The sequence below is a fragment of the Vibrio sp. MOR3 genome (assembly GCF_001557775.1).
GTDB classification, from domain to species: Bacteria; Pseudomonadota; Gammaproteobacteria; order Enterobacterales; family Vibrionaceae; genus Vibrio; species Vibrio jasicida.
Map to the genome: position 1 here is coordinate 230,687 of NZ_LNRD01000007.1, position 47,074 is coordinate 277,760.

The 47,074-nt window shown below is 45.8% G+C and carries 48 protein-coding genes and 1 tRNA gene (1 of these 49 only partly in view); 28 read left to right on the plus strand and 21 right to left on the minus strand.

Going from position 1 to position 47,074, the window contains the following annotated elements:
• Together ATB76_RS15545 and ATB76_RS15550 are read right to left on the minus strand one after the other, a co-directional pair.
• Positions 1–476: the 5' portion of a class I SAM-dependent methyltransferase gene (locus ATB76_RS15545; protein WP_061035643.1), read on the minus strand. The gene continues 592 nt to the left of window position 1, outside the view; the window shows 476 of its 1,068 coding nt (coding positions 1–476); its start codon is at positions 474–476; the stop codon falls past the left edge of the window.
• Between the two features lie 27 nt (positions 477–503).
• Positions 504–902 carry a hypothetical protein gene (locus tag ATB76_RS15550; RefSeq protein WP_038879342.1) on the minus strand — a complete coding sequence of 133 codons (399 nt, stop codon included), beginning with the start codon at positions 900–902 and terminating at the stop codon, positions 504–506.
• 74 nt (positions 903–976) lie between these two features.
• Between ATB76_RS15550 and ATB76_RS15555 the strand changes: the two genes are divergently transcribed.
• Genes ATB76_RS15555 through ATB76_RS15635 form a run of 17 tightly spaced genes read left to right on the plus strand, consistent with a single transcriptional unit; the run spans position 977 to position 16,228 of the window.
• Positions 977–1,717, plus strand: coding sequence for a beta-ketoacyl synthase chain length factor (locus ATB76_RS15555; protein ID WP_061035644.1), 741 nt, complete (start codon positions 977–979; stop codon positions 1,715–1,717).
• A complete protein-coding gene (locus ATB76_RS15560) occupies positions 1,714–2,475 on the plus strand; it encodes a lysophospholipid acyltransferase family protein (RefSeq protein ID WP_061035645.1) in 762 nt (253 codons plus the stop codon). Before ATB76_RS15555 ends, ATB76_RS15560 begins: the two co-directional genes overlap by 4 nt.
• Before the next feature lie 10 nt (positions 2,476–2,485).
• The gene (locus ATB76_RS15565) at positions 2,486–2,758 is read left to right on the plus strand and encodes a phosphopantetheine-binding protein (RefSeq protein ID WP_038865613.1); all 273 of its coding nucleotides are present in this window, start codon (positions 2,486–2,488) and stop codon (positions 2,756–2,758) included.
• Positions 2,759–2,773: 15 nt separating this feature from the next.
• A complete protein-coding gene (locus ATB76_RS15570) occupies positions 2,774–3,031 on the plus strand; it encodes an acyl carrier protein (RefSeq protein WP_038865615.1) in 258 nt (85 codons plus the stop codon).
• A complete protein-coding gene (locus ATB76_RS15575) occupies positions 3,031–3,591 on the plus strand; it encodes a septation protein IspZ (protein WP_038865617.1) in 561 nt (186 codons plus the stop codon). Before ATB76_RS15570 ends, ATB76_RS15575 begins: the two co-directional genes overlap by 1 nt.
• 5 nt (positions 3,592–3,596) lie before the next feature.
• Complete coding sequence (locus ATB76_RS15580) at positions 3,597–4,967, plus strand: AMP-binding protein (RefSeq protein ID WP_061035646.1); 1,371 nt, start codon at positions 3,597–3,599, stop codon at positions 4,965–4,967.
• 13 nt (positions 4,968–4,980) lie between these two features.
• Entirely contained in the window at positions 4,981–5,340 is a 360-nt protein-coding gene (locus tag ATB76_RS15585) for a 3-hydroxyacyl-ACP dehydratase (RefSeq protein ID WP_038879329.1), read from the plus strand.
• Between the two features lies 1 nt (position 5,341).
• Complete coding sequence (locus ATB76_RS15590; RefSeq protein ID WP_061035647.1) at positions 5,342–7,075, plus strand: glycosyltransferase family 2 protein; 1,734 nt, start codon at positions 5,342–5,344, stop codon at positions 7,073–7,075.
• Complete coding sequence (locus ATB76_RS15595) at positions 7,059–8,612, plus strand: aromatic amino acid ammonia-lyase (RefSeq protein ID WP_039975609.1); 1,554 nt, start codon at positions 7,059–7,061, stop codon at positions 8,610–8,612. The genes ATB76_RS15590 and ATB76_RS15595 overlap by 17 nt, the downstream gene beginning before the upstream one ends.
• Positions 8,612–9,058 carry an acyl-CoA thioesterase gene (locus ATB76_RS15600; RefSeq protein ID WP_038879318.1) on the plus strand — a complete coding sequence of 149 codons (447 nt, stop codon included), beginning with the start codon at positions 8,612–8,614 and terminating at the stop codon, positions 9,056–9,058. The genes ATB76_RS15595 and ATB76_RS15600 overlap by 1 nt, the downstream gene beginning before the upstream one ends.
• Positions 9,058–9,669, plus strand: coding sequence for an outer membrane lipoprotein carrier protein LolA (locus ATB76_RS15605; protein WP_038865630.1), 612 nt, complete (start codon positions 9,058–9,060; stop codon positions 9,667–9,669). Before ATB76_RS15600 ends, ATB76_RS15605 begins: the two co-directional genes overlap by 1 nt.
• On the plus strand, positions 9,641–11,983 hold the full coding sequence (locus tag ATB76_RS15610; RefSeq protein WP_061035648.1) for an MMPL family transporter: 2,343 nt from the start codon (positions 9,641–9,643) through the stop codon (positions 11,981–11,983). Before ATB76_RS15605 ends, ATB76_RS15610 begins: the two co-directional genes overlap by 29 nt.
• Before the next feature lie 26 nt (positions 11,984–12,009).
• Entirely contained in the window at positions 12,010–12,621 is a 612-nt protein-coding gene (locus tag ATB76_RS15615; protein WP_061035662.1) for a DUF3261 domain-containing protein, read from the plus strand.
• Positions 12,622–12,641: 20 nt separating this feature from the next.
• Entirely contained in the window at positions 12,642–13,829 is a 1,188-nt protein-coding gene (locus tag ATB76_RS15620) for a beta-ketoacyl-[acyl-carrier-protein] synthase family protein (protein ID WP_061035649.1), read from the plus strand.
• On the plus strand, positions 13,822–14,286 hold the full coding sequence (locus tag ATB76_RS15625; protein ID WP_061035650.1) for a hotdog family protein: 465 nt from the start codon (positions 13,822–13,824) through the stop codon (positions 14,284–14,286). Before ATB76_RS15620 ends, ATB76_RS15625 begins: the two co-directional genes overlap by 8 nt.
• Entirely contained in the window at positions 14,283–15,008 is a 726-nt protein-coding gene (locus tag ATB76_RS15630) for a 3-ketoacyl-ACP reductase FabG2 (RefSeq protein ID WP_061035651.1), read from the plus strand. Before ATB76_RS15625 ends, ATB76_RS15630 begins: the two co-directional genes overlap by 4 nt.
• Positions 15,005–16,228 (plus strand): beta-ketoacyl-ACP synthase, encoded by a 1,224-nt coding sequence (locus tag ATB76_RS15635; protein WP_061035652.1) that lies wholly within the window; start codon positions 15,005–15,007, stop codon positions 16,226–16,228. Before ATB76_RS15630 ends, ATB76_RS15635 begins: the two co-directional genes overlap by 4 nt.
• A 101-nt stretch (positions 16,229–16,329) precedes the next feature.
• Here the strand turns inward: ATB76_RS15635 and ATB76_RS15640 are convergent.
• Positions 16,330–16,406 (minus strand) — tRNA-Arg (locus ATB76_RS15640).
• A 203-nt stretch (positions 16,407–16,609) separates the two neighbouring features.
• On the opposite strand from ATB76_RS15640, the gene folD reads away from it, so the two are divergent.
• Both folD and ATB76_RS15650 read left to right on the plus strand, forming a co-directional pair.
• Positions 16,610–17,470: a bifunctional methylenetetrahydrofolate dehydrogenase/methenyltetrahydrofolate cyclohydrolase FolD gene (gene folD / locus ATB76_RS15645; protein ID WP_039975596.1), complete on the plus strand. Its 861-nt coding sequence runs from the start codon at positions 16,610–16,612 to the stop codon at positions 17,468–17,470.
• A gap of 1,016 nt (positions 17,471–18,486) precedes the next feature.
• Positions 18,487–18,783: an endonuclease domain-containing protein gene (locus ATB76_RS15650; protein WP_042606119.1), complete on the plus strand. Its 297-nt coding sequence runs from the start codon at positions 18,487–18,489 to the stop codon at positions 18,781–18,783.
• Positions 18,784–19,053: 270 nt separating this feature from the next.
• Here the strand turns inward: ATB76_RS15650 and ATB76_RS15655 are convergent, their stop codons facing one another.
• From ATB76_RS15655 to ATB76_RS15670, 4 genes are all read right to left on the minus strand, one after another.
• A complete protein-coding gene (locus ATB76_RS15655) occupies positions 19,054–20,253 on the minus strand; it encodes a NupC/NupG family nucleoside CNT transporter (protein ID WP_061035653.1) in 1,200 nt (399 codons plus the stop codon).
• Between the two features lie 235 nt (positions 20,254–20,488).
• The gene (locus ATB76_RS15660; protein WP_061035654.1) at positions 20,489–21,433 is read right to left on the minus strand and encodes a LysR family transcriptional regulator; all 945 of its coding nucleotides are present in this window, start codon (positions 21,431–21,433) and stop codon (positions 20,489–20,491) included.
• A 70-nt stretch (positions 21,434–21,503) separates the two neighbouring features.
• A complete protein-coding gene (locus tag ATB76_RS15665; protein WP_038865648.1) occupies positions 21,504–22,475 on the minus strand; it encodes a lytic murein transglycosylase in 972 nt (323 codons plus the stop codon).
• A gap of 51 nt (positions 22,476–22,526) precedes the next feature.
• Positions 22,527–22,808, minus strand: a complete 282-nt coding sequence (locus tag ATB76_RS15670) for a YcgL domain-containing protein (RefSeq protein ID WP_038865650.1) — start codon at positions 22,806–22,808, stop codon at positions 22,527–22,529.
• Positions 22,809–23,005: 197 nt separating this feature from the next.
• Here ATB76_RS15670 and minC point away from each other — a divergent pair, with 197 nt between their 5' ends.
• From minC to minE, 3 genes are read left to right on the plus strand one after another with little or no spacing between them, the layout of a single operon-like run.
• Complete coding sequence (gene minC / locus ATB76_RS15675) at positions 23,006–23,668, plus strand: septum site-determining protein MinC (protein WP_054756979.1); 663 nt, start codon at positions 23,006–23,008, stop codon at positions 23,666–23,668.
• Positions 23,669–23,685: 17 nt separating this feature from the next.
• A complete protein-coding gene (gene minD, locus ATB76_RS15680) occupies positions 23,686–24,498 on the plus strand; it encodes a septum site-determining protein MinD (RefSeq protein WP_005437688.1) in 813 nt (270 codons plus the stop codon).
• Between the two features lie 2 nt (positions 24,499–24,500).
• Positions 24,501–24,764, plus strand: coding sequence for a cell division topological specificity factor MinE (minE, locus tag ATB76_RS15685; protein ID WP_061035655.1), 264 nt, complete (start codon positions 24,501–24,503; stop codon positions 24,762–24,764).
• 108 nt (positions 24,765–24,872) lie between these two features.
• Here minE and rnd read toward each other — a convergent pair whose 3' ends face one another.
• From rnd to ATB76_RS15720, 7 genes are all read right to left on the minus strand, one after another.
• Positions 24,873–25,991: a ribonuclease D gene (rnd, locus tag ATB76_RS15690; protein ID WP_038865653.1), complete on the minus strand. Its 1,119-nt coding sequence runs from the start codon at positions 25,989–25,991 to the stop codon at positions 24,873–24,875.
• Between the two features lie 87 nt (positions 25,992–26,078).
• The gene (fadD, locus tag ATB76_RS15695; RefSeq protein WP_038865654.1) at positions 26,079–27,770 is read right to left on the minus strand and encodes a long-chain-fatty-acid--CoA ligase FadD; all 1,692 of its coding nucleotides are present in this window, start codon (positions 27,768–27,770) and stop codon (positions 26,079–26,081) included.
• Between the two features lie 106 nt (positions 27,771–27,876).
• A complete protein-coding gene (locus ATB76_RS15700; protein ID WP_045409026.1) occupies positions 27,877–28,731 on the minus strand; it encodes an alpha/beta hydrolase in 855 nt (284 codons plus the stop codon).
• Between the two features lie 6 nt (positions 28,732–28,737).
• The gene (locus ATB76_RS15705) at positions 28,738–29,295 is read right to left on the minus strand and encodes a Slp family lipoprotein (protein ID WP_042606110.1); all 558 of its coding nucleotides are present in this window, start codon (positions 29,293–29,295) and stop codon (positions 28,738–28,740) included.
• Positions 29,296–29,320: 25 nt separating this feature from the next.
• A complete protein-coding gene (locus ATB76_RS15710) occupies positions 29,321–29,626 on the minus strand; it encodes a hypothetical protein (RefSeq protein ID WP_005428720.1) in 306 nt (101 codons plus the stop codon).
• 53 nt (positions 29,627–29,679) lie between these two features.
• On the minus strand, positions 29,680–30,381 hold the full coding sequence (gene tsaB / locus ATB76_RS15715; RefSeq protein ID WP_038879283.1) for a tRNA (adenosine(37)-N6)-threonylcarbamoyltransferase complex dimerization subunit type 1 TsaB: 702 nt from the start codon (positions 30,379–30,381) through the stop codon (positions 29,680–29,682).
• Between the two features lie 45 nt (positions 30,382–30,426).
• Positions 30,427–32,352 (minus strand): ATP-dependent DNA helicase, encoded by a 1,926-nt coding sequence (locus ATB76_RS15720; protein ID WP_039975586.1) that lies wholly within the window; start codon positions 32,350–32,352, stop codon positions 30,427–30,429.
• Between the two features lie 217 nt (positions 32,353–32,569).
• Between ATB76_RS15720 and purU the strand changes: the two genes are divergently transcribed.
• Positions 32,570–33,403: a formyltetrahydrofolate deformylase gene (gene purU, locus ATB76_RS15725; protein WP_038879279.1), complete on the plus strand. Its 834-nt coding sequence runs from the start codon at positions 32,570–32,572 to the stop codon at positions 33,401–33,403.
• Between the two features lie 75 nt (positions 33,404–33,478).
• On the opposite strand, the gene ATB76_RS15730 is transcribed toward purU, so the two are convergent.
• Entirely contained in the window at positions 33,479–34,078 is a 600-nt protein-coding gene (locus ATB76_RS15730) for a VOC family protein (protein WP_061035656.1), read from the minus strand.
• Positions 34,079–34,298: 220 nt separating this feature from the next.
• On the opposite strand from ATB76_RS15730, the gene argS reads away from it, so the two are divergent.
• From argS to ATB76_RS15745, 3 genes are all read left to right on the plus strand, one after another.
• A complete protein-coding gene (argS, locus tag ATB76_RS15735) occupies positions 34,299–36,032 on the plus strand; it encodes an arginine--tRNA ligase (protein ID WP_038865662.1) in 1,734 nt (577 codons plus the stop codon).
• A gap of 97 nt (positions 36,033–36,129) precedes the next feature.
• Positions 36,130–36,558, plus strand: a complete 429-nt coding sequence (locus ATB76_RS15740) for an HIT domain-containing protein (RefSeq protein ID WP_038865663.1) — start codon at positions 36,130–36,132, stop codon at positions 36,556–36,558.
• 149 nt (positions 36,559–36,707) lie between these two features.
• Complete coding sequence (locus tag ATB76_RS15745) at positions 36,708–37,229, plus strand: YqhA family protein (RefSeq protein WP_038865664.1); 522 nt, start codon at positions 36,708–36,710, stop codon at positions 37,227–37,229.
• 91 nt (positions 37,230–37,320) lie between these two features.
• Here ATB76_RS15745 and ATB76_RS15750 read toward each other — a convergent pair whose 3' ends face one another.
• From ATB76_RS15750 to znuA, 5 genes are all read right to left on the minus strand, one after another.
• Positions 37,321–37,551 carry a FeoC-like transcriptional regulator gene (locus ATB76_RS15750; RefSeq protein WP_038865666.1) on the minus strand — a complete coding sequence of 77 codons (231 nt, stop codon included), beginning with the start codon at positions 37,549–37,551 and terminating at the stop codon, positions 37,321–37,323.
• Positions 37,548–39,824: a Fe(2+) transporter permease subunit FeoB gene (gene feoB / locus ATB76_RS15755; protein WP_061035657.1), complete on the minus strand. Its 2,277-nt coding sequence runs from the start codon at positions 39,822–39,824 to the stop codon at positions 37,548–37,550. Before feoB ends, ATB76_RS15750 begins: the two co-directional genes overlap by 4 nt.
• Positions 39,824–40,051, minus strand: coding sequence for a FeoA family protein (locus ATB76_RS15760; protein WP_033005426.1), 228 nt, complete (start codon positions 40,049–40,051; stop codon positions 39,824–39,826). Before ATB76_RS15760 ends, feoB begins: the two co-directional genes overlap by 1 nt.
• Positions 40,052–40,812: 761 nt before the next feature.
• Positions 40,813–44,187, minus strand: a complete 3,375-nt coding sequence (locus ATB76_RS15765) for an AraC family transcriptional regulator (RefSeq protein ID WP_061035663.1) — start codon at positions 44,185–44,187, stop codon at positions 40,813–40,815.
• Between the two features lie 211 nt (positions 44,188–44,398).
• Positions 44,399–45,280 (minus strand): zinc ABC transporter substrate-binding protein ZnuA, encoded by an 882-nt coding sequence (gene znuA / locus ATB76_RS15770; protein WP_038865670.1) that lies wholly within the window; start codon positions 45,278–45,280, stop codon positions 44,399–44,401.
• Positions 45,281–45,358: 78 nt separating this feature from the next.
• Here znuA and znuC point away from each other — a divergent pair, with 78 nt between their 5' ends.
• Together znuC and znuB are read left to right on the plus strand one after the other, a co-directional pair.
• Positions 45,359–46,147: a zinc ABC transporter ATP-binding protein ZnuC gene (gene znuC, locus ATB76_RS15775; RefSeq protein WP_061035658.1), complete on the plus strand. Its 789-nt coding sequence runs from the start codon at positions 45,359–45,361 to the stop codon at positions 46,145–46,147.
• On the plus strand, positions 46,140–46,925 hold the full coding sequence (gene znuB / locus ATB76_RS15780) for a zinc ABC transporter permease subunit ZnuB (RefSeq protein ID WP_038879265.1): 786 nt from the start codon (positions 46,140–46,142) through the stop codon (positions 46,923–46,925). Before znuC ends, znuB begins: the two co-directional genes overlap by 8 nt.
• A 54-nt stretch (positions 46,926–46,979) precedes the next feature.
• Here the strand turns inward: znuB and ATB76_RS27305 are convergent.
• On the minus strand, positions 46,980–47,074 hold a 95-nt coding region (locus ATB76_RS27305), incomplete at its 5' end, for an IS3 family transposase (RefSeq protein WP_133146159.1).

Genomic DNA, 47,074 nt, shown 5'->3' on the forward strand with positions numbered 1-47,074 from the left:
AACTTGAACCAACTCTGCTTCGCTTGCTCTGGTAAGGTCGATAGCCCTTGGTAAATGGTTTCCCAGTCACCCAGTTCTTTTAAGCCTGACGGTTTGCCCTCTTTGATCGCATCGGTTAGGTGCATCATTGCGGCATAACAAACGTCTGCTGTGAAATCCATGTTGGCTTGCGTCATGCCATCATAAAGCAAATAGAAGCCAAGGTTTGCCAATGAGTAGTTAGGTTTTTCCCACAGCACGATATGCGCGCTAATGGCCATGTCTAACAGCACTTTGACGCCATATTCAGATACGCCCGTTTTCTCTGCGATCTCTGCGGCATTCATGCCTTTTGAGCCCGCACTATCCAACGCAGCTAAAATGCCAAGATCTCGAAGTGTTCTCGCGGTCTGGAAAACAATAGGGGCGAAAGATAATTTTTGAGCTTCTGTTTTTGCTTCAAAAGCGTTGAATGGATCAATATTTTGATTTAACACGAAAAAACCTAACTACTATTAATAAAATTATTGTTGAGACTCAGCACCTAAAAGTGCGATGGCTCTCTGAATATCAACATTCAGGTTGTTAACCCAACGATTGTAATTACGGTGAATTTTGCCATCACTCGCTTTTAGATTTACTGAGTTGAGATAAATAATTGAATAATATTTGTTGTTATATGGAATTTTTACTTCAGCAAAATGGCTACGAACGTGAATTTTGGCAATTAATACACCTGGGCTCACTTCTTCTATCGTCCAACCACGATTTGTTGCTGATTGCACAATCGCAGCTTTTACTTGTTTATTTTGAAGATCATAAGCAACTGGAGTATCCTCCACATTCATTACAGGTTGTACTCTTCCACAACCGACAAGAAGCACTGTTAATAACACAGAGATAAGCAGCTTTAAGCGAGACATGGTCGTTTCCTTTTATTGTGACTCTGGTGAAACCCAGATTCTATCGAGCTGTAAAATAAACAATTTAAACAAATATGCCAAACTCGAAGATCAAAATTTCGTTTAATATCGATGCAATATCCGCCAATTCATTGGGTTTAAATCAACCAGAAGAATGGGAGCAGTGGGCATCGGACTGTATATGGCCTGAAGAGGGCAAATTACACGTCGCAGATATCCCACCAATGATGCGCCGACGTATGAGCGCATTAAGCAAACTTGCGGTCCAAACCGCGATTGGTTTACTCAAACAGTACGATGTGGATTACTTGGTGTTTGCGAGTCGCCATGGTGAGTTACATCGCAGCGCAGCGTTGATTGAAGACATTATCCAAGGCGAAGAAGCTTCCCCAATGGCGTTTTCTCAGTCGGTGCACAATACCGCAGCGGGCTTGGCAACCATTGCGACTAAGCAACCTATCCCATTGACGTCGATTGCGGCATCAGAGAACACTTTTCAAAGCGCATTGATTGAAGCGTGGTTGTTTCTCGCAGAGAACCCAGACAAAAAAGTACTGTTTATCGACTTTGATGAACCCTTGCCTGATGCTTACTCGGAGTTTGAGACCCAGCAGTATCAAGGTTATGCCGTTGGTATGGTGTTGTCTGCTGGTGACGATTTTAAGATAGAGCAAGTCGCAACAGAAAAAAGCGGACACACGTCCCAGCCTTGCCCGCTCCCACAAGGATTAGCTTTCTTAAAACACTATCTTTGTGAAGATTCAAGCTGGTTGATTCATTCGCCACAGCAAACGTGGGAATGGCATCGTCGATGAGGGTTTTGAATCAATATTGGCGTGTCTTTGCTACTGGCTTTTGTTTTTCCGTATTTGGGCTTGGCGGTCTAGTACTCAGTTTTGTCGTCATTCCACTCATTGGTTTAACCACCTCCGATCAAACCGCCAAGGAATATAAAGTCCAAGGTGCGATACAGTTTGCTTTTAATACCTTCTGTAAATTGATGAAATTTACTGGCGCAATCGATTATAAGATCATCGGCGCAGATATTATTCAACAAGATCAAAATTGCCTTATTGTTGCCAACCACCCAAGTTTAATTGATTACGTTCTTATCGCATCTCAATTAAAGCGTTGCGATTGTTTAGTAAAGTCAGCGATTTGGGCCAACCCATTTATGAAACACATTGTGAAAGCTGCGGGTTATATTCCTAATGAAGCTCCTGATGATTTATTAACAATGTGTGAAGAACGTTTTGATAATGGCAATGTATTACTCATTTTTCCGGAAGGCACAAGAACCACTCCTGGGGTAAAATCAAAATTACAGCGTGGTGCTGCACAAATAGCAGTAAGAACGCAGCGAGATTTAAGAGTTGTACATATTACGGTGACGCCTAGCTTCTTAACAAAAGAGAAAAAGTGGTATCAAGTTCCGGCGACAAAACCCTTTTTCAAAGTGGAAGTGAAGGATAAAGTTGAGATTGAGCCTTTTATAAAGCAAACTACGTCCCCAACAATAGCGGCTCGTCGCTTACAGCAGCATTTAGCTGATACTATTTTTCCAGAATTATAAGCAGGTCCCAGTGGAACAATTACACAACAATATCAAGCAACTTATTATTGACGCATTGAACCTAGAAGATTTAACCGTCGACGATATTGAAACCGAAGCGCCGCTGTTTGGTGATGGTCTAGGCTTGGATTCTATTGATGCACTTGAGCTTGGCTTAGCGATTAAAAAGCAATACAACATTGTCATTGATGCTGACGATTCAAATACACGTGAGCACTTTGCTTCAGTAGCTAACCTTGCGAAGTACATTTCTTCTCAAACTTCTTCCCAAGATAATGAATAGTTTTTAGGTATATTCATGACAGATGTAAATAAAGATCAAGTATTTGAACAAGTTAAAGATGCACTGGTAGAACTGTTTGAAATCGACGCTGCGGATATCCAGCCAGAAGCACACCTTTACACCGATCTCGACCTAGACAGCATTGACGCGGTAGACCTTGTGGTTCACCTGCAAAATGTCACTGGTAAGAAAATCAAGCCAGCTGAATTCAGCACCGTTCGTACGGTGGATGACGTGGTAACGGCTGTCGCTGAACTTCTTAAGGAAAGTTAATGCGCCAATTGCTGACTGGTCTGTCTGCAATTGTCCTGTTTGCCTACCCTTTTGCTGTTTACTTCGGCATTGACCGATTTGGCTTAAACCTCGTTGGGGGCTTGTTAATTGCAGCGTTGCTCTTGCGATTATTGGTTGCAAACAAGACCCCGCTGAAAGAATTTAAGTTTCTTGCTTTCACCACTGGCATTGTTGGTATCGTTCTGGTCACCCTTGGGGTTGTATTTAAGCAACACGGGTGGCTAAAGTTCTATCCTGTCGTGGTGAACCTTTGCATGCTTGGGGTGTTCGCCCTCAGCTTAAGACAGCCTCAAACCATCATTGAGCGATTGGCTCGGCTTCAAGAACCAGATTTGCCTGAAAGCGGCGTACTCTACACACGTAAAGTCACTCTGGTGTGGTGCGCATTTTTTATTATGAATGCGGCAACTGCACTGTATACCTGCTTTGAATCCATCGAGATTTGGACGTTATACAACGGCCTGATCAGCTACCTACTTGCAGGCAGTTTATTTGCCGGTGAATGGATAGTGCGCCAATTTGTACGAAAGGAACACTAGATCGTATGAACACCCGTTCTTCTGACTTCTCTTCTATTGCCATGTTAATGCGCGCTCAACGTCCTGAACCATCGGTCGTCGCCTTCGAGTCCGCTCAAGAAAAAACATGGGACGAATTTCAGCGCAGTGTTTCCGCTCTAAAAAGACAACTCGACGCCAATCCATCGCAGCGTATTGCTCTTTGCTTTGCCAATAGCTACCTGTTTGCCATCAGTTTTCTTGCTTGTTGCCATGCCAATAAAGCCATCGTTTTGCCAGGGAACTACCAACCAGAAGCATTAAAAGAACTTGATGAACATTACGACCTCGTCCTTCATGATGCTGACGTTTCGGTACCAGACAGCTTGACCACACGTTGCGTGACGGAAGAAGCAGATAACCGCTCGATGGAGTGGCACTCGCTTAACGCCAGCGCTCTGAGCATCACTTTGTTTACGTCCGGTTCTAGCGGTAAACCTAAAGCCATCGCGAAAACACTTAAACAACTGGATGTCGAAATTGCGATTCTTCAATCCTTATGGGGAGAGAAAATCGCTGGCTGTCAGATTGAAAGTACGGTCTCTCATCAGCATATTTATGGCTTACTTTTCCGTGTGCTTTGGCCACTTTGTGCTGGTCGCGCTTTTGCTACCCACAATCTGGAGTTTCCAGAGCAAATTGTGAATCATGCCACCAGCAATATCGCTTTAATTAGCAGCCCTGCTCTGCTCAAGCGTCTCACCGAGGAGCATAAACCGACGGCATTGCGCTGCGTTTTCTCCTCTGGTGGCCCATTACCGAATGACGCCGCACAACACAGTGCTGAGATTTTTGGTGACTATCCAGTCGAAGTATTTGGTAGTACAGAAACGGGCGGTATTGCTTATCGTCAACAGCTTACTGCGACACAACCTTGGACGCTGTTCCCTGGAGTTGAAGCGGCATTAAACCATGAAAATTGTTTAAAGCTTCGCTCACCGCACATCGATGAAAACGCTTGGTATCAAACCGCAGATGAATGCTATTTCCATGATAGTATTTCTTTCGAATTACGCGGCCGCACAGACCGAATCGTTAAGGTCGAAGAAAAACGTGTGTCTTTGGTTGAAGTAGAAAAACGTTTAGAACAGCTGCCTTGGATTAAGGAAAGTGCTGTTATTCCTATGGAGCAAGCAGGACGATTGTCGCTTTTTGCTGTCATAGTATTGAACGAGCAGGGCCAGCAGACATTAAGTGAACTGGGCAAAGGCAAGTTTTGGCTTGCACTGAGAAAAGCGCTACGTAACTGGTTAGAGCCGATTGCGATACCACGCAAATTCCGAGTGCTGGATGAAGTACCACTTAACAGCCAAGGTAAGCGACAAGTCGCTGAAATAGAAAAACTATTCCAAGAATAATTAAGCATCGAACATGGACAAAAGAAAACCAACGCTCAAGAACATAGACGTGTTAGATCAGACAGCGACCATTGAGATGCTTGTCGACGCTGACATCATGGATTTCCAAGGGCACTTTACGCATTTCCCCCTACTGCCGGGCGTAACTCAAATCGATTGGGCGCTGTTTTATGCCGTCGAATACCTCAATACGCCTGCAGTATTTAAAGGGATGGAAGTGATCAAATTCCAAGAACCTATCCTGCCAGATATGCAGGTTAGCTTATCGCTGTCTTGGGATTCTGAACGTGAAAAGCTGGCGTTCAAATATACTTCTCAATCCGCTGAACAGACGATTGTTCACTCATCTGGCAAAATGAAATTGGGTAGCTAGTGTGAGCGGCGCAAACTCCTATCAACCGTGCTTTCTGATCCCTTGCTATAACCATGGTAGCACCATCGCTGCCGTTGTAGATTCTCTCGCGTCATTTTCCATGCCCATTTTGGTCGTGGATGACGGCAGTGAAGAGGCGACAAAACAAACACTGGATGCGTTAGCAAACGAAGAGAAAATCACCTTAATTCGTCTGACCGAAAACCAAGGTAAAGGCGGAGCGGTGATGGCTGGCATTCAACAAGCCTACGCGGATGGCTTTAGTCACGCGATTCAAATCGACGCCGACGGTCAACATGATCTTGATGCTCTACCTAACCTGCTTCAAGCGTCACAAGATAAGCCAGATAACTTGATTTCAGGTCAACCGATTTACGACGACAGCGTACCAAAATCACGTCTGTATGGCCGATACGCGACCCATATCTGGGTATGGATTGAAACCTTGTCTCTGTCGATTAAAGACAGCATGTGCGGCTTTCGTGCTTATCCTCTCGAAGCAACGGCCAACGTCCTCAAGAAGAATGAGATTGGCAAACGCATGGACTTCGATATCGAGATCCTTGTTCGCATGTATTGGGATGGCACTGATATCGACTTTGTTCCGACTCGGGTGATTTACCCTGAAGGCGGTATTTCCCACTTTGACGCGTTGTGGGACAACGTCAAAATCAGTTGGATGCATACTCGCTTGTTCTTTGGCATGTTGCCACGCATTCCATCTTTGTTAGCTCGAAAACGTCAATCTAAAGACATCGAACAAAAGCACAATCAAAGCGATGCGCATTGGTCGAAACGCAAAGAGCAAGGCACCGTTTTAGGCATCAAGACGCTTCTGGCGATCTACCGTCTGTTTGGCCGCAAAGCGTTCGACTTCATCCTGAAGTTAGTGATGCGCTATTACCACCTTACTGGTAAGTCTTCACGTCAAGCATCTGAGCTTTATCTCAACCAATTACAGACTTACGCGAAACAGCAAAGTTTAGTGTTACCACAGCCACTCGATAGCTATCATCATCTTTTGTCATTTGGCCGCACCATGCTCGATAAGCTGGCCGCGTGGCAAGGTGACTTTGACGTGAGTAATCTCACCATTCATGGTCAGCACCACTTCGAATCAATGGCAGAGAAACAACAAGGTGTGGTCATTCTGGGCTCACACCTAGGCAACATAGAACTGTGCCGCGCACTGGGTCGTCGCCATTCTCATGTCAAAATTAATGCTTTGGTGTTCACCGAACACGCTGAGCAGTTCAATGCAGTCATGAAAGCCGTAAACCCGAGCTCAGAACTCAACGTGATTCAAGTCAGCTCAATGGGGCCAGACACCGCCATTTTGCTACAACAAAAAATTGAGCAAGGTGAATGGGTTGTGATTGTAGGAGATCGCACTTCAACCAGCGTTGAAAGCCGCGTGGTTTGGGCAGACTTTTTAGGTAAATCCGCCCCCTTCCCTCAAGGCCCATTTATGTTGGCCTCGGTACTGAAAGCGCCGGTTTATTTGCTGTTTGGCCTACGAGACGACAATGCCATCACCCCGCACTTCAATGTGTACTTCGAACATTTTAGTGACCAAATCGTCCTACCACGCAAAACGCGCCAAGCAGCGTTAGATACTGTGGTACAGCAATACGCGCAACGATTGGAGCACCATACTCTGCAAGCACCGTTGCAGTGGTATAACTTTTTCAACTTCTGGACTTTAAGTAATCAGCAACATGACAACGAACACTAATCAAAACATTACCTTCGGCGCACAAGCTCTTTCTATCGAAGATGTGGTTGCGATTGCACAAGGCGCAAACGCAAGCATGAATGCGTCACCAGAATTTACGTCCAAGATCGATCGTGGCGTCGCTTTTCTAGAGAAATTGCTGAAAGAAGAAGGCGTCATTTACGGCGTGACCACAGGTTACGGTGACTCGTGTACCGTCGCGATTCCACCAGCATTGGTTGATGAGTTACCGCTGCACTTAACTCGCTTTCATGGTTGTGGCTTGGGTGAAATCCTTTCTCACGAGCAAGCAAGAGCCGTTCTTGCGACGCGTCTGTGTTCATTATCGCAAGGTGTATCGGGTGTTTCTCACGATCTACTTAACCAGATCGTAAACCTAATCAACCATGATGTTGCTCCACGTATTCCGCAAGAAGGCTCCGTAGGCGCAAGCGGTGACCTAACACCGCTTTCTTACCTTGCTGCAGCATTGATTGGTGAACGCGATGTGCTTTACAAAGGTGAAGTACGTCCAACCCAAGAAGTGTTTGCCGAATTAGGTATTAACCCAATTACGCTTAAGCCAAAAGAAGGGTTGGCGCTAATGAATGGCACATCGGTCATGACGGCGCTGGCTTGTATCGCTTATAAACGCGCAGAATATCTTGCGCAGTTGTGTACCAAGATAACGGCAATGGTATCGGTGGGCATGCAAGGGAATGATTTCCACTTTGATGAAGCCTTGTTCGCCGTGAAGCCACACCCAGGCCAACAACAAGTTGCCGCTTGGCTACGTAACGACCTTAAAGCCGAGCGCCCACCACGCAATAGCGACCGCCTTCAAGACCGTTACTCTCTGCGTTGTGCTCCGCATGTGATTGGTATGGTGCAAGATTCTCTGCCTTGGTTACGTCAGTTGATCGAAAACGAACTCAACAGTGCTAACGACAACCCAATCATTGATGGTGACAACGAACGTGTACTGCATGGCGGTCACTTCTATGGCGGCCACATCGCAATGGCCATGGATACCTTAAAAGCGAACATTGCTAACCTTGCTGATTTGTTGGATCGTCAAATGGCACAGCTGATGGATTACAAGTTCAACAACGGCCTTCCGTTTAACCTGACCGGTGCAGAGGGCGAACGTAAACCAATCAACCACGGTTTCAAAGCAGTACAAATCGGCATCTCCGCATGGACAGCAGAGGCGCTGAAACACACCATGCCTGCAAGCGTGTTCTCTCGTTCAACAGAGTGCCACAACCAAGACAAAGTCAGCATGGGCACCATTGCTGCACGCGATTGTATGCGTGTACTGGAACTAACCGAACAAGTTGCAGCTGCGTCATTGCTGGCAAGTGTGCAAGCGGTAGAAATTCGTCGTCGCCATAACGAGCTTGATGAGCATCACATGAGCAGTAACTTGAAGATGATTCGCGATGCGGTACTGGAAGAGTTTGAGTTTGTTGTCGAAGATCGTCCTTTAGAGCATGATCTGCGTAACTTCATTGCTAAAATTCAGCAACGTCAATGGTCGTTGTACGCGGAGGCGTAATGCAAGAACAAGTCCTTTACCCTTTGGAAGCTGAGGTGACGATGATCACCTCATTTCAAGATGCAGATCCAATGGGTGTGATTTATCACGGAAACTTCTTTCGCTATTTTGAAGAAGCACGTCGTGTCCTAATGGAAAAGATTGAATACAGCTACCGCGATATGAATGAGTCTGGCTACATGTGGCCAATCATTGATACGCGAGTGAAGTACGTAAAAGCGATTCCGTTCAATCATGAAATTCGTATTACCGCAAAGCTGACAGAGTGGGAGAACCGCTTGCGCGTCGACTACGTGATCTACGATGCCAACACTGACCAACGTATGTGTAAAGCGCACACGACCCAAGTCGCGGTATCGATTGAGAAACAAGAGATGTGCTTTGCTTCACCTGCCGTATTCATGGACAAAATCGAACAATGGCACAAGCATGGGAGCCTTGCTTAATGCGCAAATGGTTATGCTCTTTATTGATGCTGTTCTCTGTTTCTGCTTGGGCTCAAGTGACTGATTTAGAATCCCTTCAACAGCAGTTATCTCAGAACGAGATAGTACGTGGTGACTTTAAACAAAGCCGCCACCTTGAAATGTTCAATCAACCGCTAACATCAACCGGTAAATTTACGCTCAGTAAATCGCATGGCTTATTGTGGCAACAACAAGTGCCATTTGCTGTGAACTTAGTGCTTACTCAAAACAAGTTGCGTCAAACGTTTGGGGATCAAGTTTCAAAGATCATTACGGCCCAAGAAAACCCAATGGCGTTTTACTTCAGCCATGTGTTTCTTTCGGTATTCCATGGCGATACAGCAGCGCTAAAAGCGCAATTTACGCTTAATTTCTCTGCTCAAGAAAACGGTAAATGGCAACTGGCTCTAACGCCTAAACAAGCGCCCCTCAATGCGGTATTTAAAGTGATTACCCTTTCTGGTGAACAACATATCGACCAATTAATGCTAGAAGAACTGCGTGGTGACAAAACAGAAATCGAGTTCACTCAACAGACTTCACTACCACTGGAAATGACGGATGCTGAAAAGGCTCAATTTGACTTCTAAATTCCGGCTAGGTTCGCACTCACTGGCTTTGGTTTGGTTGGGGATTGTAGTGCTTGCAAGTTCGCTGTTGCTGACGCAATGGCTTGGTAGCGAGCACTCACCAATTGAAACTAACATTCTGAAGCTATTGCCAGAAAATCAGCAAAACCCAACTGCAGAGCAAGCCTTCGACGCGGTTTCTAGCAGCATGAGTGATAAGGTTATTTTTGTTTTGTCGGCACCAGATAAAGCCAAACTTTTTCAGGCTGCAGCAGCATTTGAGCAAGGCTTACAACAAACTCAGCACTTTACTGAAGTTGTCGGCAAAATCTCACCAGACAAGCAAAAAGCATGGGCAAGTTACTATTTCAACCATCGCTTTCAGCAGCTCACTCCTGAACAACGCGTACGATTAACAACAAATCCTCAAGCGCAAGTTCAGCATGTGATTCAATCTCTCTACAATCCCTTTTCTGGCGTGACTGGACAAGAGTTACAAACCGACCCGTTCTTACTCTTCCGTGATTATTTAGGTCAGGTAACTCAACAAACCTCAGCGTTTTATTTAGAAAATGGGTATTTGTTTACCAAGAAGAACGGCCAACCTTATTTGTTGATCACGGCGACATTAGGTGGCTCACCTTACGCATTATCAACCCAATTGGCGGTGCCTGAAATTGACCAATTGGAACACACCATTGCTAACAAATATGGCGTACAAACGGCACATACTGGTGTGCTGTTTTATGCCGACTTTGGAACTCAAAGCGCGAAGTCAGAAATCAGTACCATCGGCGTATTCTCTCTGCTAGGAATTGTGGTGCTGTTTCTTGTCGTCTTCCGTAGTGTAACGCCATTGGCTTTAGCACTATTGTCTATCTCGGTTGGACTTGCCGTCGCACTAGGTATCACGGCATGGATTTTTGGCAGAGTTCACCTGTTTAGCTTGGTTTTTGGCGCGAGTCTGATTGGCGTTTCCATTGACTACGCTTTCCATTATCTAACAGAACGATTAGCCGCTGGTAATCAATGGGACAGCCGCTTGGGGCTGAAACACATCTTTGCTGCAATCACTCTTGGGCTTGTCACCAGTTTGATTGGCTATTTAGGTATGCTGGTCGCGCCTTTTCCTGGGCTGCAGCAGTTGGCTCTGTTCTCATCGATTGGTTTGATTGCTGCCTATGCGACCGTCGTGGCTTGGTATCCGATATTGGCGACACAGCCCTCTCAATCGGCCGCAATTTTACCGGGTAAGCGCTTGCTCTCAGTTTGGTTAAACTTATGGCAGCGCCCTGCTTTCAAATTCGGTTTGCCTGTGTTGTGTTTAGCCATCAGCGGATACTATCTTGCTCAACTCAAATACGATGATGATATTCGCCAACTGCAAGCCATGCCAGCGACGTTAAAGCAACAAGAAGCCTTGATAACACAAGTGAGTGGCATGCAGGCATCACAACAAATGTTGGTCGTTAGTGCTGACTCAGATGAAGCCTTAATGCAGCGCTTGGAAAGCCTTGAGCTGATTTTAGTTAACTGGCAAAAAGAGCGCCTTATCAAAGGTCATCAGAGTTTGGCTCAATACTTAGGTTCGAATCGGCGCCAACAACAAGATTTCAGCTTAATCAGCCACTTGTACCAAACTCAAGGACCAGCATTAGCAGCAGGATTGCAACTGACTAAAGTGCCAGAGTTACAAGCTGAATTTGCACCGATCACCCTAGCACAGTACCTCAGTAACCCGGTATCAGAACCGATTCGCTTTCTGCATTTAGGTGAGATTGAAGGTAAATCAGCCGCCGTGATTACACTGAATGAAGTTAAGAATCTCGGTCTGGTGCAAGCGTTCGCTCAATCACAAGCTGACGTGACTTACCTAAACAAAGCAGAAGAAATTTCTACCCTGTTTGGCGAATACCGAATCAAAATCATGGAGCTATTGCTGGCAGCGACAGCCTTAATTTTTGCAGTATTAGTCAAACGCTACGGCTTTAAACACGCTTGGCGAATCTTGTTACCGTCTGCCATTGCTTGTGCTGGGGGCCTGGCAGCAGCCGTGGCAGCGGGTTCAACGCTCAATCTGTTTAACTTACTTGGCCTGATTTTGATTCTTGGTATTGGTATCGACTACACCTTGTTCTTTGCCGAGAAGGCTCGCAGTCTCAGCACCTTGCTTGCAATTACGTTGTCAGCCATTACCACGGTCTTATCTTTTGGTCTGCTCTCGTTGAGCCAAACGCATGCCATCCATAGCTTTGGTATCACGGTATTAAGCGGTATTTTTATCGCTTGGCTGCTCTCTCCTATCGCCATCATGACGGAAGATAAATCACAATGAAGCTCAGAACGATGAAGCCCATAACGATGAAGATAACCACGATGCTCCGAGTTGCTATTGGCCTCACGCTAAGCATTCTGCTCAGTGCGTGTAGCTTAGTTCCTCAGCAGTCAACACCAACGGTGGAAATAGCCAAAGGCACCCAAGTCTCTCTTCCAGCCCCGAGCGCACTAGGCTACCAGCTCACAGCAAGCCAATTGATCACCGCGACTTGGTCGATTGATGGCAAAGAGAAGCAAGAGCAGTTACCCGTACAACTGCAAGTCAGCGACGCTGATGTGGTCTTGGCTGGTTTTTCCTCATGGGGAACTCGCGTCTTGTCACTGCAATACGATGGCACGCAAATCAATACTGAAATTTTAAACGGGCTACAAGGCACCTTACCGGAGCCAGAGCAGGTACTATTCAATCTAATGATCACGCTGTGGCCGAGTTCCGCTTGGGAAGCGCCGCTAAATAAGGTAAGGTGGCGAATGATTGATGATGGATATTCCCGAACCGTATTTGATAGCGACGGTGAAAAGATCATAGAGATTCGCTATGCAAACGCTGACAAGTTAAAAGGTCAGATTGATTTTCACCACCTCAAACATGGGTTTTCAATCTCCATTCAAACACTGCAATATCAATTAAATTAGAACGACCTTAGTAAATCTATATGCCAACTCGCTCTCCTCAACCTTTGTATATTCAGGCCTGTGGTTTTCATTCCGCATTGGGCAAAGATGAAAACGTTATTCATCGGTGCCTAGCTGGAATCCAACCATCTAACATGGCCATTGATGCGGATATTCTGAACTCTGGCCGCCAAACAGTGATTGGCCGAGTGGCAGAGTCGTTACCAGAGATGCCGCCTGAGTTAGTCCCATTTGATACTCGTAACAATCGTCTGGCACTATCTGCTCTTCGTCAAATTGAAGGGCCTGTGCGCGACGCCATAGAACAGTATGGCGCAGAACGTGTTGCCGTTGTTATCGGTAGTAGCACGTCAGGCATCACCGATGGCGAGGTGGCATTTGCAGAAAAACTCTCCGAAGGAGACTTCCCTGCAAGCTACCACTATCGCAAGCAAGAACTTGGCAATTGCAGTGACTTTGTCGCCGCTTATTTTGGTTTAACCGGACCGTGTTATGCAGTTTCCACAGCTTGCTCTTCGAGTGGCCGCGTATTTATTACTGCTCAACGCCTGATTCGAGCCGGGCTTGTAGATGCGGTGATTGTCGGTGGTGTCGATACGATTTGTCGCCTAACACTTAACGGCTTCAACGGATTAGAAGCTCTTTCAGAACAGCACTGCGCACCTTTCAGTGCTGACCGTAATGGCATCAACATTGGCGAATCGGCTTCTATCATGTTGCTAAGTACATCTCCAACCAAAGTGGCCTTACTTGGCACCGGTGACAGCTCTGACGCGCATCATATCTCCGCCCCTCACCCTGAAGGTGTTGGCGCAGAACAAGCGATGATGAAGGCACTCGAAAACGCGGGCTTATCACCAAGTGACATTGGTTACATCAACGCCCATGGCACAGCAACACCACTGAATGATTCGATGGAAAGCAAAGCCATCCATCGTTGCTTTGGCGATGCAGTCCCTGTCAGCTCAACCAAACCGTTAACAGGTCACACGTTGGGTGCAGCCAGCGCCACAGAAGCGGCCATTGCGTGGCATATTTTAAATTACGACCTCGACCTTCCGATTCAGTCTTGTGAAAATAAAGCCGAAGACATCGAGATTTCGTTGGTAGAAACAGCAACGAAACTGAATGGTAAGGCCATTTTAAGCAACTCTTTTGCTTTTGGTGGTAATAACGTTAGTCTCATTTTTGGTTACGCTCATGACTAAACTTCCCCCTATTGAACAACTGCTTCCGCACGATAAACCGATGATTCTGGTTGATCGTGCTTTAGACGTTCAGCTAGACACCATTCATTGCCAAGTTGATATCGGTGACCACAATCCATTCTTCAACCAAGAAAGCCTCTCGGTGCCTGCTTATGTCGGTATCGAGTTCATGGCTCAATCTGTCGCCGCTTGGTCCGGCTATCACGCGCTTACTCAAGGTGAAGAGCCGCCCATCGGTTTTTTGCTTGGCAGCCGACGCTACGTGGCAGATTGCGATGCGTTTATGCAGGGGCAAATACTCGACGTATACGCAGAAAAAATGATGGAAGACAATGGTATGGCAGTATTTTCGGCTCGAATTGAGTGGCAAGAAAATACCATTGCGACCTGCCAACTGAACGTTTACGTCCCATCAGAAGAAAAATTAAAAGAAATGAAAATCAGGAGTCAACAATGACCCGACAAGTCCTCGTAACAGGTGCTAGTAAAGGCATCGGTAAAGCCATCGCCGTTCAACTTGCGAAAGACGGTTTTGACATCGTCGTGCATTACATGGGCGATCAACAAGGCGCACAAGATACTTTAGATACTATTCAACAAAATGGTGGCAACGGCCGCCTAATTCAGTTTGATATCAGTAACCGTGAAGAATGCCGCAACAAGCTAGACGCGGACATTGCCGAGCATGGCGCGTACTACGGCGTAGTTAACAATGCTGGGATTACTCGCGACACCGCCTTCCCTGCAATGACAGAAGAAGAGTGGGACGGTGTGATTCATACTAACCTAGATAGCTTCTACAATGTGCTGCACCCTTGTGTGATGCCAATGGTACAAAAACGCAAAGGCGGCCGCATTGTAACGCTAGCTTCGGTATCTGGCTTGATGGGCAACCGCGGCCAAACCAACTACAGCGCAGCAAAAGCAGGCGTGATTGGTGCAACTAAGTCATTGGCTCTTGAGCTAGCAAAACGCAAGATCACCGTAAACTGCGTGGCGCCCGGTCTTATCGATACTGGCATGGTTGACGAGCACGTAAAAGAGCACGCGATGCCACAAATCCCTCTGCGCCGCATGGGTGAACCAGAGGAGGTCGCTGGCCTTGTGAGTTACTTAATGTCAGACATCGCGGGCTACGTGACTCGCCAAGTCATTTCAGTAAACGGAGGCTTAGTATGAGTCGTCGAGTCGTTGTAACAGGTATGTCCGGCGTTACTGCTTTTGGTAACGATTGGTCTGCAGTAGAACCTAAACTACGCGATTGTCAAAACGCCACTCAATACATGCCCTCTTACGAGCAATATGATGGTTTGAATACCAAACTGGCAGCTCCAGTCATGGATTTTGAACTGCCTAAGCACTACAAGCGCAAACAAGTTCGCGGCATGGGTCGTGTTTCTAAACTGGCTACCGTAGCCACCGAAAACGCATTAGACCAAGCTGGCTTAATTGGCAACGAAGTGCTGACAAACGGCCAAACTGGCATTGCTTACGGCTCTTCAACAGGCAGTACCGATGCGATTGGTGCCTTTGGCGTCATGCTTAACGAGAAAACCACCAAAGCCATCACTGCAACCACCTACGTACAAATGATGCCGCACACGACTGCAGTTAACGTTGGGCTGTTCTTCGGCTTACGTGGTCGAGTGATTCCGACCAGCAGCGCCTGCACTTCTGGCAGTCAAGCGATTGGTTACGCCTACGAAGCTATCAAACACGGCTACCAAACCGTTATGGTTGCAGGTGGCGCTGAAGAGCTTTGTCCGACAGAATCGGCTGTCTTCGATACCCTTTTTGCGACCAGTCTAAAAAATGAAGAGCCGAAAAGCACACCGAGGCCTTATGACACTGACCGCGACGGCCTAGTGATCGGTGAAGGTGCGGGTACGTTGGTTTTAGAAGAATACGAACACGCCGTTGCACGTGGTGCGACAATCTATGCAGAGATTATCGGCTTTGCAAGTAACTGCGATGCGGCACACGTGACGCAACCTCAAATGGAAACCATGCAGATCTGTATGGAAATGGCGTTACAGAATGCAGGTATTCCTGCGGATAAAATCGATTATGTTTCGGCTCACGGAACGGCAACCGACCGAGGAGATATCGCAGAAAGTAACGCGACTGCCAATGCACTCGGTAAGGTGCCAATCAGTTCTTTAAAGAGCTACTTTGGCCATACTCTAGGCGCTTGCGGCGCTATCGAAGCCTGGTTAAGTCTTGAGATGATGCATACAGGTTGGTTTAGCCCGACCCTCAACTTAGATAATCTCGATCCACAATGTGGTGATCTCGATTACTTATCCGGTCAAGGCCGTGAACTGAAAGTGGAATACTTAATGAGCAACAACTTCGCGTTCGGTGGCATCAACACTTCGATCATTTTTAAGAAGATTTAACCCGTTAAAAAAGCGCTAGTAGAGACTAGCGCTTTTTTATTAAATTGGCTAAAACGACAAAGCCCCGATAACTCGAGGAGTTATCGGGGCTTTTGAATAAATGGCACGCCCTATAGGATTCGAACCTATGACCACATCCTTAGAAGGGACGTGCTCTATCCAGCTGAGCTAAGGGCGCGCTACAGGGACAGGATTATACGAGTTCAAGCGCTTAAATCAACGTGTTTTCATAACATTCTGATCTGAATGCCTAAAAAAAGGGCATTGAAACGAGAAATGTTCAAAAACACCACAAAGCAAACGTTTGCGTATAGATGTTAAATAGATTTTCTGCGACAATGCGCCGTAAATAATTTCCCTTCTCAATTTAAAAGGAAAGTCATGACTGCTCAAAATATAGATGGAACTCTCATTTCCCAAACTGTTCGATCCGAAGTTGCAGCACGAGTGAAAGCTCGCGTTGGAGCGGGCCTACGTGCACCAGGTCTTGCAGTTGTTCTAGTTGGTGAAGATCCAGCTTCTCAAGTTTACGTTGGCAGCAAACGCCGTGCGTGCGAAGAAGTTGGCTTTGTCTCTAAGTCTTTTGACCTTCCTGCGACTACGTCGGAAGAAGAGTTGCTATCTCTCATTGACGAGTTGAACAATGATGCAGAAATCGACGGTATTCTTGTTCAGTTGCCACTTCCTGCTGGCATCGATGCAACGCATGTTCTTGAACGTATTCACCCAGAGAAAGACGTGGATGGCTTCCACCCATATAACGTGGGTCGTCTAGCGCAGCGTATTCCTAAGCTTCGCTCTTGCACGCCAAAAGGCATCATTACTCTTCTTGATCGTTACAACATCGAACTACGCGGCAAGCACGCGGTTGTGGTTGGCGCATCAAACATCGTTGGTCGTCCTATGACACTTGAGCTGCTACTTGCAGGCTGTACAACGACAACTTGTCACCGCTTTACGAAAGATCTAGAAGGCCACGTTCGCCAAGCTGATCTTGTTGTGGTTGCGGTTGGTAAGCCAAACTTCATTCCCGGCGAGTGGATTAAGAAAGGAGCAGTTGTGGTCGATGTGGGCATCAACCGTCTTGAATCTGGCAAGCTAGTCGGCGACGTGGAATACGATAAAGCACGTGAGAACGCGAGCTTTATTACTCCTGTACCGGGCGGCGTAGGTCCTATGACGGTAGCAAGCCTAATTGAGAACACGATGCTCGCTTGCGAGCAGTTCCATACGAAGAAATAAAAAATTACCGATACTGAAAGGGCTCCGAAAGGAGCCCTTTCAGTTTGGAGTAATAACCCCCTCTAACTCCCCCTTAAAAATGGGGAGGACTGGACTGAGCTAGCTACTCGTTTGTTAACTTATTCAAATGCAGCTACCGGATTTAGTTTGGAGTAACAACCCCTCTAACTCCCCCTTAAAAATGGGGAGGACCTGACTGAGATCGCTATTCGTTCGCTAACTTATTCAAATGCAGCAACCGGATTTAGTTTGGAGTAACAACCCCCCTCTAACTCCCCCTTGAAAATGGGGAGGACTGGACTGAGCTAGCTACTCGTTTGTTAACTTATTCAAATGCAGCGACCAGATTTAGTTCGGAGTAACAACCCCCTCTAACTCCCCCTTGAAAATGGGGAGGACTGGACTGAGCTAGCTACTCGTTTGTTAACTTATTCAAATGCAGCAATCGGATTTAGTTTGGAGTAACAACCCTCTCTAACTCCCCCTTGAAAATGGGGAGGACTGGACTGAGCTAGCTACTCGTTTGTTAACTTATTCAAATGCAGCTACCGGATTTAGTTCGGAGTAATAATCCCCTCTAACTCCCCCTTGAAAATGGGGAGGACCTGACTGAGATCGCTATTCGTTCGCTAACTTATTCAAATGCAGCTACCGGATTTAGTTCGGAGTAATAATCCCCTCTAGATCCCCCCTGAAAATGGGGAGGACTGGACTGAGCTAGCTACTCGTTTGTTAACTTATTCAAATGCAGCTACCGGATTTAGTTCGGAGTAATAATCCCCTCTAGATCCCCCCTGAAAATGGGGAGGACTGGATCGCTCTAACAGATGCAATCAAAGCAAACATTATATGAATTCTCGATTATCGCTTCACACTAAGCGCACTCCGCTCTAGTCCCCTCCCCTTTTTAAGGGGAGGGTTAGGGAGGGGTTGAGAACGCAAAGGAAGCACAAGTGCAACAACGAACGTTTAACTTGAAGTATCAAAAGAAAATCAGAAGCCAGCTACGCTCGAATATGCCAAAACCTGAAGAAGTACTTTGGCAAAAAATTAGACGAAAACAACTCGGTGTAAAGTTTCGTAGGCAACACGGTATTGGTCGCTACATCGTTGACTTCTATTGTGCAGAATTGAGTCTCGTAATAGAAATTGATGGCGATAGCCATTTCTCTACCGAGGGAAAAGAGAAAGATACAAAGAGGGATGCATTCATAGAAGCGTTGGGGATTAAGGTTCTGCGATTTACCAACGAAGAAGTGATGAAGCAAACCGAGTCTGTTTTGGAAAGGATTATTCAATTTAGTTCGGAGTAATAACCCCCTCTAGCTCCCCCTTAAAAATGGGGAGGACCTGACTGAGATCGCTATTCGTTCACTAACTTATTCAAATGCAGCGACCGGATTTAGTTCGGAGCAGCAACCCCCTCTAACTCCCCCTTAAAAATAGGGAGGACCGGAAAGAGATCGATTCAACTAATGCAATCGCTACAGACATTATATTAACTGTCGATTGGCGCTCCATACTCAGCGCACTCAGGTCTAGTCCCCTCCCCTTTTTAAGGGGAGGGTTAGGGAGGGGTTCTGTTACAAACTCAAAATCACGCCAGCGATTGATGCACTCATCAAGTTCGCCATTACACCTGCTGCGATTGCGCGGAAGCCGTATTTCGAGATGAATGAACGCTTCTCTGGTACGAGTGAGCCTAGACCACCAATCAGCATCGCCATGGTTGAGATGTTTGCGAAACCACACAGTGCGAAGGTTACGATAGCTTGTGAGTGTGCGCTTAGCTGAGACTTCACTTCCATCAGTTGGATGAAGGCTACGAACTCGTTTACCACGATCTTATTACCGATCAGAGAACCGGCCACGATAGCTTCGTTCCAAGGAATACCTAGCAACCATGCGATTGGTGCGAATAGGTAACCAAGCACTAGCTCGAAGCTCAATTCCATACCGAACAGACCGCCGAACCAGCCCAGAATGCCATTTAGCATCGCGATAACACTCACAAACGCCAATAGCGTTGCACCTACCGCTACAGCGATACGTAGACCAGACATTGCGCCGTCTGCCATTGCTTCAACCACGTTGGTTGCTCGTGGAATTTCTACTTGGTCTAGGTCGATATCTGGAGTTGTGGTGTCTGTCTCTGGCATCATGATTTTTGCCATCAGAAGACCTGCAGGCGCAGACATGAATGCCGCCGCGATTAGGAAGTTCAGATCCACACCCAGTGATGCGTAACCTACTAGTGTGCCACCAGCAACCGATGCCAAACCACCAGTCATTACTGCGAAGAACTGAGAGTCCGTCATGTGCTTAAGATATGGCTTAACGACTAGTGGAGCTTCAATCATGCCCACAAAGATGTTCGCTGTAGCAGACAGTGATTCTGCTCGGCCAGTACCTAACAAGCGCTGTAGGCCACCACCGATTAGGTTGATCACTTTAGGCATCAGACCGATGTGGTACAAACCAGAAATCAGTGCCGAGAAGAAGATGATGATGCCAAGTACGTTAATCGCGAAGGTAAAGCCACCTGTTGCTAGGTTGCCAAATAGGAACACGATGCCCTCTTGACCGTAGTTGATCAGATTAGAAACCGCGCCAGTTACTGCGTTAAGCGCTTCTTTACCCGCTGGTACATACAATACCAAAAGCGCGAAGATAACTTGCAGAGCAAAAGCCAAAGACACCGTTCGTAGACGAATGTTCTTACGGTTAGTCGAAAGCAGCCATGCTACGAATAGGATGGCTACGATACCAAGAATTGAGTTCATAAAATGAATCCGACAAAGGGGGAACAAGAAAGGCGTCGGATTGTATAGAGCATAATAAATGCTGCAAGTTGGAGATGTTAACAGGCTGAATAAGTCAGCTGCTTGCAATTTAATCAGTCAAATAACCCATTGAATTAAATGAAGATAAACGTTTGCCTAAAATCATTATTTCCAAATGGAAAAGATGTTTCTGAATTTGGAAAAATTTTGCGATTCAAATCACCTTATGTACTCACTACTTAGGAATCGAGAGATAAGGAGCTAATCGCTGATCCCAATGGCAAGGCGATCCGATCTTCTGTTTGATGAAATCGATCACTGCAGAGATCTTTTTCGGCATATGCTGACGACTTGGGTACACCGCATAAAACGGCATAGATTGGCTGGCTCTCCAATCTGGTAGAAGCTGAATCAGTTTACCTGAGCGGAATTCATCCCCTAGCAAGTAAGTGGCTAAGTAAGCAATCCCCCACCCTGCGATCGCAGCATCACGTACCGCTTCTGCCAAATCGACTGAGTAGTTGCCAGAGACTTTCACGTTGAGCTCTTGCTCGCGATTGGTGAACGCCCAACTGGTGTAGTCACGCTCCCAACTGCGGTAGATAAGACAGTTGTGTTGCGACAAGTCATTCGGTTCGGTTGGTGTATCGTACTTGAGTAAGTAATCCGGCGATGCCGCAACCACGAATTGGCAATCTGCTAAGCGCTGAGCAATGTAACCTTCTGGCAAATGTTCATTATTGGTGATCCACAAATCCAAGCCTTCTTCGAGCATATCGACTTTGTAATCGAACAAATGCACTTCCACTTGCAGTTGCGGGTATTTCTCACGAAGTTCTTGAATGGCAGGAATGATGTGCAGCGTACCAAAAGACTGCGACAAACCAAGGCGAACCAAACCGGCGACTTCATCGCGTTGGCTTTCCATCTCTAACGTGGCACTGCTAACGGCTTGCACCACTTGCTCACAATGGTGATAGAAGGTTTTCCCGGCTTCGGTTGGCGTAAAGCTTCGCGTGGTACGTTGCACAAGCTTGATACCCAGTGAAGCTTCCAATTGGCTAAGCTGTTTACTGACGTGAGAAACAGACACACCAAGGCTCTTTGCCGCAGCGGTAAAATTCTTATGTTTGATCAACGCCGAGAAGATCACCATTTGTGCAGCACGTTCAGATAACACGCAAACCTCGTTTAAAATAGAGAAAACAAAGGGCCCCGAAGAGCCCTTTTTATTCGTTTATACATTCAACCTAGAATGTGATGCGGTCAGCTAAATGACTTACCGCCAGTGCGAAGTAGTAAGAGCGGTTCCACTTCATCAGCACATTGTAGTTGTTGTACACCAAGTAAGTACGGCCGTTCTCATCGTCTGGCATGATCAGCCAAGCTTTAATGTCTTCGTCCAGCTTAGGAAGTGGGCTGCCATCGTATTTGGTGATACCAAGCTTGCTCCACTCTTGAAGGTACTTACCTTTTTCTGCTTCGCGACCTTGCAGGTTGTGGTCAATGCCGTGTGGCACTTTAACCTGACGACCCCAAGTGAACTTATCATCCCAGCCAGATTTGCTTAGGTAGTTCGCAGTAGAAGCAAACACGTCTGCTTCTGATTGCCAGATGTCCTTCTTACCATCGCCGTTACCATCTGCGGCAAAGCGCAGGAATGAGCTTGGCATAAACTGACATTGACCCATCGCGCCAGCCCAAGAACCTTTGAAGTTCTCTAGCTCGATATGACCTTCATCTAGGATTTGTAGCGCCGCCATGGTTTCTTTACGGAAGAACTCTTCACGACGACCTTCAAACGCCATGGTCGACAACGCGTCGATCACGCGGAAGTTACCGGTGAACTTACCGAAGTTACTTTCCACGCCCCAAAGTGCAACGATAAAGCGCGGCTGTACACCAAACTCATCGCCAATGCGTTTTAGTTCAGCGTAGTGTTCTTTATACAGTTGCTTCGCTTGCTTGACCTTCCACTCAGGAACCGCACGCGGAATGTATTCGTCTAACGTCAGTTTCTTCTCTGGCTGGTTACGGTCTGCTTTTACTGCACGTGGTTTGTATTCCACATCAGAAAAAGCGGCACTGATCACCTGCTCAGAAATACCTTTATCACGCGCTTCTGCACGCAATTTATTTAGGTATTCATCAAAGCCGTCGCTGCTTGCAAAGGCTGAAGTACACATACCAACGCTGAGCATGGCTGCCAGTAATTTTTTCATATCGCCCTCCTTTATGAGCGAGGCAGAATTCCCAGATGAAAAGTCGCGAGTTTATTCGCCTTTCTGCTGGGCTTTTTGTTCTTTGTATTTATCGAGTAGGTTTTCCGGCGGAGGCGGAACCTGTAGGAAGAAACCGTCATTAATTAATGAAGCTTTCACTTTCTCGACATCAACTTGTGCCAAAGTACGGCCATCAAGTTTGATTGTCATCACCGGCATAGGCTTACCGAACATTTGCATAAGCATGTCAGGAACCTGTGAGAAATCATCCTTTTTCGGAATATAGAGATAAGTGCCTTCTTTTTTAGAACTTTTATAAATAGAACAAAGCATGACGAGCCTTTTGTGCTGATTTACCCGCTTTGAGTGCGGATTTTGTTGAAAACGTAAAATTCTCGCAAACTTGATTGCAAATTTGAGATTAATTCACTTATTTGCTCGCTTGAGAACTTGCTGCGCTAAAGGATGAAATATAACATGACAGACCTAGTTTAAGGCAACGCTCTTTCAATAAAGGCAAGAAGTCCACGATGACCCATTCACCTGACCTTAAAGGTAGCAGTTTTACATTGTCAGTTTTACACCTTTCTGACAAAGAGATCGCTACGACTGTCGAATTTTTGCAAGAAAAGGTTTCTCAAGCGCCTTCTTTCTTCGCATCCGCACCTCTGGTTATCAATATAGCAAAAGTAGAAGGTGATATTGATTTCCTCGCACTTAAACAAGGCATCGCTGACGCAGGGTTTATTCCGGTTGGTGTGACTGGCTGTAAAGATAAACGCGTTCAAAACCTTGCTTCAGAAGCGGGCTTCGCCATCATGTCTGCGAGCAAATCTCCAACTCAAGCACCAGCCAAAATGGCTCCAACGAAGATCGTGCGCACGCCAGTTCGTTCTGGCCAGCAGATTTACGCCAAAGATGGTGACTTGGTTGTACTGGCACACGTAAGCGCTGGTGCAGAAGTGATTGCTGATGGCTCTATTCACATTCATGGCACCCTACGCGGACGTGCTATTGCTGGGGCGAGCGGCCAACAAGAAGCACGAATTATTTGTCACGATTTACAAGCTGAACTGGTTTCCATTGCAGGAGATTACTGGTTGAGCGATCAAATTGAGAGTGAGTATTGGCAAAAGAAAGTAATGATCAGTAAAGCCGAAGAATCATTACATCTAGAAACACTCACGATTTAGTCTAAAAAGGAAATAAAATGGCACGCATTATTGTAGTAACGTCTGGCAAAGGTGGCGTTGGTAAAACCACTTCAAGCGCAGCCATCGCCTCGGGTCTGGCTCTAAAGGGTAAAAAGACTGCGGTGATCGATTTTGATATCGGCTTGCGTAACCTCGATCTTATCATGGGCTGTGAACGCCGCGTGGTGTATGACTTTGTTAACGTCATCAACGGCGAAGCAACGCTTAACCAAGCGATGATCAAAGACAAGCGCACAGATAACCTATTCATTCTTCCAGCTTCTCAAACACGTGATAAAGACGCGCTAACGAAAGATGGCGTACAACGTGTGTTCACTGAGTTGGATGAGATGGGCTTCGACTTCATCATCTGTGACTCGCCAGCAGGTATCGAGCAAGGTGCTCTGATGGCGCTGTACTACGCAGATGAAGCGATCGTAACGACGAACCCGGAAGTATCTTCGGTACGTGACTCCGACCGTATCCTAGGTATTTTGGATTCGAAGTCGCTACGCGCAGAGCAAGGTCTTGAGCCAGTTAAGCAGCACCTACTGTTGACACGTTACAACCCTTCTCGCGTAACACAGGGTGAGATGCTAAGCGTGGAAGACGTGGAAGAGATCCTACACATTTCTCTATTGGGTGTGATTCCAGAGAGCCAAGCGGTACTGAATGCATCAAACAAAGGCGTACCTGTGATCTTTGACGAGAACACCGACGCAGGTATGGCTTACTCTGATACGGTAGACCGCCTACTGGGCAATCAGGTTGAATTTCGTTTCCTTACTGAGGAGAAGAAAGGACTCTTTAAACGACTATTCGGAGGCTAGACATGTCACTACTAGAATTTTTCCGCCCACAAAAGAAATCTTCTGCGAATCTAGCCAAAGAGCGTTTGCAGATCATCGTTGCTGAGCGTCGTAGCCAGAACGATCCTGCACCTTCTTACCTACCTCAATTGAAAGAGGACATCTTAAAGGTAATTAGCAAGTACGTTGCGATTGATCCAAACATGGTGGATTTGACGTTTGAACACAAGGACGATGATATTTCAGTTCTTGAGCTAAACGTGAAGTTGCCAGAAGACGAGAAGTAATTACTTTTCAACTTTGCTTGAGCGCTCTAAACACTTGAGTACTCAAAACAAAAACAAATGCGTGTTACAAAAAAGGTTGGCGATAATGCCAACCTTTTTTATTTGCTCCTATTTCAGAAGCTTATCCATGTTCTTTCCGAGAAGTTCAAGGCGCCAGCCTTGCATGACATCTGGTAGGCGTGCTGGGTCGCGATCTTTCTTCCATACCCAACTAATGATTTGATTGATCTGCTTTTTAGAAGCCAAAAACTCGGTCGCCAAACCTGACTTCTGCGATGCTACCTTCACTACATCTTTCATGTTCTTGAAGATTTGCTTGTAGCCTGGGTAATCCATCAAACGTTCAATTTTCGCTGGGTAATCATCGGCAGGTATTTGCTTTGCACTTTTCACGATACCCGCAATCCTCGCACCGTGGCGGTTAATCGCGCGGATGTCGATGCCTTCCGCTTCCATCTTCTTAAAGCCAGTCAAACCAAGACGAGCAACCGTCAGTAAGTCACCTTCTTTGAAGATGAAATTTAATGCGAGGTCGCGCTTAATTGCTTCTTTATAACGCCAAGTTGCTAACGGCTTAAGGATCGCAAGTTCAGCCGGTCTTAACTGCCATGCGCCTTTAATGTCTAGGTACGCGTTTTCTTCGTTCACGTTGCGAATACGCTTTGAAACAAGCAGATCACTCTCTTGCTGAACCGCTTCCCACCAGCCAGCTTCATTGACTTTATCGAATAACTTCTCGTAAAGAGGCATGAGGTAATGAACGTCAGCTGCGGCGTAATCAAGCTGCTTTTGAGTCAATGGACGTGCCATCCAGTCAGTGCGAGACTCGCTCTTGTCGAGCTCAACGCCTAGGTATTCTTCCACCAGCGTAGCAAAGCCCGTCGACAGACCGTGACCTAGGAATGCCGCCATAAGTTGAGTGTCAACCATTGGGAATGGTGTGCAGCCAAAGGCATTTTGGAAGACTTCTAAATCTTCACCACACGCGTGCAGCACTTTGAGTACTGAGGTGTCTTTTAACAACTCGACGAACGACGTCATGTCCGTCAGTTCAGTCGGGTCGATAAGGGAAAGTTGTTTGCCATCAAAAAGCTGAATCAAACCTAGTTGCGGATAGTAAGTTCTGATTCGGACGAATTCGGTATCCAGCATAACTACGTCGGCTTCTCTTGCTAGAGCGCAGACTTCTTCTAGGTCTTTGTTTTTCGTAATGATCTGATAGTTCACATGCTTCTCGCTATAAAAAAATGCCAGCAAAACGCTGGCATTCTAACACTATTTGGCAATAAATGATTGTTGCACAAAGAAATCCGCTTATGCGCTCTTCTTCGCAAGTTCTGCGTCGTTCTCTTCGCGCAGTACGCGACGAAGGATCTTACCTACGTTGGTCTTAGGTAGATCTTCACGGAACTCAACCAACTTCGGTACTTTGTAGCCCGTTAGGTGTTGGCGACAGTGTGCAATCACTTCGTCTTTGGTCAGGCTTGGATCGCGTTTTACAACATAGATCTTCACCAACTCGCCAGACACTTCGTGAGGCTGACCGATAGCCGCGACTTCCAATACTTTGCCGTGCAGTGCAACTACGTCTTCAATTTCATTCGGATAAACGTTGAAGCCTGATACAAGAATCATGTCTTTCTTACGATCAACAATGTGCAAGAAGCCTTCATCATCAAACTTAACGATGTCACCCGTCGATAGCCAACCGTCTTCGTTGATCACTTCTTTGGTCGCTTCTGGGCGCTGCCAGTAACCTTGCATCACTTGAGGACCGCGAACTTGAAGCTCACCGGTCTCTGTGTTTGCAAGTGCATTACCTTCTTCATCAACAATACGTACTTCAGTTGATGGTACAGGCAGACCGATAGAGCCGTTGTATTCCACTAGGTCGTGCGGGTAAGCCGCCACCAATGGAGAACATTCTGTTAGACCGTAACCTTCTAGTAGGTAACAGCCGGTGGTCTTTTGCCATTTTTCAGCCACGGCGCGTTGCACTGCCATACCACCACCTACTGCTAGGCGAAGGTTACTGAAATCTAACTCATGGAAATCTTCATTGTTCACTAACGCGTTAAACAGGGTGTTAACGCCAGTAATCGCAGTGAACTGGTATTTTTGCAGCTCTTTCACAAAGCCCGGAATATCACGCGGGTTAGTGATAAGCAGGTTGTTGCCACCCATCTCAACGAACAGTAGACAGTTCACCGTCAGTGCGAATACGTGGTAAAGCGGCAGCGCCGTTACAACAAGCTCGCGACCCGGAGACAATACTGGACCATAAGCACCTTTCGCCTGCATAACGTTAGCAATCATGTTGCGGTGCGTCAGGATTGCGCCTTTCGCTACGCCCGTTGTACCACCGGTATACTGCAGGAATGCGATATCATCACCAGACATGAATGGCTTCACGTACTGAAGGCGACGACCTCTGTGCAGTGCTTTACGCATTGAGATTGCGCCAGGTAAGTCGTACTTAGGTACCATGCCTTTCACGTACTTAACGACGAAGTCGACAAGCGTACCTTTCGCGCGTGGTAGCATTTGGCCAAGGCTGGTCAAGACTACGTGTTTCACTGGTGTATTTTCTACAACCTGCTCAAGTGTGTTCGCGAAGTTAGAAACGATAACGATCGCCGTTGCACCAGCATCGTTTAGCTGATGTTCAAGCTCACGTGGAGTATAAAGTGGGTTCACGTTCACAGCGATACAGCCAGCACGCAAAACACCAAATAGCGCGACAGGGTATTGCAGCAGGTTTGGCATCATAAGCGCGACACGGTCGCCCTTCTTCAGCTTAAGTTCGTTTTGTAGGTATGCGGCGAATGCGCGGCTACGCTCTTCCAATTTGCGGAAGGTCATGACCGAGCCCATGTTCATGAATGCCGGTTGGTCTGCGTACTTTTGAACAGACTGTTCGAACATTTCTACCAAAGACTCATATTGCTCTGGATTAATGGTTTCAGGTACGTCACTTGGATAACGTGAAAGCCATGGTTTATCCACGATGTTACTCCTCGTTTATAACTGGCTAAAAAATAGCGTCCTTTTTATTTTGAACACTATTACAGCACAGCAAACGTGCTTGAGCACGTAACTCTCAAACACTTGTTTAAATTTTGTTAACTACACCAAGAATTCGCTTTGCGACCTCGAGTGTTTGCTCTAAATGGCAATGGTGCCCACCCGCGACAGAAACCACATTCGGTGGATTTTCGCCCCAATCGACTTGGTTAGACTGTAAATGCTGAAATCCTTTGTCACCCAATATGATCAGGTGCGGACAGCGTATTTGGCTGGTGATCGAGTTCGCGTGGTCCTGTGCCATACGATAAAGAGAATCGCACTTTAATTTGGCATCGTGTCGCCAAAACCACTGGTTCTCACGACATTCAGTTCCGCGCTTTACGATTGGCATCAACTGCTCGGCGGTCAGGTGATTCGCTTGTATGCGTAGCTTTAACGCCAGATCGAAAGAAGCGATAGCTCGCTCCGGTTTATTGCGTTGACGTTGTCGGCCAAGGACACCATCTCGCAGTCGTTTCACACTATTGGAAGGTTGTTCAGCGAGTGGACCCGCTCCTTCAATTTGCACTAACGCTTCGACCTGTTCAGGAAAGGCAGCACTATAGCAACTTGCGATTAAGGCGCCTAGTGAATGCCCTACTAACATCAGTCTGTTTGGCGATAATTCATCCAATAGTTGGTGTAAATCAGCAATGTAGTCGTGGAAGGGGTAGTAATTGTCCGAGGATTTATGACTGGATAAGCCATGACCAAATAGGTCAATCGCCAATAAATGAAGGTCAGGGTTTCGCTGATGGATGGCATTCATCAAACTTTTGAAGCTGCCCGCGTTATCCATCCACCCATGAAGAAAAACGACTGAACAAGCAGTCGTTTTTTCGTTTCCGATCTCTAAGGCAGCCATGCTCCCATTTGGGAGTTCGAAACGGCGCTCATTCATCACAGATTATTTAACCTTCTTGATCACCTTGCCATCTTGCGGGAAGTCATTTCGCCACATGCGGCAGTTAATAGAGTAACAAGGGTAGTAATAGGTTGGTGTGTCGTACATACGTACGCGCTCTTCAATCTTCCATAAGCGGTAGCCATCGCCTTTGATGACTGGGAAGATGTATTGGTGCTCACCAATTTTGCCTTCTTCTTCGCCCGAACCTTTACCAACAACGGTAATGATTCGACCTTTACTAAAAGAAACTGACTCTAAGTAACCATCAAAATACACCGCAAAGCGACCCGTTGGTTCTTGGTCGATATCTGGCTTGCCAGATTTGCTGATTGGAAGGTTTACGATCTCTAGGCGCGTTTGGTCTTTCAAGTTATCCACTTTCGCGATAACACCACCAAGGCGAACATCGTTAGCAGCCTGTCCTTGGTCTTCGGCAAAGGTTTTGTAATCAGTCAGAACCTGCTCGGTGCTTGCATTCAACTCTTCAGGAAGAGAGCTACAGGCAGAAAGCCCGAATGCTGCGATAGTAACCAGAAAAATACGTCCAGAAAGTTTCATAAACCCCCACTATAAATTTGTTGTTTTACACATAGATATCGACACCAAGTAACTGAGCAAGTTCCTCTTTCTTCGCTCGATTCATGACATCCATATACTGTTCCATTGCTTTGCGAGCATGACCCTCAGGCAAATCGTATTGCACTTGAGCACGATGAATCTGAGACTCATCCACTTGCTTAATGGAATGCGCGACGGCGTTCGCCACCTTAGAAGGTTGACCAACGGACTGCTTATCTTGAGTTTTCTTTACCTGCCCTTTTTTACCGACTTTATTGGTGCGATTTGCACCCGGTATTAACGCAGGAGGTAAACCATTGATAGACGCCATAACGTTCCATAAAAATACAGGGCAAACGCCCCGTATATTCTAGTAGTGATGAATTATTCGCGACCCGGAAGTTTCTTCCACGTCACATTATCACGCAGATAAACCGGGCTCGATTCTTCTACTGGGACTGTGTTGCCTTTCTTAAGCTCCTGCTCAGCAAGAATCACGATGTCTTGCGAATCAGGGTAAAGCACATCACCGCTCGTTAAGTTGAATGGCAGTTTGCCAAGATCGTCTTGGTAAGCATCCCAACCAGTACCCGCTTTAGTCCACGTTTTGTCGTCTGCTTGCGCTTCTTCCGCTAGACGCGCTGGTGGAATAACGCATTCTGCATCCACACCGGCCCATTCACCGTTTTCTTGGCGAGTGTAACGTGCCCAGTAAACTTCACTCATGCGTGCATCAATCGCAACAGCTACATCCGTTGCGCCGTGTAGACGGTAGCTTGCTTGCGCCATCGCAGCCAGCGTTGAAACGCCGATCATTGGCAGATCAGCACCAAACGCTAAACCTTGTGCAATACCAATCCCGATACGAACGCCAGTAAAACTGCCCGGACCACGACCAAACGCCAATGCGTCTAAATCTTGTAGAGTCAGGCCCGCTTCTTTCAGTACTTCGTCTACCATAGGCAGCACTTTCTTAGTGTGGTCACGAGGAGCCACTTCACTGCGTGAAATCACTTGGTCATTAACCAGTAGCGCAACTGAACAGTTTTCAGTTGCCGTATCGATAGCAAGAATTTTTGCGCTCATGTAACTCTCTACAATTCTTCTTTAATTTATTGATGCCACAGCGTATTAATCTGCGGCAGGTTGTTCTGTTTTTAGGAATGTTTTGATTCGTTCCAAATCCCGTGTTCTTGGGATTGGCGGTAAACTGCCGAGGAAGATGCCACCGTAATCACGCGTTACCAAACGGTTGTCGCAAATGATCAAGGCTCCATGGTCTTTTTGGTCTCGAATCAAACGTCCTACACCCTGCTTTAACGTGATAACCGCATCTGGGATTTGCACTTCTGCAAACGGCTCACCGCCACGTAATCGACAATCTTCGATTCGGGCTTTGAGCAGCGGGTCATCAGGGGCAGTAAACGGTAATTTGTCGATGATAACACAGCTCAGCGCATCACCTCTAACATCGATCCCCTCCCAGAATGCCCCCGTCGCCACCAGCAATGCATTACCTAGCTCCATAAACTCGGCAAGGGTCTTTTGTTTGCTCATTTCGCCTTGCATTAGCACTGGCAAATCCAGCACTTCACGAAAGCGTTCACCAAGCTCACGCATCATGCTGTGCGAAGTACACAGAAAGAAACAACGCCCATCGTTTTCTTCAATCACAGGCGCAAGCATTCGCACCAGTTTGTCGGCTAAGCCAGGGCTGTTTGGCTCTGGTAGATAACGAGGCACACATAAGCGTGCTTGCTTCTCGTAATCAAACGGAGATGGCAACGAAAACTGTTGCTTCGGCTTTAATCCAAGACGGTCGGTAAAGTGTTTAAAGTCACCCGAAACCGCTAGGGTTGCTGAGGTAAAAATCCACGCGCCTTGTTTGATTTCGATTTGCTCATGGAATTTATCCGCCACCGAAAGCGGCGTAATGTGCAGAGCAAAATGACGTGGCGATGTATCAAACCAATAGGAATAACCTGTGATGTCGACATCGCAAACACGGTCAATTCGACCTTTTATTAGATTGGCACGTTCAAACGCAGTATCCAGCAACTGGCTTCGACCCAGTGCCAGTTTCAACACATCAATCGCCAGATCTAAGCTATCAGTTAAACGCACCAATTCACGTTTAATGGACTCAGATTGCATCGCTTCACGCCAGTTACCACGAAAGCCCGGTTCACCTAGCACGATGCGCATGTCCATCGCACTTTGCATCAGCCTATCGCCCACTTTTTGCAGCTGGCGCATGTCTTTTGCTTCTGTACGGTAGGCAATCTCAATGTCTTTGGCGAGCTCTTGGATCTGACGGCTAGAGATCGATTGACCGAAGTATTCGCTGGCAATATCTGGAAGCTGGTGAGCTTCGTCGAATATGAACACGTCAGCTTCTGGGATCAATTCACCAAAGCCAGTTTCTTTGATCGCAAGGTCTGCAAGGAATAAGTGGTGGTTGACTACAACAATGTCTGAATCCATCGCACGTTTACGTGCTTTCAAGACGAAACAATCGGTGTAGCTCGGACAGTCTTTACCCAGACAGTTATCATTCGTTGACGTAATCGTCGGAATAATCATGCTGTCTTCTGGCAGATCATCGCAATCACCCAAGTCACCCGTTTTAGTTTCAGACGACCAACTACGAACCTTAACCAATTGGGTAAGCAGTGTTGGGTCAGCTTGATTCGTATGGCTTTCGACCATTTGACGACTTAAACGATCCAAACAAAGGTAGTTAGAACGACCTTTTAAAAGTGCCACTTGACCATAGAAGCCCAGCGAATTCACCATCAAAGGCAAATCACGGTGATACAGCTGTTCTTGTAGGTTCTTCGACCCGGTACTGATGATGACTTTCTTGCCACTCAATAACGCAGGCACAAGGTAAGCGAAGGTTTTGCCGGTCCCCGTTCCCGCTTCAACCACCAACTGAGTTTGGTCTTTGATCGCATTGCTGACAGCTTCTGCCATATCAATTTGTGGCTGGCGAGCTTGGAAGCCCGGAATGGCTTTACCTAACGCGCCCTCAGAGGAGAATGTTTTTGCGATCATGCCTGACATCTGGTTGGAAAAATTGTCGAGAGTATATCAGGAGTTGAGCGTAAACATCAGCCAACAAAAGCACTAGGTTTTAGCATCATGCGGATAATTTGTTGAAACCACGCCAAGAATAGATTATTTATGAAGTCAGATTGCCGTACGATTCACGCTTCTAAAGTGAGTACTTTATTCGTACGCTAGAAAAATAATGCATGGAAGTATCTGATTTATGGAAAAGAAAACACTGTTGACTCATTGCAGCGACGCACCGGGTTTAATCTCAAAAATCACCAATATCTGTTATAAGCATCAGCTGAATATCGTTCATAATAACGAGTTTGTTGATAACACCAGTGGGCACTTTTTCATGAGAACTGAGTTGGAGGGATACTTCAACGATCAAACGCTTCTCGCTGATTTAGATCAAGCACTGCCGCAAGGAGCAAAGCGCACGTTGATCAGCTCTCGCCGCAAACGCATCGTTATCCTAGTGACGAAAGAAGCGCACTGTTTGGGTGATATTCTGATGAAGACTTATGACGGCAGCTTAGATGTTGAAATTGCTGCGGTTGTTGGTAACTACGACAAACTGCAAACGCTGACCGAACGTTTTGATATCCCTTATCACCACGTGACACACGAAGATCTTAGCCGTGAAGAGCACGAGCAGAAGATGCTTGAAGTGATTGATCAATACGATGCCGATTATCTTGTGCTAGCGAAATACATGCGTGTTCTCACTCCAACTTTCGTAGAGAAATACCGTCACAAGATCATCAATATCCACCACAGCTTCTTACCCGCGTTTATCGGCGCAAAACCGTACCAACAAGCTTACGACCGCGGTGTGAAGATCATCGGTGCAACAGCGCACTTCGTGACGAATGACTTGGATGAAGGCCCAATCATCAAGCAGGACGTTATTCCAGTGGATCACACGTTTAGCGCACAAGATATGGCGCAAGCGGGTCGCGATGTCGAGAAGAACGTATTGAGCAAGGCTTTGAATAAAGTGATCAATGATCACGTTTTTGTTTACGGCAATAAGACGGTTATTCTTTAAGTTTATCGAATTTCAATAAAAGAAAGGGTTGCTCATTGGGCAACCCTTTCTTCTTTCTAATCGTTAAAAGCTAACTTATTCAGCCTGCTCTGACTCCACAATACGCTTGAGTGAATGTGGGTGCAGCTTGATACAAATACCTTGATACTTAAACGCCACGGTTGGGTTGTTCAAGCGTTCGCCTTCCCCTTTTGGGCTCGATAGTTTGATCTTCACGCCCAGCTCTCCTAACTCATCAAAACGCGCACCAAACGCAGGATAAGTGTGTTTCAAATCCGCTAAAAACTCATCGGCGGTTTCAGCATGAGACGGAATCACAAACTCCACATGTTCCCAGCTTTCAGTTGAGTAGATTTTGCCTTCCGCTGGGTATGGTAGCTCCAAACACTCTATATTCCAGCCACGGCTTTCCAACGCTTTGTCGAATTCGATAACAATAATTGGGCGACCGTTGATTTCCGCTTGCGAGATAACCTTACCGTATTGGCTCCATGCTTCATGCGCGGCTTTCGCTGTTTCAGTATCATTAATACGCAGCGCAATATGGTCAGCTTGAGCAAAGCTCAGATCCAGTTTTAACAGGGATGCAAGCTCTTCAATCTTCGCCATAAATGCATCCAGATCTTGGATCATCAATTCAGGCGCTAGGCGTTTTTCAACTAGTTGAGTCGTCATTGTGGCTCTCTTATAGGGCGATTTATCTCATTACTATGAGCGCAATAGTAAACGCAAACCAAGCCACATTTCCATTCAATCGAAAAAGTATAAATTTCCCCAATTCCTCTCTGTATGAAAAGCAATAAAGTTGTTATCATTAGCCCCATTTTTGTGAACTCCAACAGAACTCGGCACTTACTTCGCCGAGTTCTTCGTCCTTGAATTGAAGGAAACGCGTGTGAATATCCAAGCACTTATTAATGACAAAGTATCTCAGGCTCTAGAAGCCGCTGGCGCACCTGCAGGCAGCCCTGCGGCAGTACGCCAATCAGCAAAGCCACAATTTGGTGACTACCAAGCAAACGGCGTAATGGGCGTTGCTAAAAAACTGGGTACTAACCCACGAGAATTTGCACAGAAAGTACTGGATGTTCTAGACCTAGATGGTATTGCGAGCAAGACAGAAATCGCTGGTCCTGGTTTCATCAACATTTTCCTAAGCGAAGAGTTCCTAGCAAAACAAGCGGAAGCAGCACTGGCTGACTCACGTCTTGGCGTTGCAGCAGACGAAGCTCAAACTATCGTTGCTGACTACTCTGCACCAAACGTTGCTAAAGAAATGCACGTTGGTCACCTACGTTCAACCATCATCGGTGATGCAGTAGTACGTACTCTTGAGTTCCTAGGTCACAAAGTGATCCGTGCGAACCACATCGGTGACTGGGGTACTCAGTTCGGCATGCTTATCGCAAACCTTGAGCGTGTACAACAAGAGTCTGGCGAAGTTTCTATGGAACTGGCGGATCTTGAAGGTTTCTACCGTGAATCGAAAAAGCTGTACGATGAAGACGAAGAGTTTGCAGTAAAAGCTCGTGGCTACGTTGTAAAACTGCAAAGCGGTGACGAGTTCTGCGCAGAAATGTGGAAGAAGCTAGTTGACGTTACCATGATCCAAAACCAACGTAACTACGATCGTCTAAACGTATCTCTATCTCGTGATGACGTAATGGGCGAGAGCATGTACAACGACATGCTACCTAAGATCGTAGCAGACCTTAAAGCACAAGGTCTTGCGGTTGAAGATGACGGTGCGCAAGTTGTGTTCCTTGAAGAATTCAAGAACAAAGACGGCGAAGCGATGGGCGTTATCGTTCAAAAACGCGACGGCGGCTTCCTATACACAACAACGGACATCGCATGTGCGAAATACCGTTACGAAGAACTAGGCGCAGACCGCGTACTTTACTTCATCGACTCTCGTCAGCACCAACACCTAATGCAAGCTTGGACTATCGTTCGTAAAGCGGGTTACATTCCAGAATCTGTTTCTCTTGAACACCATGCATTCGGCATGATGCTAGGTAAAGACGGTAAACCATTCAAGACTCGTGCTGGTGGTACTGTTCGTCTAGCAGACCTTCTTGATGAAGCAGAAGTTCGTGCAGCACAGCTGATCGAATCTAAGAACCCTGAGCTAGCTGAAGACGAGAAGAAAGCGATCGCAAATACTGTTGCAATGGCAGCGGTTAAATACGCAGACCTTTCTAAGCACCGTACTACGGACTACGTGTTCGATTGGGACAACATGCTAGCGTTCGAAGGTAACACTGCACCGTACATGCAATACGCTTACACTCGTGTAGCATCTGTATTCGCTAAAGCTGGCGTTTCTATGGATGATCTACAAGGTGAAATCAAAATCACTGACGAGAAAGAAAAAGCGCTTATTGCAAAACTTATGCAGTTCGAAGAAGCGGTTCAATCTGTTGCTCGCGAAGGTCAACCACACATCATGTGTAGCTACCTATTCGAATTAGCAGGTCAGTTCTCTAGCTTCTACGAAGCGTGCCCTATCCTAGTGGCAGAAGACGAAGCAGTGAAACAAAGCCGTCTGAAACTAGCAGCGCTAACAGCGAAGACTATCAAGCAGGGCCTGTCTCTACTAGGTATCGATACTCTAGAGCGCATGTAAGCGAATCGAGATGATTTAGAAAGGTTGGCGTGAAAGCGTCAACCTTTTGTTTTATCTGGCGTATACTGATGTCATTCAATTCAAATCGGATAATATAATGAGTTTTGAACTGCACCCTCAATTGGCAAAAGACACTACCGTTATCGGTCACTTCCCACTGTGTGTGGCGCTTCTGCATAAAGACAATGCCGTGCCATGGGTTATCTTGGTACCAAAACGTGCAAACCTAAAAGAGCTTCACCACTTGCCAATGCAAGAACAGCAACAATTTTTGCTAGAGTCTCAGGCAGTAAGCCAAGCACTGGAAGCAACATTCCGTCCAGACAAGTTAAACCTTGGTGCGCTAGGTAATATGGTGCCACAGCTGCACGTTCACCATATCGCTCGCTTCAAAGATGACGTCGCATGGCCTGGACCGGTTTGGGGTAACACCAAAGGTAAATTCCGTACAGAAGAAGAGCAAAACGAGCTACTTGGGCGCATTAAGAACGTGCTGTCACTGAGCTCTATTTTCCAAAAGGCATAAGCACCGCGAGTAAAATCATCCGCCTTTGAATACACACGAGATAAGTAGAGGAAGATTAATGCATATTTGTAACAATCTTTCTCATTTTTCTGGGATTATCACTTAAATCAAACTTGTTTAGACTGCCAGCTCAATTAGAGAGGGTCATCATGAAACAAGTCTTCAACACATTCCGATACGTCAGCTGGATCGCCATCATCTGTTCTATGGCTGCTTCGTTCTTGCTTTTTGTTATGGGCGCAGCGAAAACCTATTCGGCGTTTGCAGTCTTCATTCTTAATCAAACACCTCCGGAAGCACTCGCACATTTAGATAAAGCAGATATCGCGATCGCTTATTTGATCAAGTCACTGGATACATTTCTTGTTGCGCTAGTTTTGTTCATCTTTGCTCACGGCATCTACACACTATTTATTTCCAACAAAGCTAAAGCGAAAACACAAGAACAGTCGGTTTTACATTGGATCAGAACCCCAAACATCGGCCACCTGAAAAATATCTTGGCTGAAGTCATCATTGTGATTTTGTTTGTGAAGTTCTTGGAGCTCGTACTGATTAACTTCGACAGCTTAAATTGGACGATCTTGACCTTACCTATTTCGATTTTAGTTTTAAGTCTAGGGTTGAAGTTCCTAGGGTTAGGTGCGACTAAACACTCTGAAGAGCATTGATTCCGCTGTATTCACAATACAATAACTAGCAAAAGAAAAGCCGCATCGTTACTGATGCGGCTTTGTCGTCTTTACATGATAAGTTTGATTGCTACATGGTCACTGTCAGTGATAAACCATCTTGCTTAGTTACTGAGTAACGTACTCGAGTCACATCATGAGCTTTATTGGTGTCGACTAGACGGTTAATTTTTCCCTTCTTGATCCACACGCTTAACATCGCGTCGGCGCCATCTTCACTCATCCCAAACTGCTTAGCCAGATCTGATTGAGAGACGATTCCTTTGTCTGCAATGTATTGATAAAGCTCTTTTAAAATCATGCTACTTGCGCCTCTAATGCACCGTTTTGCTTCTTACCAACTCGTTTGAACACACGGTATGTGCCAAAGAAGATTGCTACAATTACCGCAATCCAAATACCGCTGGTCACTGGGCTATCTGCGAAATGTGTCAGTTGGTTGTAGAACGTCGCACATAGGTAAGCCAGTCCCATAGTCCATACTGCTATAAATCGAGCGAACTTATGGCCAAACTCACGTACGTAAGCACCCATTGCTGCAACACATGGTGTGTACAGTAAGATAAAGATTAGGTAAGCAAACGCTGCATTGCCAGAAGCAAACTGCGATTTGATGTTACCGAAGATAGAAGCATCGACTTCTTGTTCTTCTGCAACTGCATTTGAGTCAGTTAAGTCACCCACTTCAATACCTAGTGGATCTGAGTAGCTCAAACCGGCTAGGTTTTCTGGGATACTCATTACTGCCTCTTCTAGGCTGCCCATTAGATCAAATTCTGCGTCTTCGCCGTCGCTTGGCGTAGTGTATAGACTGTTCAGCGTACCAACTACCGCCTCTTTTGCGAAGATACCGGTAATGATACCTACCGTCGCTGGCCAGTTGTCTTCTTGAACGCCGATTGGTGAGAATACTGGAGTCACGACTTGCGCTGCTTTAGAAAGCACAGAGTTTTCGCTGTCTTCGTTACCAAAACTGCCATCAGTACCCAATGAGTTGAAGAAACTCAGAATAGCAACAACGATAACGATGGTTTTACCTGCACCAAGTACAAAGCGCTTTAGCTTTTGCCAAGTTTTGATCACCACGTTTTGTAGCGTCGGAAGCTCGTAATCAGGCATTTCCATTACTAGGCTGTCACTGCTACCTGGGTAAAGCGTGTACTTAAGGAAAAGACCCGTGAAGATCGCTGCCACAATACCAAGTAGGTAAAGTGCGAATACAATGTTCTGACCAGAACCAGGGAAGAATGCCGCAGCGAATAACGCGTATACAGGCAGACGAGCACCACATGACATAAATGGCGCCATAGATGCAGCCAGTTTACGCTCACGTTCTTGGTCTAGAGTACGAGTTGCCATGATTGACGGAACGTTACAGCCAAAACCAAGAACCAACGGTACAAATGCTTTGCCCGGTAGACCGATCTTCTGCATCACTTTGTCTAATACGAATGCTGCACGAGCCATGTAACCTGAGCTCTCAAGTACCGCTAGGAACAGGTACAAACAAGCGATAACCGGAATGAAGGTTGCAACCGTCTGGATACCACCACCGATACCATCAGCAAGAACCGTCACTAACCACACAGGCAAATGACCGTCTAACAAGTGGTGACCACCATCAACCAACAGAGCACCAACACCGATATCGAAGAAGTCGATGAACGCACTACCAATGTTGATAGAGAACATGAACATTAGGTACATCACAACGAAGAAGAATGGAATGCCCACCCACTTGTTCAAAATGAATTGGTCTAGCTTTTCAGTCACGCTGCGGCTTAGCTTACCTTCGCTACGGCGTACTTTCTTACACTCTTCGTGAAGATGTGTGTATTTGGTGTCAGCCACATGCAGGTCAACATCAAGATCTAGCTCGGCAATCGTATTTTCAACACTATTGCGGTCTGCATCCAACATGCTATTAAGAACCAGTGCATCTTTTTCTAGTGCGCGAATCGCCAATGCTCGGTGAGAAACGGTTTGATCATTGAAAAGAGCCGAAACTTTGCCGATCGCCGCTTCCATTTGTTCGCCGTAGTTCAAAGCGACTTCTTTTAACGCGACACCTTGAACCACAGACTTGTGCAGCTTCTCTTTAAATTCTGCTACTTGTGCTTTGTTTGTCGCTGACAGGCTAACTACCGGGCAACCCAACGTTTTTTCTAGTTCTGCAACGTTGATGATTTGGCGTTCACGCTTAAGTGCGTCCATTTTGTTTAATACAACAATCATCGGACGACCAAGCTCGCGCAGCTGCAGTGTCATATATAAGCTACGTTCAAGACTTGTTGCATCGACTACGTTGATGATCAGATCAGCAGGGTGCGTCAGAACCGCACGAGACGCGATAGACTCATCAATACTATTACTGTCATTACCACTATCTAGAGAGTAAATACCCGGAAGGTCTGTCAGCAGAAATTCATCACCAGCGTGTTTAAACTGACCAGTTTTCTTTTCAACCGTTACACCAGCCCAGTTGCCGACTTGTTGTTTTGCACCAGTAAGGCCATTAAAAAGTGTCGTTTTACCGCTGTTTGGGTTACCGACCGTAAGAATTTGGTATTGCATTATGCTCGCTCCACTTCAATGTTCTGCGCAATGGCCTCTCGCAATGCAACAGAAACACCACGAACTTCAACTTGCAGTGGGTCACCCATTGGAGCACGTCGAATAACTTTAACCTCAGTATTTGGAAGTAGTCCCATTACCATTAGCTTTTTTCTGACGTCCGACGTAAGTCCTTCTAACAACCGAATTGTCACTGTTTCGCCAGGTTTAATTTCTGATAGCTTCATAGTGGCCCTTAAGAGTAGTGCAAATGATAAATATTATTATTAATAGTATAGGGCGCTAATGTTACTCTTCTATACCCTCTCATTCATTGTGTGAAATCAAAGATTTCATTAATGCTTTTGGCGAAATGAAACGTCAACTCCGTTAATTAATCTCACGTCATTTTCGTCAAAATTGAATATTTTCAGCAATCTAGTAATTAACACAATCGCAACAAACAAATCACCCAAAAACAAAAAAAACCAACAAAAACAATTGCTTGTATTTAAAATTGCATTTTGTCGCTTTTCTCACATCAACCTGTCGTTATTTTTATAAGAAAAATAAGTGAGGTCTCGTATAGTTAACCCATCGAGAGGCAACAGCCACTCAAAAGAATTCCAGAGGTGACATGGCAACATGTCACTCCGGCAGCAAGCGAAGGTGTCATTGACACCCGTGGTATAGTCCCCCCGGCTATACCACGATATTTTTTTTCTTCTCTTTCTTTATCCACTTAACGCTTTACTCCCCTTAATACTCAATACATCAACACTCCATTGTTCACTGTTAGTTTCCCGAACTTAATTGCACTACCTCGAGCACACTCAACCACACACAACCAGAAGATCATGTGATAAATAGTCATCGCTCGCATCTCAAAGCATGCCTCTAACAGGCCGCGTCAAATCAAGTCGATTCGATGCTTGGCGTAATAAAAAGCCCAGCATCAAAACGAGCTGGGCTTAACAATTTAATAGCAGAGCATCAAAAGCTAATGAATCTAGCTAACTTGATTCTCTTGCGTCATAGCAAACTTAGACGGAGGCAGACCGAAGTGGTGCTTAAACTTTTGACTGAAGTAGGAAGGGTCATTAAAGCCGCAATTAAATGCAACTTCACTGATTTTTTCACCCGCTAATAGCTGCTCACATGCTGTTTCTAAGCGCACCTCTGTAAGATAATCTTTGAAAGTTCTCGATGACGCGGATTTGAAACGACGCTGTAAGCTACGTTCAGACATAAACAGCAACTTCGCCGCAGAGGCGGTACCGAATTCCGCATCATGATAATTTTCTGCAACTAATTGATAAACTTTCATCAGCCACTCTTGCTCCGGTGACACTTTCTCCGATATTGGTTCTGATTGGGTAAATTCCGGTAATGATTCCTCAACATGACTCAGCTCTTGCGCACATGGCCAAGTGATTTCGATTTTATTCTGAGCATCAGAGGCGAACATTGATAAATGTCCTCCACTCACCGATACCAGTTGAGGCAGGTTGTCCATACTTAAGTCTACATTTGTAGTATTAGAAGGACGCATCGTCGACACTTTACTAGGCAGTTGAGTTCCGTAATCGATAAAGCTGAGCGAAACAATGTCATTTCCCTCCTCTAAGACCAGCTTAACTGACTGACCTCGGAATGAACGCTTTATCGCATTAGCAAAGATGCTATTGAAGATAACATCGAGATTAAAACTCTCAAGTGCGATTCGACTGGATTTATTAGCATCTTCCAACTCGACAACAATGCCAGCTTTCGAGAAATCCTCTCGCCATACGTCAACGACAGACTGCGTTATTTGGCTTAGGTTGTAATTTTGGCTGCCACCGCTGCTATCTTCTGGCGAACTCTTTAATTCGTTAAGTTGCCAGTAGGTTTTCGAAAGATGGTCTTGGGTTGCTGAGTCCAGATCTATAGGCAACCTATTGGCAATGGAATCGACGCTTGTCTTAATCGATTGGGCAACATGGTCGACTAATAAGTTTCTTACCTGTATTTGCTTTCTCAACTGCTGATTACTGGTGAGTAATACACGACTTTGATGGCGTAATTGGTTTGTTTTCAATGTAACTTGAGCAGCGAGGTCACGGTTGGCCTGTAGTACATAGCGAGAACGCCAGTAAATAATCAAAGCAAGAATGACAATAACCACCATGGTAAAACCCGTGATCGCGAGTTTAGATAAATACCACGGTTCCAAGACAGTAAATTTCGAATCAAGCCCTATCATTCCAGAGGCTAATTGTGAGTCATTACTCACTTGTAAGTGATACTCTCCTGAATTCAGGTGCTCTAGAGTCAGTTGCCCACCTTCTAAAGTTTGCCACTTCTCATTTTCGTGCAAGCGATAATACAAATTCTGATTGTCAGGTTTAGGCATGACACCAAAAAGGAAACTTAAAGAAGACCCATACGGTAGCTTCATCTCCAAAAGATCGGCGCTTCCGACTTGAACCACATCATTTTCTAACATGACTTGGCTAACAATAAGCTTGGATTCTGGCGTATTAGACACCAGAAGCTTAGAAGCATCAGCCTTGACCAACCCATATTGCGAACCAAAGATAAGTTGGCGGTTACTATCCTCAGCACGCCTGATCGTATTACATACACCAGGCAAGAACTCATTATTTATCAAGCCGGATGAAGAGGAATAATGTTTCATTAACTGACCAGATAAATGGTAATAACTCAGGCCAACAGACGATGCGAGCCAGACGCCTTCAGAGTCACTGATCATGCATGCTGGTCGAGAGTTGGAAACACTCATTTCCATGACTTGCTTTGAATCACTACCTGGCATCGTTTTAAACACGCCGTATGCAGAGGCAAACCACTGAGAACCGTCGATTGCTGTAATCATGTCTAAGGATTCACCGTATTTTTCTGAGAAACGGTTAAATCGGATTTGTTCTCCATCGTACTCGTACACACCGTGGTCAGTACCAATCAATAACAGTTCTTCTTTGTCGTAGAGACGGGTGATCTTAGCAGGTAGGTATTGGCTGACTAACCAATCACTACCAAAGTTCCTAACTTCTTGGCTAGAAACATCAATATTAAATAATTGATATCCACTTGAAGCCCACAGTCTTGTTGAACCATCAGCAACGATATGATCGATAGGTCGACCAGCCATAACCCTTAAATAGGGATAACTAACACGTTCTAAATCATTTAAATTGTAGATCTCTAACCCTGAAGACGTCGCCAGCCATAATCTGTCGCCTTGGAAAGCAAACTCATTGATTTGTGATGCTGAATTCATCACTTTCATGACACCTTTAGAGCCAGAACGATATAAGTTGTGGTCATCGACAAACCATAACGCGCCATCTGGGCCAGTTAATGTCTGTCGAATACGGCCAGAAAGTGTTTGTGAGTCATAACTGCTGAAAGAAATACGTTCAAACTTTTTGCTGAATAGTGAGTAATAGCGAATCCCTTGATTCGTCGCGATCCACATTCCTCCCATATTATCGTTCAACAAAGAGTAAATTTTGGTACTCGCTAATTCGATCTCCAAGAAACTTGCAGGTGTCACCTGAGTCACAGCACCAGTCAAAAAAGAGTACAGATATAACCCTTGTTCCGTACCAACCCAATACTCTTGGTTCGTCTCTGCAAACGTCAAAACATGGGAGGCTCCGATTCTGATCACGGGTTTGTTAGGCTCGTAAATATTGAAAATCAGCGCACCTTTCAACGTTCCGATGAGTATTTCCCTTCGAGTATGCGAATAATAGACTTTTTCTATGTAGTGCTTACCTGAGGAAACGACGTGATTAAACGAATTGCCTTCAGAAAGATAGACACCTGATGTCGTCGCCAATGCCCATTTTGTTTCAACAAATATGGCATCGTTGATGTATACATAGCTATTGTTGCTGTGCTGATAAAGCTGGAGCAATGAGAAGGAATTCAGCTCGCTGGTGTCGATGTTATACGTATAGAAATGCGCACCATCACTGACCCAAATATATTGACCCGAAGAACCAATTTTACGTATTTGGGAGCCTGGATTGAGGCTAAAGACTAGCCGACGATCTCGATTTGGGTAGGTTTGATAAACTTCATTTTCAACAAAGGTCCAAAATGACCCTTTGTGATAGGCTAATTGCTCTTCTCTCGCTGGCAGGAAACTGCCTGATTTGGGCAGCGTCGTTTGACCGTCATAGAACAATACTCTGCCGTGAACATCATGGATCCATAGCCCGCCCTGTTCACCAGGAAACAATTTTTTCGCCGCAATAAAAGTGCCCTTAACCTGATTTGGCAAAGGGTAGAAGATCGCATTCGCTTCACTTGAAGCAAACGCTTGAAATGAGAGGACAAAAAAACCCAAAAATAGGGCTAATGGGCGCAGCAAGTTGAAATCCTTACATGTATCAATACGTGCGTGCTCTTGTACACTCATGCCTTCCATAGCTAAGTGTCAATATGGTTATTTCGAGCCGCTAATTATTGATAATGATACTTCAAATCCTTTAATAGGAAAGACTCACTGCGCCAAAGGTTGCAATTCTTACTGTTGGATCACGTTAAAAACGAATTCAGTGTAAGGAGTAACAACACATTTGTTACTTTTCGCTCAAACATTGACTAAAGCTATTCGACATTTGTTTCAGAAATGCAAAGTAACTGCCTGACTGTACATCAATTTCACTGCCTAGCGGATCAAGTACGCCAGTGTTCACGTCATTACCACGCATAACACTTTCGATCACTGCAGGAGTAAACTGTGGCTCAGAAAAGACACATGCTACATCGCCCGTCCCTAGTGTTTTACGGATATGAATCAATGTTTTTGCGCCAGGCTTGCGATCAGGAGAGACAGTAAAGTGGCCCATTTGGTTTAGCCCATAACGCGCTTCAAAGTAACCATAGGCATCATGAAAAACGAAGTATCCCTTGTCTTTAACTGGCGTAAGCTCTTGCTTAATTTCTGCGTCTGTCGTTTTCAGATGTTCATCAAATTTTTTCAGGTTTGCTGCATAAGTGCTGGCATTAGCAGGATCGATTTCAGCGAGTTTATGGGCGATCGCGTTAGCGACTTGTTGAACGGTTTCAATACCAAGCCAAAAATGAGGATCATGGGTACCGTGATCGTGCCCATCATGGTCGTGAGCATGCTCGCTACCAAATTCACGCAATTTAAGGTCTGGAATTTTACTTACGGTAAGCGTGTTGTCTTTGTCTGCTACCACTTTTTCAAGGAAGGGTTCTAAATCATGCCCATACCAAATAACAAGATCAGCCGCAGCCGCTTTTTTGACATCCGAAGGACGCAAAGCATAATCATGAGGAGAGGCATTATTCTGAAGTAACACATCCGGTGTTGTTACACCTTCCGTTAGCTCAGTTGTGATCATTTGAATAGGTTTGATGCTGGTTAACACGGTCACTGCGTGTGCAGGTAAAGTTAGTATTGCTGAAGCAGCAAGAATTAGTGCTCTTTTCATAGTTTTACTTGGGATATGGCGTTGAAAGTGAGATAATGTTACATTATAACATTATCAGTTTGCAAATGAGTTTCATTCATGTCTTCATTAGTCCGTCTTGAACAGCTGTGCGTCGAATTCGATGGTCGTAGGGTTCTTGATAACATCAGCATGGAATTAGAAAAGGGTAGAATCACTACTCTTATCGGTCCCAACGGAGCGGGAAAATCCACTTTAGTTCGGGTCATTTTAGGGTTACAAAAACCGACAAGTGGCAAACTTACGAGCAAACGAAAGCTGAAGATTGGATATGTTCCTCAGAAACTGAAACTCAACGACTCTCTGCCTCTCAATGTCGTTCGATTCCTTAATCTTGCTGGGAAATACAGCAAACAAGAATGCCTAGATGCTTTGAGATTAGTTGGAGCGGAACACTTACTAAATAGCAATATGCATCGCTTGTCTGGTGGTGAGAACCAGCGGGTATTGCTCGCTCGTGCTCTACTCCAGCGACCAGAACTCTTAGTGCTTGATGAACCAGCTCAAGGCGTTGATATTCAAGGTCAGATTGACTTATACGATTTAATCGAAAGCATTCGTCATCGCTTCGATTGTGGTGTATTCATGGTATCGCACGACCTGCATCTGGTAATGGCGAAAACAGATGATGTCATATGTTTGCACCATCATGTTTGTTGCTCTGGCTCACCAGCGACGATTACTCAGCATCCGTCGTACATCGCTCTATTTGGTAACGCGACTCGTGAATCGCTTGCTTTTTATCATCATGATCATGAACACCATCATCACGATCTTGCCGGCTCTCCTGTAACAGGCGATGCGACATCTTGCTCACAACATAACCACGGACATCACCACCATGATTGAGTTTTTACTGCCTTCTATTCTTGCTGGCATTGGTATTGCCATTATTGCAGGACCATTAGGCTCTTTCGTCGTGTGGCGGAAAATGGCTTACTTTGGTGATACGTTAGCGCATGCTTCCCTAATGGGACTCGCCCTTGGCTTTCTGCTTAATGTAAATTTGTATCTGGCTCTTTTAGTGTGCTGTTTAGCCCTTGCGGTATTGCTCGTAACGCTACAAAAACAGCAACTCGTTGCCACCGATACCCTACTTGGTATTTTAGCTCATAGCGCCCTTTCCATCGGCTTAGTTTCTGTGAGCTTCTTGGATAATGTTCGCATTGACTTGATGAGCTACCTATTTGGTGATTTACTCGCCGTTTCTCCACAAGACTTAATGTTCATTTACGCTGGTGTTGTGGCTGTAAGTGCATGTTTGTACTTTTTCTGGCGTCCATTGTTATCGAGCACCGTAAGTGAAGAGTTAGCTGCTGTCGAAGGCGTAAATACAGATTTAGTGCGCTTAGTATTAATGCTGATGGTCGGTATTGTTATCGCAGTAGGTATGAAGTTTGTTGGTGCACTGATTATGACTTCCCTATTGATCATCCCTGCAGCAACCGCACGTAAAGTCTCTTCATCGCCGGAACAAATGGCCTTTTTCGCCTCAATCATTGGCTCTGTTGCTGTATTAATGGGACTCAGTCTGTCTTGGCATTTTGATACACCCGCAGGTCCTTCTGTTGTGATTAGCGCGACATCCCTATTTATGCTTAGCCAACTGATTAGGCGCAAAGCGTAAGACAAAAAGAAAAGCCTGCGAAATGAAGTGACCCCGTAAAGTTGGACATTTCTGTTAAGCGGCTTTCAAGGCCTGAGTTCGATACTCTATCGGAGTCAGGCCTTTTAGCTTCACCTTTATACGTTTGGTATTGTAGTACTCGATGTATT

What these genes read in the sequence shown, in the direction of transcription:
- minC (WP_054756979.1), top strand. Translation starts at nt 23,006, where the DNA reads ATGACCCATTCACCTGACCTTAAAGGTAGCAGTTTTACATTGTCAGTT.
- purU (WP_038879279.1), top strand. Translation starts at nt 32,570, where the DNA reads ATGGAAAAGAAAACACTGTTGACTCATTGCAGCGACGCACCGGGTTTA.
- znuA (WP_038865670.1), bottom strand. Translation starts at nt 45,280, where the DNA reads ATGAAAAGAGCACTAATTCTTGCTGCTTCAGCAATACTAACTTTACCT.
- folD (WP_039975596.1), top strand. Translation starts at nt 16,610, where the DNA reads ATGACTGCTCAAAATATAGATGGAACTCTCATTTCCCAAACTGTTCGA.
- ATB76_RS15575 (WP_038865617.1), top strand. Translation starts at nt 3,031, where the DNA reads ATGCGCCAATTGCTGACTGGTCTGTCTGCAATTGTCCTGTTTGCCTAC.
- ATB76_RS15650 (WP_042606119.1), top strand. Translation starts at nt 18,487, where the DNA reads ATGCCAAAACCTGAAGAAGTACTTTGGCAAAAAATTAGACGAAAACAA.
- znuB (WP_038879265.1), top strand. Translation starts at nt 46,140, where the DNA reads ATGATTGAGTTTTTACTGCCTTCTATTCTTGCTGGCATTGGTATTGCC.
- ATB76_RS15600 (WP_038879318.1), top strand. Translation starts at nt 8,612, where the DNA reads ATGCAAGAACAAGTCCTTTACCCTTTGGAAGCTGAGGTGACGATGATC.
- tsaB (WP_038879283.1), bottom strand. Translation starts at nt 30,381, where the DNA reads ATGAGCGCAAAAATTCTTGCTATCGATACGGCAACTGAAAACTGTTCA.
- ATB76_RS15730 (WP_061035656.1), bottom strand. Translation starts at nt 34,078, where the DNA reads ATGACGACTCAACTAGTTGAAAAACGCCTAGCGCCTGAATTGATGATC.
- ATB76_RS15630 (WP_061035651.1), top strand. Translation starts at nt 14,283, where the DNA reads ATGACCCGACAAGTCCTCGTAACAGGTGCTAGTAAAGGCATCGGTAAA.
- ATB76_RS15605 (WP_038865630.1), top strand. Translation starts at nt 9,058, where the DNA reads ATGCGCAAATGGTTATGCTCTTTATTGATGCTGTTCTCTGTTTCTGCT.
- ATB76_RS15595 (WP_039975609.1), top strand. Translation starts at nt 7,059, where the DNA reads ATGACAACGAACACTAATCAAAACATTACCTTCGGCGCACAAGCTCTT.
- ATB76_RS15585 (WP_038879329.1), top strand. Translation starts at nt 4,981, where the DNA reads ATGGACAAAAGAAAACCAACGCTCAAGAACATAGACGTGTTAGATCAG.
- ATB76_RS15610 (WP_061035648.1), top strand. Translation starts at nt 9,641, where the DNA reads ATGCTGAAAAGGCTCAATTTGACTTCTAAATTCCGGCTAGGTTCGCAC.
- ATB76_RS15720 (WP_039975586.1), bottom strand. Translation starts at nt 32,352, where the DNA reads ATGATCGCAAAAACATTCTCCTCTGAGGGCGCGTTAGGTAAAGCCATT.
- ATB76_RS15560 (WP_061035645.1), top strand. Translation starts at nt 1,714, where the DNA reads ATGAGGGTTTTGAATCAATATTGGCGTGTCTTTGCTACTGGCTTTTGT.
- ATB76_RS15750 (WP_038865666.1), bottom strand. Translation starts at nt 37,551, where the DNA reads ATGATTTTAAAAGAGCTTTATCAATACATTGCAGACAAAGGAATCGTC.
- minE (WP_061035655.1), top strand. Translation starts at nt 24,501, where the DNA reads ATGTCACTACTAGAATTTTTCCGCCCACAAAAGAAATCTTCTGCGAAT.
- ATB76_RS15615 (WP_061035662.1), top strand. Translation starts at nt 12,010, where the DNA reads ATGAAGATAACCACGATGCTCCGAGTTGCTATTGGCCTCACGCTAAGC.
- ATB76_RS15745 (WP_038865664.1), top strand. Translation starts at nt 36,708, where the DNA reads ATGAAACAAGTCTTCAACACATTCCGATACGTCAGCTGGATCGCCATC.
- ATB76_RS15760 (WP_033005426.1), bottom strand. Translation starts at nt 40,051, where the DNA reads ATGAAGCTATCAGAAATTAAACCTGGCGAAACAGTGACAATTCGGTTG.
- ATB76_RS15580 (WP_061035646.1), top strand. Translation starts at nt 3,597, where the DNA reads ATGAACACCCGTTCTTCTGACTTCTCTTCTATTGCCATGTTAATGCGC.
- ATB76_RS15665 (WP_038865648.1), bottom strand. Translation starts at nt 22,475, where the DNA reads ATGAAAAAATTACTGGCAGCCATGCTCAGCGTTGGTATGTGTACTTCA.
- feoB (WP_061035657.1), bottom strand. Translation starts at nt 39,824, where the DNA reads ATGCAATACCAAATTCTTACGGTCGGTAACCCAAACAGCGGTAAAACG.
- ATB76_RS15550 (WP_038879342.1), bottom strand. Translation starts at nt 902, where the DNA reads ATGTCTCGCTTAAAGCTGCTTATCTCTGTGTTATTAACAGTGCTTCTT.
- ATB76_RS15710 (WP_005428720.1), bottom strand. Translation starts at nt 29,626, where the DNA reads ATGGCGTCTATCAATGGTTTACCTCCTGCGTTAATACCGGGTGCAAAT.
- ATB76_RS15655 (WP_061035653.1), bottom strand. Translation starts at nt 20,253, where the DNA reads ATGAACTCAATTCTTGGTATCGTAGCCATCCTATTCGTAGCATGGCTG.
- ATB76_RS15705 (WP_042606110.1), bottom strand. Translation starts at nt 29,295, where the DNA reads ATGAAACTTTCTGGACGTATTTTTCTGGTTACTATCGCAGCATTCGGG.
- ATB76_RS15620 (WP_061035649.1), top strand. Translation starts at nt 12,642, where the DNA reads ATGCCAACTCGCTCTCCTCAACCTTTGTATATTCAGGCCTGTGGTTTT.
- ATB76_RS15570 (WP_038865615.1), top strand. Translation starts at nt 2,774, where the DNA reads ATGACAGATGTAAATAAAGATCAAGTATTTGAACAAGTTAAAGATGCA.
- znuC (WP_061035658.1), top strand. Translation starts at nt 45,359, where the DNA reads ATGTCTTCATTAGTCCGTCTTGAACAGCTGTGCGTCGAATTCGATGGT.
- ATB76_RS15670 (WP_038865650.1), bottom strand. Translation starts at nt 22,808, where the DNA reads ATGCTTTGTTCTATTTATAAAAGTTCTAAAAAAGAAGGCACTTATCTC.
- ATB76_RS15740 (WP_038865663.1), top strand. Translation starts at nt 36,130, where the DNA reads ATGAGTTTTGAACTGCACCCTCAATTGGCAAAAGACACTACCGTTATC.
- ATB76_RS15700 (WP_045409026.1), bottom strand. Translation starts at nt 28,731, where the DNA reads ATGAATGAGCGCCGTTTCGAACTCCCAAATGGGAGCATGGCTGCCTTA.
- ATB76_RS15625 (WP_061035650.1), top strand. Translation starts at nt 13,822, where the DNA reads ATGACTAAACTTCCCCCTATTGAACAACTGCTTCCGCACGATAAACCG.
- ATB76_RS15555 (WP_061035644.1), top strand. Translation starts at nt 977, where the DNA reads ATGCCAAACTCGAAGATCAAAATTTCGTTTAATATCGATGCAATATCC.
- minD (WP_005437688.1), top strand. Translation starts at nt 23,686, where the DNA reads ATGGCACGCATTATTGTAGTAACGTCTGGCAAAGGTGGCGTTGGTAAA.
- ATB76_RS15635 (WP_061035652.1), top strand. Translation starts at nt 15,005, where the DNA reads ATGAGTCGTCGAGTCGTTGTAACAGGTATGTCCGGCGTTACTGCTTTT.